This window comes from Bacillus sp. AR2-1, from assembly GCF_008368755.1.
GTDB lineage: Bacteria > Bacillota > Bacilli > Bacillales > Bacillaceae_G > Bacillus_A > Bacillus_A wiedmannii.
This window is the reverse complement of the sequence record NZ_QORY01000001.1, coordinates 57,672-115,342: the sequence shown is the minus strand read 5'-3', so window position 1 is coordinate 115,342 and position 57,671 is coordinate 57,672. Positions and strand designations below refer to the sequence as shown.

The window sequence follows — 57,671 nt, the reverse complement described above, 5'->3', positions numbered from 1 at the left end:
ATTTAGATTCTCAATATTCGGGCGTTCTAGGGCATATTGAGAATGCAGCTCAAAAAGCGGATCAAAATAAATTTAAATTCTTAAAACCTAATTTAAATGCAGCGAAAGACAGTTGGAAAACATTAAGAACAGATGCTGTTACATTAAAAGAAGGGATAAAGGAATTAAAAGTGGAAACTGTTACTCCACAAAAATAGGGAAATATTAATTCTGTTGCAAAGTGAACCATAACATAGAGAGTCTATGATTACACTGTTAAACAGTAAAGCGATAATTAATAAATCCTTATATATTAAAAAGGCGGAGTCTCATTAAAGACTTCGCCTTTCACTTATATATAAGTTTTATCCAAATAAAAAGATAGCCATGTAGTTTACTTGTTTTTAAAAATTTGTAACAGAATCGATTAATAGGGGACAGTTTATATAGATTCGCTTAATAATATCGAATCTATGCAACTACATCGTCTTTTAATAAGAATAGGACTTGAAATCATACTCTATACAGGAGGAATAAGAAAAGATGAAAAAAAAACCTTATAAAATACTGGCTGTATCAGCATTTTTAATTATGACAACTACCTATGCAGTCACACCAGTAGCAACCTTTGCAATTGAAACTGAACAAACGAACACTGGAGATATGTCTCTTTCAGCAAATGAAGAAAAGATGAAAAAAACTGTACAAGATGCTGGGTTATTTGCAAAAGCTATGAATGAATATTCTTATTTGCTAATTAATAATCCGGATGTGAGTTTTGAAGGAATTTCTATTAATGGGTATGCAGATTTACCTAGTAAAATTGTACAGGATCAAAAGAATGCAAGAGCACATGCTGTTACATGGAATACAAAATTAAAAAAACAGCTTTTAGATACATTGACCGGCATTATTGAATACGATACAAAGTTTGAAAATTATTATGAAACATTAGTAGAGGCGATCAATAATGGAAATGGGGATACTTTAAAAAAGGGGATTACTGATTTAAGGGGGGGAATTCAACAAAACCAAAAGTCTGCAAAAGCATTAATAGAAGAATTAACTAAATTCAAAAACGCTATTGGAGAAGATGTTAGAGTATTTGGAAGCCATAAAGAGACCTTGCAATCGATTTTAAAAAACCAAGGAGCTGATGTGGAGACTGATCAAAAGCGTTTAGATGAAGTTTTAGGACAAGTAAACTATTATAAGAAATTAGAATCTGATGGATTAATAATGGTGAAAGTACCTTTTATCCCCACGCTTATTTCTGGTGGCATAATGATAGGTGCTGCTAGAGATAATTTAGGTCGATTAGAGCCTGCTTTAGCAGAATTACGTAAAACTGTAGATTATAAAATTACATTAAATCGTGTAGTCGGAGTTGCATTTCATAATATTAGTGATATGCATAGTACGATTGATAGTGCTATTACTGCTCTTACTTATATGTCCACACAATGGGATGATTTAGATTCTCAATATTCGAGTGTACTGGGGCATATTGATAAAGCAGATGAAAAAGCTGATCTAAATAGATATAAATTTTTAAAGCCTAACTTGAATTCAGCTAAAGATAGTTGGAAAATATTAAGAACAGATGTTGTCACATTACTAGAAGGCATAAAAATTGCAGAGAAGAAAGAACAGGATTTTATGAATCTACTTCGTCCATCAAACGTTTTTTACTTTTATAAAAAAATCCATAACGCATACACTTTTGAAATAAAGACTGGAACAAATGCACCAAATGCGTCTTATAAAGTTATGAATTTAACTAAAAACACTGTTCATCATATGTGGAGTGGAGGTGCTAATACAAGCATGTGGGCTGACTGGCTTTCATTCAATCCAAATGATGAATTTGCGGTGGTAGCAGTAGTGGATGGGAAAGAATATGTTGTGTATAAAGACAAAGTAGAAAATATAATGAACTGAACCCAAAAAATGCATTAATTGGGGATGGTACACATCGCTATCAAGCTAAGAAAAACAAATACCCCCAGAACGAAATTTTGTGCTAATTTTTAACAGAAAAGCTCATTTTTTCGTTTGGGGGTGAATCTATTTTCTTAAGTTGATGGGCATGGGGGGTATCTCAAAATCTTAGCTTGATGGGCATGTGGCGGTACCCCATCGCTATCAAGCTAACAAGACAAAATACCCCCTAAAATGAAAAAGACGTTATTCTTTCTGAGAAATCATAGGAAAGAATAACGTCTTTTTATCAATGTGACGATATCCTATATGAAAAATTAACATCGCCCTAAATGTATATATTGTATATATTGTGCATAGTGTGTATAATGTGTTCATAAGCATTTAAGACGCAAGGAGTTGAATTATGAGAATCTTACTATCTAATAAGTCTAAGTCTCCTATTTATCAACAAATCATTGACCAAATTATATTACAAGTATCAAATGGGACATTGAAAGAAGATGATGCATTACCTTCCATGCGTTCATTAGCTAGGGACTTGAAGGTAAGTGTTATTACTTCAAAAAGAGCATACGAAGAACTTGAAAAAGCAGGTTACATCTACTCTATAGTGGGGAAAGGCTCATTTGTTGCAAAACAAACAAGAAAGCAACAAATAGATGAACCAAGTGATTCGATACGTGAAAAGTTCAGCATGATCGTTCGAGAGAGTAAGGATAATCATTTATTAAAGGATGAGTTAATACAGATTATTCATCGTATTTATGAGGAGGAATAGAAATGGAAAACATTGTAGAACTGAAAAATGTTTCAAAAACATATAATGGATTTTCTTTAAAAAATGTATCGTTCAACATCAAAAAGGGGTTTGTAACGGGATTTATTGGTGCAAATGGCGCAGGAAAAAGTACAACAATCAAACTAATTATGGATCTTATTAGCAAGGAAAGTGGAGAAATCAAAGTTTTTGGTAAGGATTATCAAAATGATCAAGTTTCTATTAAAGAACGTATTGGATTCGTATATGATGACAATATCTTTTATGAAGATATGACAGTTCATCAACTAAAAAAATTCATTGCGCCAGCCTATAAAAAATGGGATGAAAATAGTTTCCAATCCTACATACGAAATTTTGAGTTACCGACTAACATAAAAATGAAAAAGATGTCTAAAGGGATGAAAATGAAGACTTCCCTAGCGTTTGCACTTTCACACCATGCCGAATTTATTATTATGGATGAACCGACTTCTGGGCTGGACCCTGTATTTCGGAGAGAAATTTTAGACATTCTTTATGATTTAATGGTCGATCAAGATAAAACAATCTTTTTCTCTACGCACATTACAACTGATTTAGACCGTATAGCTGATTATATTGTATTTATTCATAATGGAGAAATTGTGTTTGAAAAAGATATGCATAGTATTTCTGAAGAATATGCAATTGTAAAAGGGGATACAGCCTTACTCACACCAAAAATCAGGGAACAATTGATTGGGATTCGTGAAACAAACATCGGATTTGAAGCACTTACAAGTAATGCACTCCATACACATACTCAACTAGGGAATGATGTTTTAATTGAAGAAGCGACATTAGAAGATATTATGTACTATACAAAAAAGGGGAATATTCAATATGTATAATTTAATATTAAAGGACTTTCGATTACAAAAATTAATTATATTATTGTATTTGATTATCATATGCTTTTTTATTATGACATTTGGAAGTTTTTACTTAATGGTCGTTTTACCAGTTGGCTCTTATGTGATAAATTTGCATTATTATGACGCAAAGAATAATAGTCACAAGTTTATTAACAGCCTTCCTTATAGTAGAAATTCAATTATTATGTCAAAATATATAGGTACAATGATTTTTATGCTTATAGTGGTATCATTTTCTTTAGCGATTCAAGCGATAATTCAGTTTGTATCTCCGACTTATGGTCAAATTGCAACTCTACAGGAAATTGTGATTAGTATTCTTACTGCAATGTTGTTTACATCTTTCTACTTACCATTTTTCTATCGCTTTACCAATAAATATTTGATAGCTGCTGTCAGCATTATTTTTCCTGTATTTGTTGTTTTATGGAGAACAATTGAGGCATATGTAAATATTACTGACCTTGCATATAGCGTTACTACACAATTTACTATTAATCAACTCATTATACTTGTTTCAATCGTTACCATACTTATATTTATCGGTTCTTACTTCTTAACGGTGAGAATTTATAAACGCACTGATTTTTAAGAGTCTTGTTTAGCAGAAATATAGAATACCTAATGAGTAACTGTTATACAGATGTGCTCTTAAACGCTGTGGTGCTACTCAATCGCTATCAAACTAATAAAACAAAGTTCTCCCCAAAAATGAAGAAATGCGCTATTCTTTCTGTAGAATCATAGGAAAGGATGGCGTTTTCTTATGTCTATTTCTGTATCCAATGAATTACAACTATTTGCTCAAGAGATTCAAAGTTTTTTATCTCCAAACGCTTTACGGGATATTGCTAGAGATGTTGGCTTTGTACAACGAACCAGTAAGTACCAAGCAAAAGATTTAATAGCTTTATGTATGTGGATGAGCCAAAATGTAGCTATGAATTCTTTAACTCAGTTATCTAGCTGTTTAGAAGCATCAACAGAAGTACTCATCAGTCCTGAGGGACTGAATCAACGATTTAATAAAGCGGCCGTCCTATTTTTACAACACCTACTAGCCGAACTACTAAGTAAAAAATTGGCCGCATCTATTCCGATTTCTTCTCCATACACTTCTGTTTTCAAGCGTATTCGTATTTTAGATTCAACTGCATTTCAACTCCCCGATGTATTTTCATCGGTTTATCCAGGTGCAGGAGGATGCAGCCATACAGCTGGGATAAAAATTCAACTTGAGTATGATTTGTTAAGTGGACAGTTCCTACATATTCATACAGGTCCAGGTAAACAACATGATCGCACTTACGGCTCTCTGTGTGCCCCAACTGTGACAGCGAATGATTTATGTATCCGAGATTTAGGTTATTTTCATTTAAAAGACCTTCAATATATACAAGATAAAGAGGCCTACTATATCTCTCGTATCAAGTCGAATACACGTATTTATCAAAAAAATCCTAACCCTGATTATTTTCAAGATGGAAGAATTAAGAAAGGTACAGAGTATATACAGATAGATATGGAGACGTTAATGAACTCTCTTCCACCAGGACAAACATGTGAAATAGCTGATGCTTATGTAGGAATGATTGATAAATTGCCAACTCGTGTAATTGTTCATCGATTAACAAAACAACAGCAACAAAAACGATTACAAGATCGAGCTGTAAGAGAAAAAAAGAAAGGAATGAAGTATTCTCCTCGTAGTAAACGACTTAGTGGTATCAATGTATATATGACAAACACCCCTACAGATATTGTCCCGATGGGACAGGTACATGACTGGTATTCTTTGCGTTGGCAAATCGAAATTTTATTTAAAACTTGGAAGTCATTCTTTCAAATTCATCATTGTAAAAAGATAAAACCAGAACGATTGGAGTGCCATTTATATGGTCAATTGATTGCCATTCTACTCTGTTCTTCTATCATGTTTCAAATGCGCCAATTGCTCCTCATGAAGAAAAAACGAGAGCTTAGTGAGTATAAAGCCATATATATGATTAAAGACTATTTTCTTCTTCTATTCCAAACTATACAAAAAAACACCCAGGAGCTATCAAAGGTGTTACTTCGCCTATTCAATCTCCTACAGCAAAACGGGCGGAAATCTCATCGATATGAGAAAAAAACGGTCTTTGATATATTAGGTGTCGTTTACAATTGTACCATGTCTGATAATCAAGCCGCTTAATTCAAAAAAGTGAAACCCGTTAGGGTTTATTTCGTATGCAAATCTTTCAATCACCTACACTTGCCCTTTAGAAAAAAGAAGCAATCTCGCCTAAAATTGACTTTGCATAAGCTTAGGTTGATAGCGATGTGGCGGTACCCCACATCCATCAAATTAAGGATTTACACTATTCTTGAAGTTAAAAGCAGGTTACTATTTTCTTATGTTAATGAGAATTGCAACCTGCCTTTATGAAATATGCACCAAAAACTGTATAGTAATAAGTCTGGCGTTATCTCTCTAATTATTAGGATATTTTTTCTTCATATATGCATACTAAACATACTATAGAAGGTGCATAGAAGGTGAGGAAGCCATGACTAAATTTCTGAAATGGTTAAAATATAGAGAAAATCCTAAATCATGTTCAATACGAGACGATACTCCTGTTCCCCAAAAAAATATAGAAGACTCTCTCTTAGAAGCTAGTTTATCGAAGAATATAGCTGAGCTTCAGAATGTATTTCATCAATCACCTGATCTAGTGATTCGACGGTTTCAAATGACAGGAGCTGGACTAGAAGCCGCTTTAGTATATTTGTCTGGATTAACAGATAAAGAATTGATTCAAAATCATGTTCTAAGTCCTTTGATGAATAGTGATTTTGATACCAATACAGAACTTCCCATTACATTAGGACAAATTAAAATTATTAATACGTGGAGTCAGAGTGAAAATGCTATTTTAGAAGGGGATAGTGTTTTATTAATTCACGGTCGAACTACAGCGTATCAATTGGACACAAAAGGATGGCCGCAAAGAAGTATTGAAGATGCTCATAACGAAATATCTCTAAAAGGTGGGCATCAAGGATTTGTAGAAACCGGAGCTCAAAATATCACAATGATTCGAAGGTATATTCCACATCGCCAATTAATGATAAAAGAGATAACAATTGGTTTACGAAGCAAAACAAAGATTTCTATTTTATATTTAAAAGATGTAACTTCTGAGGATGTGCTAAAGGAATTAGAAACACGGATTCAAAGTATAACAGTTGATGCTGTTACTAGTACAGGTGAACTTATTGAATTCATTGAAGATAACCCGTACTCACCATTTCCACAATTTATGTTAACAGAAAGACCTGATTTAGCCGTATCGCACATTCTACAGGGCAGATTTGTGACTGTAGTGGATCATTCGCCAAATGTATTAATTGCTCCAACAAATTTCATCTCTTTTTTTCAAGGGGTGGATGATTACGGTACAAGATGGCTAGTTGCTTCGTTTATTCGTATACTTCGTTTTATCGCCTTTTTGGTTGCTCTATTTTTGCCAGCGAGTTATGTTGCGTTTATTTCCTTTAATTTCGAAGTTATTCCTGTAGAGCTTTATTTATCTATTGCAGAGTCAAGAACAAGCGTACCTTTTGCTCCAGTAATGGAAGCATTACTTATGGAAATAACGCTGGAAATGATGAGAGAAGGGGCCTTACGCCTGCCTACCCCGATTGGTCAGACAGTTGGAATGGTAGGAGGTATTATCATTGGACAAGCAGCTGTTCAGGCCGGAATTGTAAGTAACATTATGATTATTGTTGTTGCTGTTACAGCCATCTCTTCTTTTATTATCCCTAACTATGATATGGGATCTGCAGTTAGACTTTTACGATTCCCCATGATGATCTTAGCTGCATTATTTGGAATTGTAGGACTGGTTATCGGGTGGATGACATTAATTGGACATCTTATCAGTCTTGAATCGCTAGGAACTCCTTATGGAACACCGCTAGCACCGTTTCGCTTTGCAGATATGAAAGATACTTTTATACGCTTTCCTTTATGGGCAATCAGAAGGCGTCCTAAGGGTACAGGAGCTATTCAATCTATTCGACAAGGTAAGAATCATAACAAAAGGTGAAATTATGAAAAAATATGCCTATAATGACATCACTCTTATGCAGTATATTGTTTTAATCAATGGAATGCAGGTCGGCACTGGCGTTCTATCTCTTCCACGTGTGCTTGCAGAAAAAGCTGGAACAGATGGATGGATAGCTATATTGATTGGCTGGATATTCTCCACAATATCAGGTGTTTTTATTGTGAAAACAGCTGCAAAATATCCCGAGGACACACTTTACGAAATTCTTATACGATTTTTCGGGAAAATAATAGGGAAAACACTTGTTGTTATTTACATGATGTACTTCGCTTTTTATTCTTGTACTGTTCTTGTGAACGCTATGCTTTATCTTAAGGGATGGCTTCTTCCAAAAACGCCTGATTATCTAGTTATCTTTTTGTTTTCGATTCCTACCTTTCTTGTCGCACGTAACGGCCCTCGTATTATAGGGCGGTACTCCGAACTTACTTTTTATATGTTGCTTTGGATTCCGTTATTTTTTTTGGTACCTCTTAAAGAGAACGGAAGTTGGATGCCATTCTTTCCGCTCTTAAAAGAGGGGTGGAAGCCTATATTAACGGCTGTGCCGACCACTATCTATGCTTATTTAGGATTTGACATTGCGTTCTTTTTATATCCCTTTTTACGAAAAAAACAGTATGCAGTCCATGGAATGGTTATTGCAAACACTTTAACGATGTTATTTTATTTATTCGCTACTATTGTTTGCTTTGCCTATTTTAGCCCTGATAGCATTACGCAATTTAACCAACCGGTACTAAATTTACTTAAAGTAATTGAATTTCGGTTTTTAGAACGTTTTGACATGATTTTATTGGCTACTTACTTGCCCGTTGTTTCTACATGCTGGATTCCTGCAATATTCTGTTCTGTATTTTGTTCAAGCCGATTACTTGGGAAACAAGATCACAGCTCTCATGTAGTTATTCTCTTATTACTCATTATCGGCTTCGTATTCTGGATTAGTCCTAGTTGGAATCAAGCCGAAACGGGACTACAGGTGTTATCGAATGCTGGGATTGGGTTAACCTATATATTACCTATCATTTTATGGATGTATGGCTGGCTATATGAGAAGTCTCATTGGGGGAAGATACATTGAAAAGAAAAGTACTATGTTGTATTTTGTTATCGGTGTTCATGATGACTGGATGCTTTGATCAAACAAATATTGAAGATGTTTCCCTTACTCTTGTACTTGGTATCGATTTAGATCGTAATAATAATCTATTGGTGTACATGTCAAGTCCTGTTTTTAATAAAGAAGCCAAGGTAAAAGAAGAAGTTACGGGTGTGAAATCTGCTACGATTCGAAATTCTAGAGACAAATTTGATGCTACTGTTATGGCACTTACCTCGGGAAGTAAAACACAGGTGATTTTAGTTGGAAAACGGCTATTGAAACAAAAAAATTGGATGAAATATCTCGATCCATTTCAACGAGACCCCAAAAATACAGTTACTACAAGGGTTGTTGCTGTTGATGGACCTGTTTCGGACGTCATCTTTTATAACCCAAAAGATAAGCCGCGTCTTCCTCTATATTTAACAAAACTAGTTGATACAGCCTCTTTAAGAAATATCACAGTAAAAACAAATCTTCAAGAACTACATGAACAAATGGCAGACAAAGGGGTAACAGCGAATATTACTGAAATGAAAAAAACGAATAAAATATTTGTGGCAGGTACAGCTTTGTTAGATGAAAAAGGAAGGCATAAATTAACGCTAAAACCTGATGAAAACAAACTATTACGCATTTTGCAACAAGGAACTACAGGTGATTTTTCATTTACAATCCCAATTAAACTAAAGTCGGATAGCCAGGATAAAGATTGGATAAGCTTTGCTGCCTATAACATTAAAGTAAAGACAAAGGCAAGATATGATAATAAATTTATATTTAATACAGATATAAAGATGAAGGTCGGCATTACAGAACAGCTTTTTTCGTTCAATACAAGAAAGGATGGTGTAAAATTACAAAAGGCGATTGAAACTAAGCTGGAAGCTGATTTCAAGCAATTAATAAAGAAAATACAAACTGCCAATATTGATCCTATTGGGCTTGGGAGATATGCAAGAACTTACACATATCCAGAATGGAAAAAAGTCCAAAATAAATGGAATAATGAATTAGCAAAGGGCGATGTAAACGTCAAGGTAAATGTGAAAATTGGTGGGATGGGGACAATTAAGTAACAGGAGTTCAACTGAGATTCGTACTAAATTTACAAGTATCTTCAATTCTAGAATGGGAATTTTCTTTAATAGGAGTACCCCCCCTGTACCCATCAACTTAAGGATTTAGACTATTCTTAAACTTAAAAGCACGTTACTATTCTCTTATGTTAATGAGAAAGGGTGACGTGCTTTTTATGAATATGCATCAAAAACAAGAGCGATTAGAATGCCACCTTTATGGACAACTCATTAGTATCCTATTATGTTCTTCTACTATGTTTAAAATGAGAGAACTCCTGTTACGTAAGAAACAAAAAGAACTAAGTGAATATAAAGCGATGTACATAATTAAAGATTATTTCTTACTTTTTCATCAAGCACTACATAAAAACACCCTAAGTAAAAAATACAATAGGCTGCCCATATGGACAGCTCATTTACATAATTCTCGTTATTAATAGACAACAATGGATAGAATTTTCGTTTTGGGGTGAATCTATTTTCTTAAGTTGATGGGCATGGGGATGGTACACTAAACTAGACACCAAGTTAAGTGAAAAATTGAACGGCATAAGGCTCCTTATTTCCTAGAACACCTAGCTAAAGCAAAAGAATTTGTACAGCAAAAAAGTGAATATTAAATCAAGGTGCTGGTTGCTTTATGTGTATGGCTTAACCAAAAGATTGCAAATACATTAAAAGAGCAACTTGTAATAAAGATATTGCAATATTTTTAAAGCGAAAAGCCGAAATTGGGGAATTTGAAGAATTGTAATAGTGAAGGAATTGATTAATTTATAAAAAACATTTAAATAAAAAGAGAGAATAAACACCTTATTTTTGGGGTGTTTGAAGGTTCAAATGGAAGATTCCCTGGTTTTCGATTTGAATCAAAATGATACTATTTACATGTACTGTCATGTAGGGAATTATATTTTTTACACCTGAACTGTTTGTACTATTTGTAGGATTTTCAGTTTTTTTGTCGAATATATCTTTAATGCAAGGAGGGACATTACATGATTATTAAAGACTATTTTATCAATCTTTCTATTTTTTCTTTATTAGTTAGCGCAGCGATATTTATTCAAGTGTTTTTGATTCATTCCAGGCGATATTTCGAAAAATTCTATGGAGGGATTATTGCAGTTACTTTGATGCTCTTTTCTTTTCCATACATGGGATTTTCCTACGATCTTCGAGTTGTTCCTCTTATTCTATCTTTTATTTACTTTGGTCGCATTGCTGGTTGGATTACATTAATTAGCATTATTATAATGCGTATCTTTTACATTGGAGGTTACTGGGAACCTCCTGTGATTGCTTATTTAGGTTTGGGTATCCTATTTGTTACTTTTAAAACATATTTTAAAAACCTTCATCCTTTTAAAAGTGCATCTTTATATTTTTTTGTTTTTGTCGGAATAAAGTGGTTAGTTGGTGTATTCTTTAATACTAAGTTACTTTACACTGGAGGCTTATTATATATAGCTTTAGGGCTTTTAATTGGGCTATTTCTTATGGAAGCCTACCAGAGATTATATTATTTAACACAGGACTTATCTAAAATGAATCGGGAATTAAAAAAATCCAAGCAAGAACTCACAGATACCGTACATGAGCTTCAAGGAGGGATTTTTAAATTTAAAAAAGTGGGTAAGCACTTTATACACACTTTATGTGATGGACAGTTTTATTATCAAAAAGGATTTTATTCTGAACAGGTGGTAGGGAAAAGCTTACGGACTATTGATGCTTCTATTGTTCCACCACATTTAGTTCCACAATTGATGAAGTATTATCTTCAGGCATGGGAAGGGAAAGAAATTATATTCGAATTACCCTGGCCAGATGATAAAACGATTATTCTTATTGCACTTAGGCCGATTAAACGAAATGGACAAGTTATGGAAGTTGTTGGTTCTATAGTCGATATAACCGAAAGGAAAAAGGTAGAATCAGAATTAAGAGCTACCAAAGAATTACTAGAATCATTTATAAAGCATAATGTAGATGCTATTACCATTTCTGATCGAGAAGGGCATATTTTACAAGCAAATAAAGCTTATGAAAAGATATTTGGATGGTCATTACAAGAAATCATAGGTAAGAGATTACCCTGTGTACCAGATTTCTTAATGGAAGAATCACTTAAAAATATTCAGAAAATTCTAACAGGAGAATCCGTAGTTACCAGATTAGAAACTGTTAGACGACGTAACGATGGAAGTCTTCTTGATGTCAGTCTGACAGTTTCTCCTATACTAGACGTAAGAGGAAATGTGATAGCTTTATCTGCAATATGTAGAGACATCTCTGAAAGAAAACAAGCAGAAAGAGAACGACAGCGATTACACCAACAATTAAAAGATAGTGAAATGAAGTACCGTGCACTAATCGAACAAGCAACTGATGCAGTATATGTAGTAGAGCTGAATGAAAATCATGTTCCAAGTCGATTCATTGAGGTAAACCCTGTTGGTTGTAAAAGATTTGGATATAGTAGAGAAGAGCTGCTCTCGTTACCATTTCCAAATGTAGTACCACAAGATTCTAAAATGATTGTAAGGTTGTTAGAAAAAATTAGAGAGGGACAAACTTCCTTCACTTTGCAAGATGAATATGTTTTTCCAACAGGAAAAATAATAACAACTGAGTTTAGTGTCCGTGTTTTTAACTTAAATGGTAAAAAAGTTTTCCTAAGTATTTCTCGTGATATCACTGAACGGCTAAAAACAGAAGAATTACTACGGAAATCTGAAAAACTTGCTGTCGTAGGACAATTAGCGACTGCAATGGCTCATGAAATTAATAATCCATTAACCGCAATGAAAGGGTTTATGCAATTACTAAAATCAACGGAAACTGAGAATAATCGGGGTTATATAAATATAGTATCATCAGAGATTGAGCGTATAGAAAGTATTACTAATGAATTTATGGCGGTAGCCAAACCACAGGTGGTAAAGATACAACCTAATGATATTAGTGTGCTAATGGATCAAGTTTTAATGCTACTGCAACCTCAAGCAATGATGCATAATATAAAAATTAGAATTGATTTTACACCTGGTATTCCACTGATTCCATGTGAAGGAAATCAATTAAAACAAGTATTTGTTAATATTATAAAAAATGCAATTGAATCCATGCCAACAGGAGGAGAAATTTTGATTCAATTTGATAAACTTGATAATAATCAAATAAGGATTCGCTTTATCGATCAAGGATGTGGGATTCCAAAAGAACGTATACCATATTTAGGAGAACCTTTTTACAGTATTAAGGAAGAGGGAATCGGCTTAGGATTAATGGTCTGTTATAAAATTATTGAAACACACCAGGGGAAGGTATTTATTGAGAGTGAAGTGAATAAGGGGACTATAGTTGAAGTCACTCTCCCAATTTGCACACTTCAAAATTAATACATTCTTTTACTGAAATTTTGTAAGTTAGTGAGCAGTTAGCTTTGGCTAGCTGCTTTTTTGTATATATTGTAATCGATTCTTCATATTACGGCTTTTTGATGTTTCATATATATATTTTATGGCTTTTAAAAACTCTGTAAGTGTTTTGTAATATTTACGAGAGACTTTTTTAACAGTTATGAGAGAGAAAAGAAAGATTTGTTATATATGATGAAATTAATCTTACTAGTAGGTGTTCTAATGGATCTAGAAACAAAGGAGGAAAAATAACAATGAAACAATTGAAGCCAGCAATTAGTGTATTAGGTAGTGTATCGATGGCACTGACTTTAGCATCTCCTGCTTTAGCAGATGTAAAACAACCGAATCCAGGAGGTACAGTTGAAATATTCAAAGAGAATGCAGATGTAAAAAAAGAAGATAAGAATTTCACGCTCGGATCTGATGGAGAAATAGGTTCACTCATTACACAAAACATTGAAATGGCAAACAACGATTGGGATAAAGATGGTATTTCCAACGACTTAGAGATTAATGGATATAAAATTGAATTCAATTCACAAACTGGAAAAAATGAAGCGAAAGCATGGGATCCCGAGAAGGATAAAGGGAAACCAAAATTTATATCGAATCCTATGAATGCAAATACGGATGGTGATCCTTTTACTGATATGTATGAGGTTGAGAATTATAACAACGATTCTGATACTAATTTCAATCCGATAGTTGCCAACATGCCGAATTTGCAAATTGGTGTCAAACGAATTGAAGTAATTCCTATTGCAACCATTACGGATAATAATGGTGGATCAGTTAGTAGAGGATGGGAAAAAAGTGTATCTACACAACATTCATTTAATGTAGGTTTAAGTGGTTCAGGTGGTGTAGAAGGCTCAGCAGCCGGTCCTGTTCCTTCTGGAAGTGTTTCAGCAAATGTGGGATACGGATATTCAAAAACAACTACGGAAACGGAGAGTTATACAAATAATTTTGATTGGTCTACTGCAACAACTGTGGATACAGCGAACGCAGCAAAATTACGTGTACATTTGGAATATAAGAATGTAGGAACAGCATCCGCTGAAAATGTTTCGCCTCATTTTAATATTCGTTTAGGAAACAAAATTATTAATACTGTAAAGGCAACACAAGATCGTTATAAAGCAAACTATTTAAGTACAGAAAAAGGTGGACGGAATAAAACAGAAGTAGTAATTGACAGTTTAGAAGGACAAGCAGATGCGAATATTGTCTTATCTTTGGATGAATTGAAAGCTGTTGAACAAGGGGAACTTCTTTCGATTGAAGTTTTACCTACAAGTACAATGGATTTATCTATTGAAAAAGGTGAAGAAATTATGCATTTGGGGGATTCAGGGAGATATGAGTCTAGAGTAAATGCAGCTACTGAACAATTAGAAACAGATATAGGAAATATACCAAAGTTTAGGGTATATACTCCTAAAGACAAATCTCTTGCTGATAGGCCAGTTTTATCCTATAACGAAGTTTTTCAACAGGTAAATATAGATACGAAAAAAGTAAATCATATTGTAAACAAGGCTAAAAGTACTAATAACGTATCAGTGGTTTCAGCTAATAATGGAACTGATGCATTGAACGATTTAAAAGCGGGACAGGGAGATCGCGGTTATTTACATAAAGACTCTGTACACGGAGCTTTTGCAAAACTACAGCACCCAACATTAGTAGAAGGTAGTTATGATTCTGTGACGCAAAAGATTAGGGCAACAATTTTACCTGGTTTATTTGGAGTGAGTAAAGATATTCCTACTACTTATAGTAAGAAATGGAATGCTCCGTCACAAACAGTAACACTGGTTAAACGTGAAAATGGATTTACATATGAGTCTAGAGAAAATATACACCCTATTAAATCTGAAATTGCTGCGCACAGAAAAGTTACATTTGAAATCAATGACGCACACAATCTAACGCCTACACAAAAGATCGATACTGAAATTAAAGCTAATAAAGAATTTGAAGATTATGTAGTAGATAATTCAGGTGAATTTGTTACAGAAGGAGTTCCTTATACCGTGGCTTCATATGGAAATACAGCTTATTTGGGAAGTCATCATGCAGGGAATAAATGGGAGTATCTTTGGGCTGAAAAATCTAGCGATGAAAAAGTGAATGTAATTATTGAAAGAGTAGGTCAACCTAAACCTGGAAAACCAATTAAAAAGGATGAAGAGGTATTAATTAAATTTCAAAATCCTATTTATTCAGATTATGCATATTTAAAACTTCAAGATAGTTATATCCATTTAGATCAAAAACAGAACGCAAGTACTTTTAAATTTAATCATGCATATCCAAAGAATTTCACTGGACACCATAAGCAATGGAACATACTATCTAATGGTAATAAGTTAAAGGTAGGATATTTAATCGATTATATGAAATATGGTAATGGAGAGAATGGGACTGATACTATAGCATGGAATCTATCAAGAGTTCAGTAATAGGTAACAGTTCTGTTGCTAAGTTTGAAAAGAGAACCGGAAATGAATTGTATCTGAAAAGTTAGATGCAAAAATTTAGGTTACTATTAAGGAATGAGTTCGATGTTGAATCGGACTCATTCCTTTTAATTTATATATGATTTAGAAACTACTATTTTAAATACTTATCTAGTCATATAAGTAATCAAATGTTAAGATTACTATCTGTATTACATGATTTATTTTCCGAATTTTCATTCGTTTCGAGGGTGAAATGTGGAATTCTGATTTATTTATGTGATTAGTTTTTATATCTTTACCTATAAAGATATTTTTATTGGATAATAGAAAAAATTTTTTGTTATTGGTGAAAAAGAAGTGAGGATAGTATATGAAGAAAAGAATTTTAATCGTAGAAGATGAAGAAAATATTCGAGAAGTATGCAAACGGTATTTAGAAAGAGAAGAATATGAAGTTTATACCGCTGTAAATGGTAAAGAAGGTTGGGATTTATTTCTTACACATCAACCAGATTTAATTATATTAGATTTGATGATGCCAAAAAAAGATGGATGGGAATTATGCGAGGAAATTCGTCAACAATCAAATGTCCCTATTATTATGTTAACTGCTAAGGGAGAGGAAAGGGATCGAATTTTAGGCTTAACAATGGGGGCAGATGATTATTTAACAAAACCATTTTCCCCTCGTGAATTAGTATTAAGGGTTCAAATTATACTAAGAAGAGGAAGCCATGTACAAATACAAGCGAAAGAATCCTTATTGGAAGTGATAGAGTTTCCAGATTTAAAAATATATCCAAAGACAAGATATGTACTTGTTTGTAATAAGGAAGTGGAGTTAACGGTGAAAGAGTTTGAGGTACTTTATCTCATGGCAAAGCATCCAAAACAAGTATTTTCTCGCTCGCAGCTTCTTGAATTAATTTGGGATTTTGGACATGAAGGGGCATCAAACACAGTTACTGTGTTAGTGAGTCGTTTACGTGAAAAGCTCGAGAAGCATACGATAAAGAATCGTTGGATTCATACGGTTTGGGGTATAGGATATCGCTTTGAGCCAAATGGAGGAAATGAAACATGAGATTACGTATTCAATTGTTACTCATGAATCTATTAAGTACTAGTATTATGGTAATTGCTATATGGTATAGTGATACGAAAATGTTACTTGAACCGGAACAAACGCGGTTATTAACAGTAATTGCATTTGTGGCATTCATTATTTCAACGTTTATTTATTGGTTAATGACACGTCCTATCATGAGATCTATACAAAATTTAATAAAATTGACGAAACAATTTAGTGATAGACACTTTGAAACGATGTATATAATTGGGCAAGAACCACGTGAGTTTAAAGAATTGGCAACAGCCTTTCAACAGATGGCAAAAAAATTAGAAGAAGGGTTTACTAAGTTAGAGGAACAGGAAAACTCTCGTAAGGAGCTAATTACCAATATCTCACACGACTTACGAACACCTATGACTAGCATGCAAATGATGATAGAAGCATTACAAGATAACCTGATTGAAGATCCTGAAATGAAAAAGCAATACTTAGCAACGGTTTTAAAAGAAATAGAAAGATTAAATGGATTAATTAACGACTTATTTGATCTTTCAAAGTTAGAGTTTGAGCAAGTAGATTTTCACCCAAGTTTCACACATTTAGATAAAGTTCTATTAGATGTATTAGAGTCACATTCTGTCTTATTAGGAAACAAACAAATCCATGTGCAATTGGATGTCCCTGATACATTACCTCGACTTTTGATTATGCCTTGTAAAATAGAAAGGGTCATAGGTAATTTATTACATAATGCAATTCGATATTCTCCTATCTCTGGAACAATTGAATTGACTGTAGTGGAAAATAAACCAACTCAACAGGTCCAATTCACTTTGCGGGATGAAGGAATGGGAATTTCTCCAAATGATCAATTACGCGTATTTGAACGTTTTTTTAGAACGGATCGATCAAGAAGTTCACAATCTGGAGGTTCCGGACTTGGATTAGCTATTGCAAAATCATTGATTGAAATGCACAAAGGGGAAATTGGTGTAAGGAATCGCGCAGATGGTAAGCAGGGAAGTGAATTTTGGTTCACTCTTCCCATCACATCAGTAAAAAAATAAGACGGCTGAAAGACTTTTGTAACATTTACGTTAGAAAAATGAAAGACCTTCTTGTTAACATACTACTACACAGTATGTTACAGGAGGTTTTTTACTTTATGAAAAGAAAATATGTATGGCTTATAGGTGGTTTGATAATTGTATTGGGGATTTTATGGTCATTGTTCCGACCAGAGAAATTATTTATTGATAAGCACGTAAATGAATCATTGCCACAAGCAGAGATACAATCAACTGAAGTAAGGCAACAAAGTGATCGAGTAATAAGGGAAGGTCAGTTTCAAAACGGTGTCCATGAAACAACTGGAACGGCAAAAATTTACCAATTAGCGGATGGAAAACGTGTTTTACGACTTTCTGATTTTGCAACATCTAATGGGCCAGATGTACGAGTTGTATTAGTTCCTACAAATCGCTTAAAAAATAATGAAGACGTGAAAAACTATCAGTATATTGAATTAGGAAAATTAAAGGGAAATAAAGGAGACCAAAACTATGAAATTCCTGAAGGGATAGATGTAAGTGAATATGGTTCGGTTTCTGTTTGGTGTAAAAGATTTAATGAAAACTTTGGTGCGGTTTATTTTAATAATTAAATATGAACTTAAAATTTCCTCTTACAGGCAAAATTCATCGGGGTAATGATAATAGTTGCAGCGGACTTAGTTGCTAAGAAGGGCACTCATAAGATTGTTTTTTTCATATTCTTCAATTTTTGTATATTTTAGAGCTATTGGACGTTTACGGAGAGATTTTATTTAGTGTGGAAGCGTACTGTCTGTGAATAGAAGGATGAATAATATGTTACAGGAAAACATTACTCTTTTATAACTTAATTTTGAAGGAACATATACTTTTTTCGTTTATCGGCTTGTAAAGAAGTATGGAAATTAAAGTTTATAATTTAAAAGTCAGCTTAAAGATGCAATAAGCAATTTGAATAGTAATCTTAAGTAAATAAAAAAGAGAGAGGAGCATCGATGAGCTCTTCTCTCTTTTTAAATCTAATTAGGGTTTCCATAACTGTAAAGGGGATGGTGTAAATTGTTGGATATTACCAAAATATCACTTTAAGTTAAGATTATAAAAAAAGAAGTTCCTTTTTTCTGACAATGAATATTAATTCAAAATTAATGATTAATATTCAAAAATGATTTTATAGTTCATTAATTTATTACTTGCTATCTATATTAATCATTTATTGCAACAGCTTTCATGTCCAAAATTAAATGTTTCAACAAAGGATAATATAAGTATCATTATAATGATTTTCCAATATAATCAATGTGTTAATGAAAGGAACTCTGTGTTATTTTTGCTTTTCTACTAACTAATACAGCTTCAAACAAAGGACACAATTGCTACATGCTAAGTGTAATCTATTACCCATTCAAGATTCTGTTTATTCGATCTTTCTAAAAATAAAAAAATATTGTACTCATAAATATACAAGCTATAATGAGGGCGTCGAGAAAGAATTTATTACCTCTAGAGAAAGTATCAAACCTAGTTTTTTGGCAAAAATCCTAATGACATTGTAAGTAACCTTTTAAATTTGGACATACTCACATGATTACTCTAAGAAAGGTATGTGATCAAAAGGAAAAGTGTATTTGACACGAGAATGAAAGCGCATTCAATTAGATCTTGTTTTGAATCAGTCATTTTAATAACTTAGATTCAACTGTAATTAAAAATAATAAATTATGGGGGTGCTTATATGAACATGAATGTAGCATCTATTAAAGAAAAAAAGGTTGTTAAATACAAAAGTTGTTTTGATGTGATTGGGCCCATAATGATAGGTCCTTCAAGTTCACATACTGCAGGTGCTTTGGCTATTGGAACAGTAGCCAATAAATTATTTCAAGGTCTTCCAAAAAAAGTCGTGGTAAGGTATTATGAATCATTTGCTGAAACCCATAAAGGTCACGGAACTGATTTTGCAATTATTGCTGGGATATTAGGATTTGCTGCCGATGACAGCAAAGTGCCAGATGCTATTAAAATAGCAGAATCTAAAGGAATTGAAATTACCTTTATTGAAGAAGCAGGTGATAGTCCTGCTGGCCATCCAAATACGGCAGATGTATATTTAGAGGATGAAAATCGAAGTATTAGAACGATGGGGATTTCGGTTGGCGGTGGATTAATTGAAATCAAACATGTTGAAATCGACGGATTTAGCTTAGACCTGCAGGGGCCATTGCCAGTCATTATTGCAATTTCCGAAAGAGCTGACTTTGAATTTGTCTTACGCAGGATCTTTAAACAATATGATGTGGAAATAAACAACTTTCATAGTTTAGAAGAAAACAGGAAATATTTATATGCATTCGCTTTGGATTCGCTATTGCCTGGTAATGTCCAGGAGGAATTAGGAAATTTAAGCAATATAGCTAAGCTCATTATTCTTTAGTTACATTAAGGAGTGAAAAAATATGTATATGGCCATAAAAGAAATTGTGGATGCAGCTAATAAAAGCCAAAAGACAATTTATGAATTAGCAATTGAACAGGAAATTGAACAAACTAAATCTACTTATGAAGAAGTTTGGAGTAAAATGGAACGAAATTTAGCGACTATGCAAAATGCTATAAATAAAAGTATCGAGGGCGACGGTGTATTTTCTCCAACTGGTTTAACCGGAGGTGATGCTGTTAAAATTAAAAACTATCGAGAAAATAGGAAAACCCTTTCTGGAGATTTGATGGTGTTAGGGATCCAAAGTGCTATCGGTGTTAATGAAGTAAATGCTGCATTAGGAGCTATTTGTGCAACTCCAACAGCAGGTGCGAGTGGGACGATTCCGGGAGTCCTTTTTAGTATTAAAGATACGTTGCAGTTAAGTCATGAAGATATGATTCATTTTCTATTTACTTCAGCGTTATTTGGAACCATAGTCGCAAACAACGCTTGTATTTCAGGAGCGTACGGAGGATGTCAAGCTGAAGTAGGCAGTGCCTCAGCGATGGCGGCTGCAGCTGCGGTTGAAGCTGCAGGTGGAACGCCACAGCAATCTTCTGTAGCTTTTTCGATTGCATTACAAAATTTACTCGGTTTAGTTTGTGATCCGGTCGCTGGTTTAGTAGAAATTCCTTGTGTAAAGAGAAACGCCATTGGAACGGCAAATGCTTTAGCAGCAGCGGACATCGCATTAGCCGGCGTAAACAATATCATCAATGCTGACGAAGTTATTGAAGCGATGTATAGAGTTGGAAGACAGATGCCTCGCGAATTAAGAGAGACAGGTTTAGGTGGAATTGCAGCTACACCTACAGGGATTGCCATTAAAAATAAAATCTTTGGAGAGAAATAATCAAATCAATGAACAATTACGGGATATATTGTGAAAAAGTTAACAATCTATTCTCTATTGCTCGCCTAAGGATGTCTGTATATTGGGGGAATTACTAATAAAATATACCACTATATAATTGGGATATTTTATAATTTGTAACAACCCCGTCAGGTTGATGCTTCGCCAATTTTTTGATTTTGATTAACTTAGAAGAAGGATATACGATGTGGCGCACTTTGTAAGCAATTCATTTTTCAAGAACGGTCTATATTCCGATGCCTTAAATAGAGAAGTAAGAATAGAAAACTAGGAGGAATTATTATATGAATGGGAATACTGCAAAAAACATAGAATTTCAAGTTGATAATACTGCAGTAAAAAATGAGAAATATCTAGACCCTAAAAAGTGGCATAAACAGGATACTACCTGGGCATTGAGTTTATTTGGAACAGCAATTGGAGCAGGAGTACTCTTCTTACCTATTAATGCAGGTTCAGGTGGTTTATTATCATTGCTGTTAATTACCATACTTGCATATCCTGTTATGTATTATTCACATAGGGCACTTGCTAAAATGATATATGCTTCTAATTCTGCCGATGAGGGGATTACAGGTACAATAAGAGAGTATTTCGGAAATAAGGCAAGTATCATTTTTAACATTGTATATTTCGTTTCAATTTATACGATCGTGCTAATGTATTCGGCTGCACTTACAAATACTGCAAGTAGTTTTATTGTGCATCAATTGCACATGCCGGAGCCTCCAAGGGCCATTTTATCGCTTGTATTAGTACTCGGTCTTATCACTATACTAAATTTTGGTCAAGATATTACTGTAAAGATAATGAGCATGCTAGTATATCCTTTCATTGTTTCTCTACTTTTTATCGCAATATCTTTAATTCCACAGTGGAATACGTCAATGCTAAGTTTTTCAAGTGTTTCTACTGCTTCAACTGGAACAGGATATTTTGGAACAATATGGATGATACTACCAATCATCGTATTCTCATTTAATCATTCTCCTATGATTTCGTCATTCGTTATGAAACAGAGAGCTACGTATGGAATAGATGCTACTGATGCCAAGTGTGCTCAAATACAAAAAGTTTGTTATATCATGACATTCGTTGTTGTTATGTTCTTTGTTTGGAGCAGTACTTTAAGTTTGACTCCAGATGATCTTAAGGTGGCAAAAGAACAGAACTTGTCAATCCTATCATATCTTGCTAATGAGCTTAATTCGCCAGTAATTACTATTGCGGCTCCTATCATTGCGTTTGTGGCTATTACAAAGTCTTTCCTTGGCCATTATATAGGAGCGTATGAGGTAATGCGTGACATGATTATTAAGTCCGGTAAAAAACGTGGGAAAGATTTAGGAGAGAAAACAGTTAAGACAATGATTCTTACTTTTGTCGTATTAACATGCTGGTATGTTGCTTATACAAATCCAAGTATTCTTGGAATCATTGATGCCCTTAGCGGTCCGTTAGTTGCTGCTATCTTATGTCTATTACCGATGTATGCAATCAATAAAGTACCAGTACTAGCTAAATACAAAGGGAAAATGAGTAATGTATTTGTAATTGTTATAGGAATACTTACTGTTCTAGCAAGTATTAAGTCATTATTCTAATTCTCTATTGTTCGTTCGGATGCAAAAATAGTAGGATATGAAAAGAGAATAAAAGACTTTTAGCGGAACTGAATTATATATTGTTAAACCATAGAGTTTATGGTTTTGGACAAACTATTCACCTTGGATAGTTTGTCCTTTTTTGATTATATGCATAACTTCTATTGCAGCATTTTTTTTAAGCTGTTTGTAATGATTTTAATCCAAGCATTTGAGGGCGCCTAACCATGTGCATCAAGCTAATATTTTAAAGTATCTCACATCTGTTTTCTTAGGTTAATGGGAATGGGCCGGTACCCCATGTATGGCGAACAACTAAACTGGCTTCCTTATATCCTATGTCCGAAGCCAGTTTATCTCTCACATACTCACTTCGCGTTCCTTGAGGAAGGAATCTTCTTGGCTAGATTTATAAACTTAACTTATTGAGCTTAGGGTGATACTCCCGTTACAATTTTGATAGTTCATTGACCACACTTTCTAAAAATTGCTCTACCTTTTCTTTTGTAGTATCTGGCGAATGATAACCAATTGTAAATGTAAGTCTTCCATTATAAGAGCTTGCCCCCATTGTAAAGAATGGTGCATACATAATTGGTGATGTTATATACCCGTCCTGAGCTTGAACTTCACCAAACTTAATAGGTTCATTAGCTATCGATCCGAAATTAGTAAGTAAAGGTAAAGCCATTCCCATTTGTAAAGCCCGTTCATATTGCTGTTTATACATTTCCTTAACTTCAGATAGCTTTTTACTTGCCAGTAACTCCATTCCTGCGGCTGAAGAAAGACCTGGATTTTGAGATTTTATTGTATCCATTGATTCTTTGACTCGAACTAGAGTTTGATTAAATGAGTCATCATTTTCCATTTTAATCACTGGCATTTCCATCCCGGATAAGTTGCAAATTGAACCAGTTGTATGATTAGGGAGATATCGGCGTAAATCAATTGTTAAACCAACCATTTTTTCTGCGGTACGAGGTTCTGCATACACAGCGAAATGTGATAAAGAGCGGAAGTATGCAGTCAGGATTGCATCATTTAAGGTAGCTTGTTGTGCCTTTGTCCATAGGGTTAAACGTAGAGTTTGCTCACGGCTTAACCGTCGCACGGACATTTTTGGATAAGCATTTTTGTTAGGTTGAGATGGAAAAGACCATAATGCTGCTTGTTGTTCTTGGCTGGGACGATACGCACTTTTTATGTCTGTTATTCCAGTATATTTGAATACAGGTGATTGATCGCGAAAACCCTCATTTTTTGCATTAAATCTCTTTATAATTTCATCCTTAGACTGTCCCAGAGAAAGGTGAGTATAAATTGCTCCCAGCAAATTAATATATTCCTTGACTCCAGCACCATCTGAACAAAGATGAGATAATTTAACAACTAATATATTTGTTGAAGTGCCTCGTAATAATTTTGTCTGAACCATAGGCCCTTGAATAGGATCTCCAGATTCCTTTATAAAATCTATTGCCATCACTTCAAGATTTTGATCATCTCCTTCTGCAAAAAAACAAATTGGTGAGTTAGTACTAGATGAATGTTCCTCCCAGTAAGGCATATCACTTTCTACAAGACGGCTGTTTAAAACGGGCTGTAATTGTAACGTTATTCTTACTGATTGTTCAAGTACTTTTTTTGATATACCTATAGGAAAATAAAGAACGGCATTAATTTGTTGATTTGCGGAATAAAGACCAAGTATATAATTCATTCGATCTTGAGGTGTTACTGAATATTTCCTTTGTTCCATAATTTTCTCCCTCTTTTCAAGCTATTTTTGGTTACAATCTTGTTTTTCATAGGGTTGTAACTTTTTTAAAGGATCCATATTGTTTTATTTTCACTTTTTTAGTATTTCACTTATGAAAGTATGATTTCTGTATTGGTTCATGTTGTTATTGGTATTAATAATATTCATCAATTTTGTTTGGTTTTTGTAAAAAAAGTAGATAAATTGTATTTTCGTTTGATTATATATAAACATTTTACATAAATGTTTATATATGATCAAGGTATTAATAATATTCATCAATTTTGTTTGGTTTTTGTAAAAAAAGTAGATAAATTGTATTTTCGTTTGATTATATATAAACATTTTACATTATATATAATCAAACGAAAAATAATCGAGTCATTTTTATCTTTTTTCGACAGTATCTCCCATCTATTTACTAACGCTATCCCAACATCACACAAATTGAGTAGAAGGTCTTCTGACATAAAATATACACGTTCTAACTTCTAATCTTACAATATTGTAAGATTAGAAGTTAGATAGTTAGATAGAAGTCATTAACTTATGAAAAAATCACATCTATAATCCAGATATAAATCATTAATTAAAGGAGTATTCTAGTGAAAAAAATTATAAGTTATGTGGTGGTTATTGCTATTTTTATAGGATTAGGATTAGGAGTAAAACGTTATGTGCAGGGTCCAGGACAACCAGTCGATGGGATTCTAGTTAGTGGTACTGCAGCTGATATAGAAAAAGTCAAATAAGAATTTAAAAATGATATTAAACAATCTAATGAAGTAAATATAAAAGTAATACAAACAAAAAGCGAATATAGATAAAAATTTTTTGATACATTTCTGAGTATAAAAATTTAATTATACGAAAAAGTAGATTCGGTTAGGGTATCAGAAAAAATTAAATAACTTCAATTGTAAAAAGATAAAAAAGGAGCGGAAATACGCTCTTTTTTTATTTACATTACTATTTTTAGGAGGTTAGTATGAATAAGATATGGATAAAGGGTGAATAGCATTTTTATTGATGAAATTTCATTAAATATTCTTGTGGAATATATGTGAAACATTGTATAGAATAAGCAAGAATGCCAAAAATTATAGGAGGAAAGTTGTGAAGAAAAATAAGAGTTTAGTAAGTTTTTTAGGGGTGTTTATTATGTTGTTTTCTTTTTGTTTTCAAGGAAATGTACAGGCAGATGTAAATACTGTTCAATCTGGAAAAATCAAATCAGGAAATGTAACGGTATGGGAAGTTGGAAATGTGGCGAAAGTGTTAGCTGATGTAGAGCGCTTAAATTTAAATACAGTAAATGTACCGATTCAGGTAGATATTCCGAATGTAACTTCTACGAACATGGTAATTAATCAAGCGCAAAAGCAACAGGCTATTCTTTTAATTCAAGAATTATTAAAGCGTAATATTCAAGTTATCGTGGAACCGTTCCCATATATTCAGCAAGGAAATGTTGGGGAAACGGAATGGAATCCGAGTAATATTAATGATTTCTTCTGGAATTGGAAAACGGTTATTCTACAAGACATCTTTAATTCAATTACAAGTAAATACAATGTGTACGGGCTCAAGATTGCTTCTAATTTTGTGAATATGGAATATGCAGAAGGATATTGGAGCGATACGATTGATTTCGTCCGTCAGCAGTATAAAGGAAATGTTTTGTATCAAATGAATTGGTGGTTAACAGCAAGCTTTGATCCATCTTATGAAGCGAAGTTTATAGAGAAAATCAATCGTCCGTATTTAAAAAAGGTGGATATTGTAAGTATTGATAGTTGGTTTGAAGTTTCAGGAAAAAGAAATCCATCATACGAAGAAGTGAAGCAAAGTTTATTTGCCACAACAGTATATAATCGTGGGCAAAATGTTGTGCAGCAGTTAGAACAATTACATAATGCAACAGGAAAACCGGTTTATTTTGGTGGATTTAATGTTCCAGCACGTGAACTTGGACTACAAAATCCGTGGAATCCAGATGTATCTAATGTGTTTTCAAAGGACGTACAATTAAACGGATGGCGTGCTTACCGAGATGTATTAGAACCAAAACCATATTTTAAAGGTTTTTCAATTTGGTTTATTGGCTCTCATAATAGTACGCATGCGTATCAAATACATAGTAAAGAAGCAGAGGCAGTTATTAACGGCTGGTACCGAAAATAATTTTTATTAAATAGGTAAGTTTTGAATTTTACCACATATATTTCTAGTGAAAGGCCTTTCACCATCTTATCACCTAGGGGGCAATCATAATGAAATTTTTGTCTTACCTTACAGTAATTTTGGTGATTCTTGGCGGTTTGAATTGGTTGTTTGTAGCGTTAGATTACAATGTAGTTGAGAAATGGTTTGGTTCTATGCCGGCGCTTGTGGACACTATTTATTGGCTCATTGGTCTTTCTGCTATTTATCAAATTTTTGATCGGTTCTTCACGGACAATTAGCAATTATACTTTATTACTAGAGTGTTAAGTACGATTATGTACTTAACACTTTTTTGTATGTTTATAAAAAGTAGTTTGCACATGCGAGCGATTCCATTGCGTCTTACGCCGTAATAATAGAAAACAAATTGACCACGTATTATATTTTGGGTTATAATTCAGAAAGTTTAAAAATTAATAAAAATAAGAAATAGGGAGGTTATCAGGGTGATGGAGAGAGTATATAATTTTTCAGCTGGACCATCAATACTCCCTTTGCCAGTTTTAGAGAAAGTGCAAAAGGAGCTTGTAAATTATAACGGGACAGGCATGTCTATTATGGAAATGAGTCATCGATCTTCTTATTTTCAAAGTATTATAGATGAAGCAAGTAGCCTAATTCGTGAATTAATGAAAATTCCTGATGAGTATGAAGTACTGTTTTTACAAGGCGGTGCGTCATTACAATTCTCTATGATACCGTTAAATGTAATGAATACGTACAAAAAAGCAGGGTACGTATTAACTGGCTCATGGTCTAAAAAGGCGATGCAAGAAGCTGAAAAAATAGGGGAAGTACAAGTGCTTGCTTCTTCTGAAAAAGAGAAGTTTACTACAATTCCTAAACTGGATGGTTTACCAAATGATGAAAAACTAGATTATGTACATATTACAACGAACAATACAATTGAGGGTACGAAATATGTGGACATTCCACGTTTAGATAGAGTACCGCTCGTTGCGGATATGTCCTCAAATATTTTATCAGAACAATATGATGTTACGAAGTTCGGCCTTATATATGCGGGAGCGCAAAAGAATTTAGGGCCAGCGGGCTTAACGATTGCAATTATAAAAAGAGATTTAATTGGGGGAGCAGATCGCTCTTGTCCTACGATGTTAAACTATGAAACTTACAGCAAAAATAACTCCTTATATAATACACCGCCATCCTTTAGTATTTACGTAACGAAACTTGTACTAGAGTGGTTGAAAGAGCAAGGCGGGGTATCTGCGATTGAAGAACAGAATAGAATGAAATCTTCACTTCTTTACAATTTCTTAGATGAATCAAAATTGTTTACTTCACCAGTTGATCCTACGTATCGATCACTTATGAACATTCCGTTTACAACACCGTCAGAAGAGCTGAACAATGAGTTTTTACAAAAAGCGAAAGAACGCGGCCTTGTTACGTTAAAAGGGCATCGCTCAGTCGGTGGTATGCGTGCAAGTATTTACAATGCGATGCCAGTACACGGTGTACAGCAATTAGTAAATTATATGAAGGAATTTGAGCTTGAGAATAGATAGGGAGATGGGGATATGTTTCGTGTTCAAACGTTAAATCAAATTGCGGAAAAGGGTTTGCAAGTACTTAGCGGAGAGCGTTATGAAGTAGGGGATAGAATGGACCACCCAGATGGTATTTTACTTCGTAGCTATTCTTTACACCAAGAAGAATTTTCAAAAGACTTAAAGGCGATTGCAAGAGCTGGTGCTGGTGTAAATAATATTCCTGTCGAGCGATGTACAGAAAAAGGGATTGTAGTATTTAATACACCAGGAGCTAATGCCAATGCAGTAAAGGAACTTATTATCGCCAGCCTTATTATGTCTTCACGTAACATTATTAACGGTGTAAGCTGGACGAAAAATTTAGAGGGTGAAGAAGTACCGCAGCTTGTTGAATCAGGAAAAAAACAATTCGTTGGATCAGAAATTGCAGGGAAACGTCTAGGTGTAATTGGCCTTGGCGCAATAGGTGCTTTAGTTGCGAACGATGCGTTAGCTTTAGGGATGGACGTTGTCGGATACGATCCTTACATTTCAGTTGAAACTGCATGGCGTCTTTCTACACATGTGCAAAGAGCATTTAGTTTAGATGAAATTTTTGCAACATGTGATTATATTACACTTCATATTCCTCTTACGAATCAAACGAAGGGAATTATTGGTGAACACGCTGTAGAGAAGATGAAAAAAGGTATGCGTTTATTCAATTTCTCTAGAGGAGAACTTGTAGATGAAAATCTTCTTCAAAAAGCGTTAGAAGAAGATGTTATTGCGCATTACGTAACAGACTTCCCGAATGAAAATGTGATAAAGATGAAAAATGTAACAGCGACGCCTCACCTTGGTGCATCTACATCTGAATCAGAAGAAAATTGTGCATTCATGGCAGCGCGCCAATTACGTGAATATTTAGAGACAGGAAATATTCGTAATTCAGTAAACTATCCAAATGTTGAACTCCCTTATATCGGAAAGAAACGTATTACAATCATGCATCAAAACGTTCCGAACATGGTAGGACAAATTACAGGATGTTTAGCAGAACATCATATTAATATTGCGGATATGATTAATCGTAGTAAACATTCTTGGGCGTATACAATGATTGATATTGATAACGGAATTGATGATATAATAAAAGAGAACATTGTGGAAAATATAAGCAAAATTACAGGTGTTGTAGCCGTTCGAATGATTGTGTAAAGGAGAGAGGAAAACTTGGCAAAAATCCGACCGTTTCGGGCCATTCGTCCAGTAGAAGAAAAAGCAGCGGAAGTTGCAGCTTTACCGTATGACGTATTAAATAGTAAAGAGGCAAGAGAGGTTGTAAAAGGGAATCCGTATTCTTTCTTACACGTTGATAAAGCAGAAATTGATTTAGACCCGGCACTTTCACCGTATGATGATCGTGTATATGAAAAAGCGGGTGAAAATTTAAATCGATTTATACGAGAAGAAGTATTCATACAAGATGAAGAGCAATCACTGTACATTTATGAACTGACGATGGAAGGAAGAACGCAGTCAGGTCTTGTCGTTTGTACATCTATTGATGAGTATGAAGATGATACAATTAAAAAACATGAAAGAACGCGTCACGAAAAAGAATTAGATCGTATTCGCCACGTAGATGTGTGTGATGCAAATACGGGGCCTATCTTTTTAACGTATCGTACAAAAGAAGATGTGAAACGTATCATTGCAAGCTGGAAAGAAGAGCATGCGCCAATCTATACATTTACAGCAGAAGATGGCGTGGAGCATGTTGCCTGGAAAATAGTTGATGAGGATGTAATTGCTACTTTAGTAAACTTATTTGAAGATATTTCTAATCTTTATATTGCAGATGGGCATCATCGCTCAGCATCAGCAGCAAAAGTAGGGCTCATGCGAAGAGAACAATATCCGAATTACACAGGAGAAGAAGAGTTTAATTTCTTCCTATCTGTATTATTCCCTCACGATGAATTATCCATTTGGGACTATAACCGAGTTGTGAAAGATTTAAACGGCTTATCAGAAGAACAGTTTTTAAAGCAAATTGCACAATACTTTTATGTAGAAGAAGCAGCTGTTTCTCCGTATAAACCAAATGAGCCAAAAACATTTGGTATGTATGTAAACGAGAAATGGTATAGACTCACAGTGAAAGAGGAAACGTTTGATGCGAATGATCTCGTTAAAGGTTTAGATGTATCTATTCTGCAAGATCATTTATTAAGCCAAGTACTTGAAATACACGACCCGCGATCTGATTCACGCATTGACTTTGTCGGAGGAATCCGCGGATTAGAAGAACTAGAACGCCTTGTAAATAGCGGTGAATATAAAGCAGCGTTTTCATTATATCCGACATCAATGGAAGCTTTATTATCAATCGCAGACGCTGGAGAAATTATGCCGCCGAAGTCAACGTGGTTTGAACCGAAACTGCGTAGTGGGTTGTTTATACATTCTTTAAAGTAAATATAGACTTCTTTAGATTGAAAAACCGAAATGATTATAGTTTCGGTTTTTCTTATTTTGGCTCAGTTAACGTTACATGTTGATTTTCATGTTAAGATTGAAATATGTAACGACAGGTCGCTACAAAAAACGGAGGAAATACGATGAAAATGCAACTGCAAGAAAGTTTTTATGTTGAGTTAAAAAATGCAATTCGTTGTCATTATAACGAAATTATAACTAGGTGCGGTGTTGACACAATATATGGGTACTCCATATTAACAGATGATTGTGTCAATAGCATTGGACCAGTGGCTAATAAAGAAAGACTAATCAAAGTTAATAAGTCGGACCCTTTATACAATTATTATAGATACGGAGCTGTTGAGTGGAGCGAATGGGACGATTTTGAAATGTTTGATGAAGTGCACAAAATTATCAAGAAATATCATGATATCGTCGAAGATGACTTTAACATACGAGTAAATACACTGTTGAAAGAAACGTTAAATGTGTTAATGGAACTTGAATCAGAAGGCTTGTTTGGAGACAGAGATGATAATCGATTTATTGTCATTTGTGTAACTGATTCATCGAACGAAATCATGATTGAATCAGCTCGATTGCTTAATACATTAAAGACATACGAAGAATATGCTTCAGAATTTGCATAAGAATGAATATAAGTAAAACTGCGCTCTATAAGAGGCGATTTTCATTTAATCAAAAGTCACAAATTAATAGTAACAATTCGTTGTGACGTAACCATTGAACAATTTGAGCCCGATAAAAAACATCGTACAAAAATTATTGTGATGTTTACATGTCGGAATCAACTTGAAAAAAAAGTTATGAAGGTAATTTTTTCGGGGATTATTCTTTAGTTAGTAGGAAAAGTAATGAATAGGTGGGGGCCACATGCCTCTCGAGCTTAGATTTTTAATTCCCCCCATAACGAAAATTTTATGTATCGTTGAATACTGATAATAAGACGTTATGTAATATACTCTGTTCTTTTCTTAACTAATAGAAGAATAGTTGAATAAGCCCGTCAACAAAAAGGACATTCCTAGTATTACAAGAAATGTCCTTTCCACTAAATTATAGGATATTTTGCTGGAATTCAAACTCTAAAATTAGTTTACTGGTTTGACCTGTAAACTGATAATTATAGGACCCTCTCAGATTTTCTAAGTTACCAGTAGCTTTAATAATTGTTCCTGGGGAATTTAGATTTCCTTTATCGAATATTCCTTGCTCTATAGCTGTAAATGTCCCTTGTTGCCCCTTATAAATTCCTTCAAAGTGTAAAAATCCAGAAATTTTAGCAGTAGCCAAGTGACCATCATTTATATTTGAGTCTAAATAATATAATAAGTATTCAACAAAAGCTTTTCCTTTTAATTCACCATCAATATCATATTCAACATGGGCAATATTAATAGGGAAATCTTTTCTAGTATCATCAATTAATTTTTCATCCCATTTACTTACTGTAAATGTTGCTTCCATACACGTAATCTCCCTCCAATTATATACTTTTAAAAAGTATCAATTCACAGTCATATTTCATAGGAGTGTTTTTATTCCACGCCACTCTCTAAAATAGAGAAAGACCCATTTTCACAATCAATTTCTGCCAACGCGCCGTAAGGTAAAATGAACTTCGGTTCGGTATGGCCAAAATTTAAATTATAAAGAATTGGCAAATCTTCTAAGTTATATTCTTTCATAACTTTTAGTATTTCATGTTTATATTCTTCATAATATATTTCGTCTTTTGGTTTACCAAAGATGATGCCTTTTGCTTTTTGGAGAATGCCTTGCGCTGCGTAATTTCGTAACCAATACTTTATATAACTTGGTTCTGGATGGTCTTCAGAAGTTTCAAAGAATAGGATGCTATTCTCCCAATGTTTTTTCTCAGGCCAAAGTTCCGTTCCTTTTGCAAATTCCAGTACTTCTATACAACCACCAATTAAGCTTCCTTGTACAGTGGTAGAGCCTTGAAGTAGCTCATATCCTTTGTTTTGTTGCATCGTACGCCTTGTATCCTTATTTATCTCTATCCATTCTAAACGCTCACTCGTCCATTCATGAGCCGGTTGAATTTCGCCAATCGTTTCATTTGAAAAGAGAGTTCGATTTACCATTTCAACCGTATATGGATTCATCTCTATATTTTCAGCAAAATCAGTTAAAATGGCTGGACCGTAAAAAGAGGAGATTCCTGCTTTATGGCAAAACAAATGTGAAACGGTAACGTCAGAGTACCCCATAAAAATTTTCGGGTTTTCACGGATCACATTAAAATCTATATAAGGAAGTAAGCGGATGCTATCTTCACCGCCAATATTCGCAATAATTGCTTTCACGCGAGTATCCTTAAAAGCTGTCATTAAATCTTCTGCACGAGCCTGTGGATTGTTATAAATGAATTCGCTACCTTTTAAACTATTTGGCATTGGGACAACGGTAAGGCCGAAAACTTCTTCTAATCTCTTTACTCCTTGTTCATATCGCCATCTTATCTCAGAATCGCCTGCGCCTCCCCATGAAGGGCTTACTGTTGCCACGATATCACCTGGCTGTAATCTGTTTGGTTTTATTAACATGTTAACTCCGCTCCTACATAATGTAATGGACTACGACTATACAAACTGTATCTTTGAAAAATATGATGCATGATTTTAGTTTCTTCATCATCAATCTGTTTACCTGCTGGTATTCAAGAATTCAGCATTCGTGTTGAATATATTTAAAAGTTACAGTATGCAACATTGCATAAGAAAGATGGTTGCTACTTTGAGCAATCTGTAACTGTAATGATTATAAGTTGGTCGTATTCAATCCGAAAAATAAAATCATCATGAATGGAGAGTTTACAGCTTTTCCTGAACAAGAAAGCTATCCTTGGGATGAAAGTGAGATTGGATCCGGAGTGTCACTAAAAATCGCAACGTTCGTGGTACTTTAAGTGTCTGAAGTATAGGGAGTTTCTTCGTTTTTTTTGTTGGGGTTTTTAGGGGAGTATTCTTTAATTCTTAGATAGAGAGGTAAAATAAAAATACACCTAATTACTAGGTGTATTTTTTAGAATTGAAAACCTCATAACATCGAATAGTTTTCTTGTAAACATATAGGAACGTAATCTAAATTGTTTTTAATTTTGTTAACTTACCAACCTGTACCATGCTCAGAATTAGCAGGAGCGCCACCAGTATGGCCATGAGATTCAACTTTTGGAGCAGGGAAATGTGTATGTCCTTCTTGTTTAGGAGCCCCACCAGTGTCACCGATGTTTAAAGCAGGAGCCCCGCCAGTATCGCCACGTGAATCTAATTTCGGAGCAGGAGTATCGCCATGCCCCTCAAGTTTCGGATTCGGCGTATCACCAACATTTAAAGCAGGAGCGCCAGTATTACCATGCGCTTCTAACGTAGGAGCAAAGAAGTCAGCGTGACTCTCTTTTTTAGGAGCGATTCCTTCTCCATGAGTATTCGTGTAGGCAGGGGAACCCCCACCGTCATCACCAATGTTTACTGATTTCGGAGCCCAAGTGTCCCCTTTATTATATGATGAGATAGGAGGTCTACCATGATCATAAGCAGGAGCGCCACCGTAGTCACCATGATTTTCTAATTTCGGAGCAGGAGTATCCCCATGTGCAGCCTTTACAACGCCGCCGTCCCCAATATTTACACCAAAAAGACCAAAGCTAAGTACCGATAAACCTACAACAGCTGTACTAATTTTTCTTTTCAATCTATATCTCTCCTTTTGCTATAGTTTTCCATTTTGTCTAAACGTGGTAGATAAAATGAAATAAATCGTAAAAAATTACCAATTATATTACGATATACCAATAATTCTGTGTAATATTTTGTAAAACCTCCTTGAAATTTGAATTTTATGAAAATAAAATTCGACATGGTTCATTTTTCAATTCGTTGAATAGATTTTGATTGAGTTTTTATAAAGGTATTCGCTAACTTTAGGACTGAAAGCAGCTCTTAATTTTTTATAGCCTGTTCATAGGTTTATTTTAACTTTGAATTAATTTAGCTTTTGTAATTTGAGAATCTAGTTCTCTCGCTGTATATTTAAAAGGTACAGTATGCAACATTGCATAAGAAAGATGGTTGCTATTTTCTATAACCTGTAACTATAATAGTTACAGGTTGGTCGTATCCAATCAAAAAATAAAATCATCATGAATGGAGATGTTTCATAATGGGTATGAAAAAATTAATTTTAGCAGGTGCTTTAGGGATCGCAGCATTATCAGGAACGAATTTACCAGGATTAGAACTATCAAAAGCGAGTGCCGCTTCTATTGAATCGAATTTCTCGACGTTAGAAGGACGAGTAGTAGAAGTAGATAAAGGTGTAATTGTCGTAAAATCTAAGCAATATGAGGAGCCTGTAAGTGTATATATAGATTCCCTTTCAAATGTGAAAGTAGGAGATGAAGTAAAAGCTACTGGATCTATGATGCGTAATTTTACTGAATATATGATTGCAAATACAGTTGAAAATACGTCAAATAAATTAGGTATGCACATGAAAGAAGATGGTTCTCCTGATTATGTGATTGGGGAAGTATCAAAAGTAGGAACGATGGAATATGGGGGAGACGGTTCTACTAAATATGTCGTAGTTGAGTATCCATCACTAAACGGGAAGAAAGTTATTATTGATGTTTTCTTAACGAAGGGACAAGTATTTCATACAGGTGAGAAAGTAAAAATTGATATGAAGTATGTAGGATGGGGCGGAAGTTCTATTAACTGGAACACAACGGATCATATTGAAAAAGTTCATGAGGTAAAGAGCGACGTTGAAAATAATGATGATGTTTGGATTTGGTCTTAATTAGACGCTTGTAAATAACAAATGTATCATGCAGTACCCATCGAATCATCATATGTATGATAATTCGATGGGTACTTTTTTGTTTTATGTTTTTTTGAGAATAACGGATTTCTGATTAGAATATGATGTTAATACTGGAGCGAAGGTGAAAAAAACAATATGGAAAGAGGTGTTTAAGGGTGGAGCAAGATGAGGTTTATTTACGAGCTAAAAAAAGGGTAGAGAATTTACAAGCGTTTTATATTCATTTAACGGTTTATATACTAGTGAACTTAATGCTTTTTATTATAAATATAAGCTCTGATTCAAGTAAATTATGGTTTTTATATCCACTTGCAGGTTGGGGGATCGGTATCGTTATACACGGTTTGACAACTTTTCCAGCTGGGATATTCGGAAAAGAGTGGGAAGAACGAAAGATTAAAGAATATATGGAGAAAGATAAGTAAATTTATTTCTGGAATGTATGAATATAAATCCCTGGAATCAAATGTTTGATGCGAAGTCTATTCTATAGCTTCGCCTATTTGCTTTGTATTCGAAGTTTGTGCGAGTGAGTGTTCATATTCATTTTTTTAGCATCAACTGCATGTGAAATCAAAACTTTACTTGTAGTACATAATAAATACAGTTGTTTTACTTTTTAAATTACATGTGGATATAGGATAAAGTTGTTTTATCATCCTATATTAAAATAAAAATAAACCACTGTTCGATTTGAATATTCCACGATATAATGGTGAGAGTTTATGACAGAATAAATATTTACATAAGAAGTGAGGTACTGTATGAAAAAAAGAACGACAGACATTATTTTTATTATTATTGGTGCATTTCTTTTTGCGTTAGGTGTCAATTTGTTTGTTATCCCGAACGAGTTTGGTGAGGGTGGAGTAACTGGTATCACGATTATTACGTATTATTTATTTGAATGGTCACCAGGCTTAGTTAACTTAATTTTAAATGCGATTTTGTTAATAGCTGGTTATAAATTTTTAAATAAGATTACAACAATTTATACGATTATCGCTGTAGTTACGAACTCGCTATTCCTTCATTTGACAGAAGGTTGGACGATTGCTTCGGATGAAATGCTCGTAAATGCCATTTTCGGAGGAATATTTATTGGGTGCGGGATTGGTCTTATTATTCGTGTTGGCGGAACAACAGCAGGTACTACCATCTTAGCAAGGATGACGCATAAATATTTAGGATGGAGCATTAGCTATGGTTTACTGTTCTTCGATTTAATCGTTGCGTTTTCGTCTTATTTCATCATTGGTGCAGAAAAACTGATGATAACAATTATTATGCTATATGTAGCAACGAAAGTGATGGAATTTGTAATTGAAGGTTTAAATCCGAAGAAAGCCATTACGATTATTTCTGATAACCCGAATGAAATTGCTGGAAAGGTAACTACATTAATGGGCAGAGGGGTTACTGTGTACTCAGGTCATGGCTATTACACGAAAACGCCGAAGGAAATTCTTTATGTTGTTATTAATAAGCAAGAAGTAGTCAAGCTAAAACGGATTGTTCAAACTACGGATCCGGCTGCGTTCATCGCTATACACGATGTTCGTGATGTGTTCGGAGAAGGATTTGTTGATATTTCTAAAGCTTAGTAAGAGTAGAAATTGTTTTTATTAAAATAATCTTAATACTAAAACGAAAGAATCTATTTTGAATAATTTTTTTCAAAATAGATTCTTTTTATTTATCTTAAAATGTTGGCTTGTAGTGTATTATGTATCAACTCTTATTCAAAAAAAACTAATAGCAGTTTGTTTTTCTTTTTCTTGCAAAAAGTACAATTGTTTCTTAATGTAAGAATGTAGAAGGATGAACAAGAGAGGGTTTAATGAAGATGATACATATTTTATTAGCTGATGATGATAAACATATTAGAGAGTTATTGCATTACCATTTACAAAAAAAGGGCTTTAAAGTTTTTGAAGCGGAAGATGGAAAGGTAGCGCAAGGCGTTTTAGAGAAAGAAAATATTCATCTTGCGATAGTAGACATTATGATGCCGTTTGTTGATGGCTATACGTTATGCGAAGAAATCCGGAAGTATCATGATATACCTGTTATTTTATTAACTGCAAAAGATCAGCTAGTCGATAAAGAAAAAGGATTCATTTCTGGTACGGACGATTATATTGTAAAACCATTTGAACCAGCTGAAGTAATTTTCCGTATGAAAGCTCTATTGCGCCGTTATCAAATGCTTAGTGCTGATATTATTACATTACACGGAACGATAATTGACCGAAAAGGGTTTGAAGTGAAGTGTAACGGTCAGACGATTTTGCTTCCATTAAAGGAATTTGAATTATTATCACAACTTGCTAGTTATCCTGGAAGAACCTTTTCAAGAGAAGAATTAATTGAATTAGTATGGGGAATGGATTTTGAAGGAGATGAACGAACAGTTGACGTTCATGTGAAGCGACTGAGAGATCGTTTTTCAAAACGAACAGATGATTTTCAAATTACGACAGTACGCGGACTCGGTTATAAGTTGGAGTTGAAATAAAATGAAATCACTATACTCTAGATTTGTTTTTATGACGGTTGGAATCATGCTACTTAGCAGTATTATCGGTTTTTTATTAACAAATGTGTACTATCAAGTGAAGTTAAAACCGTACAATAGTGAAAAGATTTTAATGTATGCGGAAGAAGTAAAATCGTTATATGAAAAGCAAAGTGAAGAAAATCAAGAGGCATACTTACAGTCTATTGCGAAGTTAGGATATGAAATTTATATTGTCGATGATCAAAAGAATGGAAAACGTATCGGTAATGCGTTTCGTAAGACGTCTATTAGTGATGATACCGTTCATAAAGTATTGAATGGCGAAACGTTTAATGGTGTTTCTACGTATCCAACACGTCTCTTTATTACAGGTTTTTTCGATAATGAATTAATAAATAGTGTCGGTGTACCAGTGCAACACGGTGATAAACAGTACGCTTTATTTATTCGTCCTGACATTCAGAACCAATTTGGCGAGATGCGAATTTTCTTAGCGGTATTACTTGGGTTTATCGTACTATTAAGTATTATCTTTATAGCGATTGCAGCAGGTTATATCGTTCGTCCCATTCGAACATTTACGAAAGCGACTCAAAAGATTGCAAGTGGTGAATATGATATCGAATTAGATGAAAATCGAAAAGATGAAATTGGTACATTAGCAACTAATTTTCAAAAGATGACGAAAAGTATAAAAGAATTAGATGAGATGAGACAAGAATTCGTTTCAAATGTTTCTCATGAATTTCAATCGCCGCTTTCTTCCATACAAGGGTTCTCAAAAACGTTACAGTCAGAAGAGATGAGTGCGGAAGAAAGAAACCATTACTTACAAATTATTGAGGGCGAAAGTAAGCGAATGTCTAGTTTATGTAAACAGTTACTTACGCTAGCTTCACTAGATAAAGAAGAAAAAGTATTACAAATAAAAGAATTCAATTTGCAGAAGCAAATTAAAGACGTTATTTTTATGCTCGAATGGAAATGGCGTGAAAAAGATATCGCCGTTGAATTTGATGTGCCGGATATTACAATACAAGGTGATGAAAACTTACTTCATCAAGTATGGAGTAATATTTTTACGAATAGCATTAAGTTTTCAAACGACGGCGGAACGATTGAATTTGTTGTAGAAGAATTAGAGTCGAGCGTGATGATCTCTATATCAGACAACGGAATCGGTATGGAAAAAGAAGAAATGGATCGTATATTTGATCGTTTTTACAAAGTAGATACTGCAAGGGCAAGAAACGTAGAAGGTAGTGGTTTAGGATTATCGATTGTGCAGAAAATTGTTGAACTGCATAACGGAAACGTTTCAGTATATAGTACGAAAGGGGAAGGGACTACTGTTCAGGTGGAGCTTCCGAAATAGATGGAAGAGGCTGCTTGGGAACAGCCTCTTCTTTTTGTCATTTTTTGTCGATAAATCGATATAATCGGAAAATCGCTGATATAATTTGAGTTGCGCCGATATATTATGAAAATCGCCGATATAAATTTCACGTACTGCCACTTCTGCTATAAAGCTGTACTTTTCCCGCGCTCTACTTTAAACCGAACTTCAAAAGTATCCGCTGTAATTTCATCAGCTTTCGGCAAAGCCCGTAACTTTGGATGAAGTAGCCATACGAAAGAAATAAATAAAATCCCGATGCTAGCGAACGCGAAAATGAGTTGGCTACTAAATACATTTGCAGCATATCCACCAATTAAAGAACCGAACGGCATAGCAATTGTGCCCATACTTCGCATGACTGAGTTTATGCGTCCAATATACTGATTTGGAATTACAATTTGACTAATTGTCGCAAATAATATGTTGGTTGCACCAATTGGAATCCAGGCTAGACCGAATAAGAGAATAGACAACCACTGAAACGGTACGATCGTGGAGAGAAACCAAAAGATAGCACCAGTCGCAAAGCCAATAATAGAGACACGGCCAACATTACGTTTACCAACCCATGAACTGAATAATGCTCCAATTAAACTGCCGGCTGATATAGCGGCTAAGAAGAAGCCATATGATTTCACGCCTCCTAAAGAATCAGCGAAAGAAGGGAGTATCGCCATCGTCATACCGATTGAAAAATTAGCGACTACTGAACCGATTAAGAATACGCCCATTAATGAACGGAAGACGATCGAAAAACCTTCTTTTAAATCAGTGAAATATTGTTTAGTTGAAAGTGATGTATTGGTTTCTGCTTGCTTTGGCATTTTCAATGAAAAGAACAAAAGGGCAGTAATCGCGAATGTAATAGAGTCAATTACATATAAAGTGATTGCGCCAAGTAGTGCTACTAATATGCCAGAAAGCGTCGTGCAAATTAAATCAATGCCTTGATACGCAAATGAAAAGAGTGAATTTCCTTTTAATAGTTGTGTTTTATGAAGTAGAAGTGGTAAAGCTTTTGATTGTGCGGGATAGGCGAATTGTTCGATAAAGGCTACGATGGGCATGATGATGAGTAGTAGTTGAACTGTTAATAGATCGAAGTAGTGTGTAATAGGAATGATTAAAATAAGCATGCATTGCAAAACTTGTGTAATGACGAGGGTGTTTTTTATTGCCCATCTATCAACGAATGGGCCGGTAAGGAATTGTAATGCAGAAGGTAATAATGTAAGGAAACCAGCCAATCCAGAATAAAAAGGATTACCACTCAGCTTGTATACGAGCCACATCGCGGCTACATAATACAAACTATCTCCTATGTTTGTAAAAATTCTCCCTAAAAAAAGTAAGAGGAAATTCCGGTTTTTTAATAAGTCCATTTAATCTACTCCTTTATAAAAAATTTATTCGGTAAAATAAATTTGACCGTTACTGTAAAAAAAATCGTATTACGATTTTTCTTCTTTTTTCACAAAGCGCTGCATTGCTTTTTCATCGATTTGTAGTGCAGTAGTAGAGATGTAATAAGATTTACTATTTGGATCTTTATCTGCATCTTTTGTGATCTCGTTTAATTCAGACATCACTTCATAAAACTTTTTCACCCACACTTGAAATTGTTCTGGCGTGGCATCAAACTCCCAGCAAGATGAAACGTAATTCCACTCAGCTGGATCTTCGCTGATTTTCCGTAATGTAAAAGCTTCTTCAGGTGCAGCGAGAATATGGCTTTTCGTCATTTCCGTCATTTGTAAAAAGATTTGGCGACCGGATTCGCTTAATATTTCTAAATGAGGTAATAGGTTCGCGGCAGGGGTGAAGCCTTTAGCGACAGATTGATAAAACTTTTGAATGATGCCATTCTTTTCTTCTGTATAAACAATTTCTATAAAACCATTCTTTTCTAATTCTTTTAAATGATAATGAATTTTAGCCCTTGGAATGCCGAATTTATCAGATAGTAGTTGTCCTGTATAAGGACGTTCGCATAGACGCATCATCATTTCGACACGAAGTGGATCGCTTATTGCTTTTAGTTGGCTATAAGTAGTTAGTGTTAACATGGGCTTCAACAAGATCAACTCCTCAAATAAAATTACTCGGTCAAGATTATTTGACTGAATTGTATCAAGGATTCTGATTATCTTCAATACTTTCTGAAAATTAAATCTTCTCCTCTGTAATCTTCTGTTCATATTCCGTTCATATTTCTTTTTTATGATAAGTGCATAGAAAGAAAGAGGAAGGAGCGAGCGAAATGTTTTTAGCTCTGCGTGAATTAAAACAATCAAAATTAAGATACGGATTAATCGGACTGATTATGGTGTTATTATCATTTTTAGTTCTTGTTATTTCAGGATTAGCAAATGGACTATCATATGATAATGCTTCATCGATTCAAAATATGGAGGCAAATAAGTTCGTTTTAGCAGATGATGCGGAAAATAAATTACTTCGTTCACAAATTAAGAAAGACGATGTAGATAACGTAGTAAATCAAGCAGGCGAGAAAGAGGCCGTTCCGTTTCGTGTGAAAGTTTCAACGTATGAAAAGAAAGATAGTTCGAAAAAAGTAGATGTTGCTATTTTCGCAAGTGAACGTGATTCATTTTTAGAACCGAAAATTGTAAAAGGTGAGAAATTAGGTACAGCAAATAACGAAATGGTTGCTGATGAATCAATTAAAGAAAAAGGAATCGATATTGGCGATACAATTATTGATCCTGTTTCAAAGAAAGAATTTAAAATTGTTGGATTTACGAAAGATCAAATGTTTAGCCATACACCAGTCGTTTATGTAAATGAAGATGTATGGGGATCTATTTCACAACCAAACCAAAAAGATTATAGTGCAATTGCACTGAATACAGATAAAGAAATTAAAAATGCACATGTTATCGACAAAAAAGAAGTACTGCAAAGTATTCCAGGATTTAAAGAAGAGCAAGGAACATTAACGATGATCATTGCATTCTTACTTGTTATCGCTGCGTTACTAATCGGTGTATTCTTCTACGTCATTACATTGCAAAAAACACAGCAATTAGGTGTATTAAAAGCAATTGGAACGAAGAATTCTTATTTAGCAAATAGTTTAGTCGTGCAGGCGTTATTCTTATCAGTCGTTGCGATGGTAATCAGTATTGTTCTTGTACAAGGATTAGAACAAATTTTACCAGCGGGTATGCCGTTCTTATTAACAACACCGATGATTGCACAATATGCAGCAATCTTCATCGTAATTAGTATTTTAGGAACACTTATTTCGTTATACCAAGTATTAAAAGTTGATGCATTAGAAGCAATTGGAGGCGGGATGTAATGACTTCATTATTAAAATTAGACAAAGTAAGTAAAGTGTACGGAGAAGGGAATACGGAAGTAACAGCCCTTCATCCGATGTCGCTTGATGTGAAAGCTGGAGAATTTATCGGAATCGTCGGTCCTTCTGGATCAGGGAAAAGTACGTTATTATCAATCGCGGGTGCGTTATTATCACCATCAAAAGGGGATATTTACATTCGTGAGCAAAATATTACGAAGTTATCAGAAAAGGAAATGACAGACATTCGTTTGAAAAAAATCGGCTTCATTTTCCAATTCGCAAATCTTGTTCCATATCTAAATGTAAAAGAGCAATTGCTTTACATTGCAAAGCTTAAAAAAGAAAACAAACAAGAATCAGAAAAGCGTGCGGAGCATTTATTAACGGCATTTGGATTAGGAGAAAGAAAAAATCATTATCCAAATCAACTATCTGGTGGGGAAAAACAAAGGGTAGCAATCGCTCGTGCGTTTATGAACAACCCAGACTTAATATTAGCGGATGAACCAACGGCAAGTCTAGACTCAAAACGTGCACGTGAAGTTGTAGAAATGATGAAACGTGAAGTGAAAGAGAGCCAAAAAGCAGCAATTATGATTACACATGATGAAAGAATGCTTGATGTATGTGATCGTATATTGACACTGAGAGACGGGAAGTTAATATAAAGAAAAAAGACAATCGCACAAGTGTGCGGTTGTCTTTTATATAATTGCTTTATTTTGAGAATAACGCTTTAATTTTATTTCGTGTAATTAATAAAACGCCGCCTAAGACAGATAACATACCTAAAGCCATATTGTTTGATTGCTCACTACCAGCGTTAGGAAGTTCTTTAGCGTTATTGTTTGTGTTTGTAGTACCAGTCTTTGTTTCTGTTTGTTTCGATTGAGATACTTCATTAATTTTGTTATCTACATTTTGCTTCGTTGTATGTACCTCAGCTAATTTGTCCTCAATTTTTTTCTCAGTATGTTTAAAGTCGTTGATTTTAATATCTAAGTCTTGTTTTTTCTTTGTTAAATCATCTGAAACGGTTTGTTTCGCTTGTTTTATTTCGTTAATTTTATTTAGTAATTCTTCTCTAGCTTTTTGTAATTCAGCAAGTTTGTTTTTTACATCTTGTTTAGCTAGTTCTAAGTTAGCGGAAAGACTATCTAAATTGCCTTTAATTTTCTTAAGTTCCTCTAACGTGTTCCCAGTATGCGGCTTATTTTCTTTTAGCTCAGCAAGTTTGTCCTCAGCAGTTTGTTTCGCTTTCTTTAACTCAGCTAATTTTTCATCTACCTGTTTTTTAACTTCCTTAAGTTCATTAACCTTTTGATCAATGTTCTCTTTATGTTGCTTCATTTCATTCACTTTTTCATCGACAGTTTGTTTATGTTCTTTAATCTCATTCACTTTGTTATCGATATTTTGCTTATGTTCTTTCACTTCAGCAACTTTATCTTCTACTTGCTTTTTATGCTCTTTAATTTCAGCGATTTTATCTTCGGCGATTTGCTTGTCCTGCTGAAGTTTTGCATCTAGCTCTTCTTTACGTTGTTTTATTTCGTTAATTTTTTCATCAGCAACTTGTTTACGCTCATGTAGTTCATTAACCTTCGTGTCAACATTTTCCTTAACTTGGTTAAGTTCATTCAACTTTTGATCCACGTTTTCTTTGTGCTGCTGTAATTTCGCATCTAATTCTTGTCTATGTTGCTTAATTTCAGCTAATCGATCTCCTGTACTTTGCTGAGGAGTAGCATCAGTTACTTCCGCATGAGCAGAATTTGCGCCAGCAATCATTGCTAAAGCTAGTGTAGACGCAGCGATTGTTTGTTTTGTTTTCATATTTTTGTACCTCTTTTCTTTCATATGCATGAGTTGTTTTGTGTAGAATTGAGCATATAGAAGTAGATTATCTTATCATTATATACCATGTAGGATGTCTAGAGGAAGTATTTGCATAATAATCTATCATTATGTAATTCTTATAGTCTATTATTTTTGGGTAGGGGAGAGATCTTTAGCTAGATGAACAATTTCTTCTATAGTAGAGTTTACATCCTTACGATTACGAATAACAAACAAATAATCAGCCTCGTTTTCTATCGGATCGACCACATCTTCATGTTGCAATTCAGCTTGTTGTCGATCGAGTACTTCTTTGAAATTAGAATATCCACCTCTAAAAATATTGGTACTTCGCGTGCTTCGAGCTACTCTTTCATAAAGTACATCATTTGGAATGTCAAAATGAACGAGTATACGTACATATACCTCTTTCTGAAACAATTCATTTAGCAAATACATCCGGCCGTTTCGGCTTCTATTTGAGTTGCAAATAATAAGATGTAAACTTGTATGTTCTTTTGCATAATCAACAATGAATTTCGAAAGACCGTGTTTAAATGTATTTGGGCCTTCGTCCGGCTGTAATTTTTCATAATGCGTGTTAATGAATTCAGCTTGGTTATCTTGATCCATAACGAAAGCGTGGGGTAACTCTTTTTCTAGTTCTTTAGCAAATGTAGTTTTTCCGCTGTGTGTTTTTCCTACTGTAATGATCACTAATCGTTTCATATTGGCCTCCATATGTATTGTTATCATTTGGGACATTCGATGTGAATTGACAATTTTCCTGCTAGAGAATATACAAAATGTCGGAGTAGTAGTAGGCTGAAAACTTGACAAAAAAACTTATTTATGCTATAATTTACCGATATAAAAATAAAGTGTATAATAGGGTTCTCCTGGCCAGGGGAACCCTATTTTTGTTGTGAAAATGAAGGAGTGTATGTGCGTGAAAAAAGGTGAAGCGAGTGTAACGTCGCTAGTATCAGCTTTCGGAAGGGCGTACCATAGTGAATTTGATAGTCCTAAAATCTTTGATGATTATGTAGCTAAAGATTTCATTTCAAAAAAAGAACGTAACGATATTGGAACAAATATGGTCCAAGGAATCCATTTTTTCAATACAGACATTGCACAAAAGTTTCAAGACAATCCACAAGAAATATTAAAATGGATTACACAAGTTCAATTATCACCAACACCTTTGGCACGTGCGGCATATTGTGAAAGAGTATTGCTACATGAAATTACATTAGGCGCAAAACAATACGTCATACTCGGTGCAGGCTTAGATACGTTCAGCTTTAGACACCGAGAATTAGAGAATGAAATAGAAATATTTGAAGTAGATCATCCTTCTACACAAAGGTTTAAGAGGGGGAGAATAAAAGAAGCAGTACTTGAAACTCCAAACAACCTTCATTTTGTTTCGATGGATTTCACGAAAGGGTTTTCCAGTGAACAGTTACGGAATGAAGGATTTGAAAATAAAAAGACTTTCTTTAGCCTATTAGGTGTTACGTACTATTTAACGAAAGAGGAGCTTTCTAGTTTAATAGAAAATTTATTCGAGATGGTTCCAGTGGGGAGCTCTATCGTATTCGATTATCCGGATGAAAACTTATTTACGGAAAAAGGATTGTCCAATCGAGTTGAAAATATGGTAAAAATGGCTGCAGTAGGCGGAGAACCGATGAAATCGTGTTTTTCTTATGCTGAAATGGAAGCACTGTTAGAGAAGGTAGGCTTACTCATTTATGAGCACTTATCACCAGAGGATATTCATACATTATATTTTGAAGGACGAAACGATTATTTAAAAGCTTTTGAGACGGTGCATTATGTGCATGCGGTGAAGAAGTAGGAATTAGTAGGCATGGGGAGAAATCTCTGTGTCTTTTTTTGGGGGAGAACAAGGAGGTATTAATAGGAAGAGAAATTCGATAATGTAAAGAATATGAAGTATGAATGTAATAAATTAAGTAGCAATGATAAAGGAGAACATAATGTACACAATTGGACAAGTTGCTAAATTTTTAGATGTATCTAGAGATACTTTGAAGTTTTAATCAAAATGTGTGGGGTTCTTCTTTTTATAGAATAAATATTTGCAGCAATACTTTGGTCAAATTCTAATTAAAACTAAAATCCACCTTTTCTATTATAAATTTTTGTAGTTTGGAATATATCTATTTGATTAACCAAACTAGTATTTTAGGGGCCTTAACTGAAACAATAGATATAACTTCATATCAATCTTGTTAATGAATTTCATTGCCCTCAGATAAAGGACAATAGTAGATCTTTGATTTTTATTACAATTTTGTAAGGTTAAGTAATAAAAATCGATAGAACAGGATATTAGAATGGGATACTCTGATTGATGGATAGAATATTCTGAAAAAAAGGTGGAGCAAATGAAGAATAGACAAAAAGCATCGATAATATGCAAAAGTATTTTATGTTTAATGATTTACATATTTATTACGAATGAAGCATGGTTTACAAATGTGGTGAGGGCAGAATCGGGCACGTTGACTGATAGGAGTATAGAGGATTTCAAAAAAAAGCTGGATGAACAGGTACCAAAATGGCAAGAGAATTATGAGGTACCAGGGGTTGCAATAGGGATTGTACATGAGGGGCGTATTGCTTATACACTTAACTACGGTTATGTAGACAAAAAGACAAAAAAAGCGGTGAGTGACGATACATTGTTTCAAGCTGGTTCCATATCTAAAAACCTTACAGCGTGGGGAATCCTACATCTTGTAGATGAAGGGCATTTATCACTAGATGATCCCGTTGGAAAATATCTGACCAAATGGAAATTACCTAATTCAGAGTTTAATAATAATGAAGTCACAATAAGAAGATTGTTAAGCCATACAGCAGGGCTGTCTGCACATAAAGGATACCTCGGGGTTACACCAGGGAAACATCTTGACTCTATTGAGGAGTCTCTGTCTGGAAAAGGATGGCTTAATGAACCAGTGGAGGTTACCAATAAACCAGGTTCAGAAACAATTTACTCTGGTGGCGGATATACAATTTTACAACTTGTAATTGAAGAGGTTACCGGAATACCGTTTGATCGTTATATGGAAGAACAAATTATGAAACCTTTAGGAATGAAATCTAGTTCATTCTTACAACGTCCTGAAAACCATAACCTTTCGAAAGCTTATGGATATTTTGGAGAGGAGCTCCCTAGTTACCAATTTACCGAACAGGCTGCTGCAGGTCTTAAGACAAATGTTACCGATATGATGACATTGATACTTGCAAGCATGGATGCACATAATAAAGGGAATGGTGTCATCAAAAGTGAACGTGTTACGGAAATGCAAAAGCCGGTATTAGGGGAGAATGGTTTAGGTATATTTGAAAAAAAACTATCTAATCAATGGAAATTAATTTATCATTCTGGTGATAATCGAGGGTGGCATTCTTTTTATGGTTTCATTCCTAATACAAAGGATGGATTGGTAATCCTCACGAATAGTGAAGGTGGTATAGACTTACGACAGGATATTTACCACGCATGGATTGAATATGAAACTGGAAAATTACCTGAAAGTTACTTCTCTCTAGCTGAGCAGAGAAAAAACAACTCTATTACATCAATTGTTATTGGAGCCACACTTGGTTTATATTTGCTGCTATTTGTGATTAGATTGTACAAAGGTAGAAGAACTTTCATTTTTAAGCAAGAGAAGAGATCCTACATCGGATTAGTAGTTAGGACATTTTTACTTATTAGTACTGCTATCCTCGTTTTTTGTGCTGCCTATTTTTGGAGAGTTTTCAGCTTGAATTCCGGTAATACAATAAATTTTATTCTAATAATGGTATGGATTATAACATTATTAATTAGTGGATTTTTCCCGAAAATTAGAAGTAATAAAAAACAACGTATGAAACGAAAAGATTTAACATCAAAATTTACATGTATGTAATGTTAAAAGCTAGAAAGCTAGATTGACGTAAATCGCTAATTGTGGTTTGCAAAAAACGACAAAATCTCTTAAAAAACACTTAACTTTTAACGTCATCTATCTTTACAATCCCTCCCTATAATGTGAATTGGACAAGCATCTAAGAGAAAGCAGAACATGGCAGTTTGTACATTCTATTATTAGGGGGAGAATTTGTATGAAAAAGACAGTTGCTTCGTTAGCAGTTATGGCGGCATTATTGCCGACGTTTTCAGTGTATGCAGAAGGGAAAGAGCAAGTTCGAAAATCAGCTACAACTTTTAATGTTATTAGTGACATTCAAGGGGATTTAGGAGACTTTGATCATGTGTTAAAAGATATGAACAAAGTGACGCCACTTTCTAGAGCGCTTATTATGAATGGGGATATAACGCCAACTGGACAACAGTCACAATACGATGATGTGAAGCGTGTGTTAAACAAAAATAAGCATCCAGAGAATGTATGGTCAACTGTTGGGAATCATGAGTTTTATGCTGGTAAATGGACAGCTGATGGAAAGCTCTCTCAAAGTACATGGCCAAATGGTGTAACGGAAGAAACGCTATTTAACCGCTACTTACAATTTAGCGGGCAAGAAAAGGTATATCATAAAAAAGAATTAGACGGTTATCCGCTTTTATTTTTAGGAACTGAAAAATATATGAAATACCACGATTCAAAAATGTGGGATGAAGTATTTATGAGTGATGAGCAATTAGGTTGGTTAAAACAAAATTTAGAAGAATATAGCCAAAAAGATAAAAATAAGCCCATTTTCATTTTCTCTCATCACGTTTTACCGGATACAGTATCTGGATCAAGACAATCACCGTATTTAAATGACTATTTAAACGTGGATAAATTGTACGATATATTAAAAGATTACCCGCAAGTTGTTTTCTTCACGAGTCACACGCATTGGGATTTAAACTTACCGGACTGGGCTGGAAAAAAGAAAATTGCAGGCGGAGATGAAAAAGGATTTACAGTTGTAAATACGGGCGGTATTGAAACTGGATGGATGTCGGCTGGACCAAATGGCGGAGAGAAGACTGCTCCTGATGGCTATTCATTTAAACAAGGATTACAAGTGAAAGCATATGGTAACGATGTAATGGTAACAGCTTACGATTATAAACGTGATAAGGATATAAAGAAGCTATTAATTAGTGATGCGAAAGTCGCACAAATGGCACCAAATGTAACAGCTGACGATAGTAAAAATGTAATTGTCGGTGCAACGGAGTATATGGAGTACTCTGTAGAAGGAACGAACGAATGGTTGACGTATAATCCAGGGAATGCTCCGAAATTTGATGGGAACAAGGTTGTACACGTACGTCATAAAGGCGAAATGAATTTAGAGCCAGGATTAACACAGCTTCTTCGATTTTCGGCAAATAAGTGATTAGTAAGGGCCTACTTTTTAATAAGTGGGCTCTTTTGTGTTGTCGTTTTTTATCGGTAAGTCGATATATTTCAAGTTATGGACGATATATTTGAAAAAATCGTTCATATAAACTTCATGTACCGAAATAAAGTGAAAGTTATTAATGTAATTTCACGTACCGTATTGGAGTTAAAATTATTAATACAATTCCATTCACAAAAACCGAATTCCAACACATTTTTCACCCAGAAAGATGACTTCATCATTTTTACATGTAATAATAGTATCGTTACATACATTGTGAAAGAAGTACAAAAGGAGCGTTATTAATGAATTTAGCTAAATTCCCGAGAAAAAAATATACAGAGTCATATACTCCAATTGAAAAATTAAACAATTTTTCTGAAGCACTTGGTGGGCCGACTATTTATTTTAAACGAGATGATTTACTTGGTTTAACAGCTGGTGGTAATAAGACGAGAAAGTTAGAGTTTCTAGTTGCAGATGCACAGGCAAAAGGTGCAGATACGTTAATTACAGCTGGTGGTATTCAGTCAAATCATTGCCGTCTAACACTGGCAGCTGCGGTAAAAGAAAAAATGAAATGTATCCTTGTATTAGAAGAAGGGCTTGAGCCAGAAGAGAAGCCAGACTTTAACGGAAACTATTTCTTATATCATTTACTAGGTGCTGAAAATGTAATTGTTGTACCAAACGGAGCAGATCTTATGGAAGAGATGCATAAAGTAGCGAAAGAAGTAAGTGAAAAAGGTAATACACCATATGTAATACCAGTTGGTGGATCAAATCCTACTGGTGCAATGGGATACGTTGCTTGTGCGCAAGAAATTATGGCACAATCATTTGACCAAGGAATTGATTTCAGTACAGTTGTTTGCGTAAGTGGTAGTGCTGGTATGCACGCTGGTTTAATTACTGGTTTTGCTGGAACACAAAGTCACATTCCTGTAATCGGAATCAACGTAAGTAGAGGAAAAGCAGAACAAGAAGAGAAAGTAGCAAAACTTGTAGAGGAAACGTCAGCTCACGTTGGTATTCCGAACTTTATCCCGCGCGAAACTGTTACATGCTTTGATGAATATGTAGGACCAGGTTACGCGTTACCAACACCAGAAATGGTGGAAGCTGTTCAATTACTTGCGAAAACTGAAGGTATTTTACTCGATCCAGTATATACAGGTAAAGCAGTAGCGGGACTAATCGACTTAATTAAAAAAGGTACATTTAATAAAGAAGACAACATTTTATTCGTACATTCAGGTGGTTCACCAGCGTTATATGCGAATACGTCTTTATTTGCGTAAGTGTGAAAAGCATTGGGTATCCAATGCTTTTTTGTTATATAATGGAATTATTATGAAGTGAGAAGGGGGAGTATATGAGTACAAATGCAAAATGGACCATATATACGGTACTTAGCATTTCTATGTTACTAATTTTATTTGTGGCTTATGGAGTTTATTTATATTTCAATTAAGTGAAATGGTAACCAAACCAAAGGAAAAATAAAATAATTACTGTGTTAAATAGAGTAAAACATAAACCGATAATGGCTAAAATTTTCTTCTCAGATCGGCTACAAAAAGAGATAACTGCTAATATTATTACTATAACAGCAGAAGCTAATATGAAATAGGCGAAAGGTACAACATATTCTACTCCAACTCTGTCTAAAATAGGTGAGAAGAGAAAGAGATTAATAGTAACGAATATACTTACAATGAGAAACGTATAACTTTTCCAAGTGTATGTTTGTAACTGCATGGAACGATACTCCTTTCTCTTTATTATGTATATTTTTAAGTTTAAATTAATTACCTTTATTTTACAAATTAAAATATTTTGTATTGAAAAGAGGGTATGAATATGAAAATTAGAAATTGGTCTCTAGTCTTTATTGCGATCTGTATACTCATAATAACCGGCTGTTCAAATATATCAGGCAATGAAGATCAAAGAATCCAAGTGCAAAAACATATTGGTGATAATGAATATGAAGATCTTAAGGTAGTGAAAGATAATAATGAAGTGTTGCAAGTAAAGAAAATATTAAATGATATTACTTTTGAAAATAAAAAAGTGGAAATGTCTCGTCCAGCTGATTATCACTTTATTTTTCAATTTAAAAATCCGAAAATAGAGGCGAAAGCTGTGTCGTATCAAATTTGGGTAAGCCCTAATAAGGATAAAATAGAAATCAAGACGGGGGAAAATCGGTACGCTCAATTAGAAGGGAAACATGCAGCCACTTTGTTTCAGATTGTTACAGGGGAGAAACTAGTTGAATAAACGTATATAGGGTTATAGGAACTCAGCTCGTATTGTTCATTTTGGAGATAATTAGTATTCAACAAAAATAGCTATCTTTTTATATTGGAATAAATATTGAGAATCGGATAAAATGGAAATTGGACATTGACTTGATGAGCATGAGGTTCTCCGCTTATAAGCAGATTAATGAACATTAAGGTGTCCATTAATCCGCCATTGAATAATAATGCTAGGAAATATATTGTTTTTACAAAGATTCGATGTTATGTTTAATTTTCTCAATATAATATTTTCCTTATATAGGAGTGGCTATTTGAAGAAGTTAATATTATTAGTTTTATTGGCTACATGCTGTCTCACCATTGCAGGATGTTCTAATAATAGGATTACACCAAAGAATGAGTCTAAAACTTCAACATCTGTAAAGATTAAACGTATCAACAAAGCGTGGTACAAACATATTTAATAGTTTTAAGAAACTTGAAATTGTTGATGATAAAGGTCATAAGGTGAAATTCGTTAGACTGATAGTAGAGGTTGTGAAACCTGGTGAAAAGCGGGAAGCATAGTTTGCATTTGAATTTATAAAAAATGCGACATTAAAATATTCACAAAAAAGAGTCTACATGTAGTCCTTTTTTTGTGGATATTTTTCATAAATAATAGACATTCTATGGTGCCTTCCTCTGATTTGAACCATCCGGAAATTATTTTACCAAGTTAAGTAGTGTCGCCCTTCAAAATTCGGCGAATGCGAGGGACCCGTAGTAGCTCGATTGATATGGTCCTTTTTTCACTTTATCTATCATCTTAATGTATCTGTCTATTAAAAAATCTAACTTTAATCGATTAAATGAGATGAAATCTGTTAAAAATAATGAAATTTCAGGAAAAATAAGGTACACTATTCAATGGTTTTGGTTTAAAATCGATTGACGTTAATGTATACGGGGGAAAGATTAATGAACAACAATACAGTAAATGAATCTGTTGAAGAAGTTGAGAAAAAACGGGTAATATCAAAAAAACGCTTTACAAATTGGAAGCTTATCGCAGCGGGTGGCGGTTTAATTGCACTTCTTATTGGAGGAATGAGTTATTATCAAGCAACTCACTTCAATTCGAATGTTACGATTAACGATACAAAAGTCGGTGGTTTGAGCGCTGATCAGGCAATACAGAAATTAAAAACGTCTGGGCTAGCAAATAAAGTCTATATTGATCAACAAGAAATTTTAGATGAACAAGATACAAAAACGGAACTGACGGAAAAAGATTTGCCACAAGTTAAGAAACTATTAAAAAGTCAGTGGACATTTTTCCCTTCTGCAAAGGAAAAAGATTATTCATTGCTACCGGAAAAAGCGGATCAGTATCGTAGTGAAACGATGAAAAAACTTGTAGAAGAAAAGCTCGTTTCTATGAATGAAAAATTAAAAGCTCCTCAAGATGCTATGGCGAAGCTTGAACAAGGGAAAGTTGTAATTTCGAAGAGCGTTGATGGAAAACAGTATGACGTTACAAATCTACTAAAAGATTACGACAAGCAGAAGCATAAAAGCGAAATTCATCTGAAGTCTGCATACATACAGCCTATTAAAGAAGACGATCCAATCATCAAAAAAGAAGAGAAAGCATTACAAAATCTTCTTACGCAGTCTGTTGATTATAAAGTGCAGGATGAAGTGTATTCATTAAAAGCGAAAGATCTAATTCAAAATGCTACTATGTCAAAGGATATGAAAGTAAAAATCGATGCGAGCGACATTAAGAATAAGGTTGCTGAAATTAATAAGGCTAAATCTACATTACATAAAGACTTTGCTTTTAAAACACATTCTGGCTCGGTTATTTCAGTAAAGGGACAAGGATACGGCTGGGCACTAGATGTGGAAAAAGAAACAAAACAAGTTCAACAAGCCTTTGAGAAAGGCGAGAAATCGCTTTCTGCTTCTAATATTCACGGGAATGGTTGGGAGAAGGAAGGGATCGGCTATAAAACAACATCGAATAATGGCATTGGAGACACATATGCAGAAGTTTCTATTGCAGATCAACAAATTTGGATTTATAAAGATGGGAAATTAGTTGTCACAACCAATGTAGTAACGGGTAAACATAGCACGAGTGAAGATACATCACCAGGTGTTTGGTACGTTCTATATAAACGAACACCATACACGCTTAAAGGAAGCGCAGTAGGTAAAGCTGATTATGCAGTGAAAGTAGATTACTGGGTTCCATTCACAAATAGCGGTCAAGGATTCCATGATGCAGGCTGGCGAAAAGACTGGGGAAATAATGCTTATTTAACAGGAGGATCAGGCGGGTGTGTAAACCTTCTTCCTAACGTTGCAAAAACTGTATATGATAGTTTGAACACGTATGATCCAGTTATTGTGTACTAGAAAATAGTTACATATTAAGAAATAAATAAAGCGGGAAATCTTACTTGATGGTATATGAAAAAACACCTCTTGAATTCGCATGCGAATTCAAGAGGTGTTTTTTGTTTGAAAACAAGAGTTCATTGCTTCTAAGAAACAAAGTAGAAAGAGATTAAGATGAAGAAACAGGTATTCAAATAGTCAATAAAATTGACATTGAATATCATTTTCACTTATTATAGAATCATTGCATTTAATTAGACATGACTTTTTTATTAATATAATAGATTTTTAATAAGGTGTCCCATTAAAGAATTTAAACGTAGGAAAGGGTAATATAAAAATGAACTGGAAAAAAGGCGGATTATGGATCATTATTTTTTTCATTGTAAAAGGTACGATTTCTACACTGTTAATCGTTACAGGTGCTAAATATTTTAATTTATCATTTATGCAACTTTTCGCACTAGTACTGATCTTATTACTGATTTCTCTCATAAGCCGAAAATTGCTGTATAAACATAAACAAAACAAAAAGCAAAAAGAGCTAAATATATAATGAAGCCCCAGAGACCTTTGGATTTCTGGGGTTTTATTTCTATAGTTTTTTCTACATGTATATCAACTTAACAGAAAAGGTTGTCCAAAATGATAAAATCGATGTTGTTTAAAATGTGTCAATTATTTTTACATAAGGATTGAAGAGAGCTTTTGAATCAATCTTTATTTGGAAGCTACAGATGCGCATAAATTATGCTTGTTTTTCCATTGGTAGTTTAAATGTAAACGTACTGCCTTCTCCTAATTTACTTTCAACTGTAATTTCTCCTCCGTGTAGTTCGACAATCCATTTTACCATCGACAATCCTAAACCTGTGTTTCCGGTGCTTGAAGATGTTCGTGCTGCGTCAACTCGATAGAAGCGATCCCATATTTTCGTAATATGTTGCTCGCTGATGCCTATGCCATTATCGGAGACTTTACCTATTATGTTGGTTTCATCACGGAACAGTTGCATATGCACAGTGCCGTTCGCTTTGCTATAAGCAATCGCATTCGTTAGTAAATTCATTAATAAACGCATCATCAATGTTTGATCTGCTTTCATAAACAGGTTTTCCTCTATATGAGTTGTTATATCAATCGAAGCTTCTTGAACCATTAATGAAAGCTCTTCTACAACGATTTCCGTTAATTCACTCATATTGATACATTCAAATTGGAAAGTATTATGGTTTTCTTGGTCAGCTCTTGCTAATAATAAGAGTTGTGAGATTAGCGCGGACATTTTACGTGATTGCTTTAAAATTACTTCTAACGATTCTTCCATTTCTTTCGGATTATTCCTCAGTGATAAAGCGTATTCGCATTGCGAAATAATAACAGATGTTGGTGTTCTTAATTCATGAGATGCGTCAGATGTAAATTGTTTTTCACTTTCGAATGATGTCTCCAATCGCTCAAACATTTTGTCAAAGGTTTGTGCTAAATGATACATTTCGTCTTTCGGTGAACCTTGTAAATGAATTCTCTTGGAAAGGTCTTTACCATCACCAATTTTACTAGCTGAATCACTCATTTGTTGCACAGGTCGAAACGCTCTTTGTGTAATAAAATACCCTCCCACTGCGGCAATGAGAATAAGTAATGGGAATGAGATGAGTGTTATCACGATAAGCGTATTCATCGTTGATGATAATTGGCTCATAGTCATTATTCCACGAATCCAGACTTGCTCATCGCCGCCTGCATTATGGAGAAAATCATATACAATCCATTCTTTATTACCGTCTTTAATGGTTTGTATTTCATCGGATTTAAGCGATATCTTTTTATTAAAGCTTGTTGGACTATTTCCTGCCAGCAGCTCACCTTGTTTATTATAAATAATGATATTTACTCCATCTTCTAAGGGTTCAAAATCATCGTCCATCTTTAATTGTCTATGCTTATATTCAATATCTTCCATGCTTTCTTTTACTGTGCTCTTCAATTGATCTTTCATATTAAAAAGCAAAACTTTATCTGAAGAAGTTAAAATAAAAGCTAACACGAGTGCCATAATAATTACAATTAGCCCTGTATACCACAGGGTTACTTTCATTTTAATTGATAGTCTTTTCATGATTCTACTCGCAATACATAACCAGTTCCTCGTATTGTATGAATTAACTTCGTTTCAAACTGGCTATCAATTTTTTTACGAAGATAGCGGACGTAAACATCAATAATATTCGAGCCACCTTCATAGTCGTAATTCCACACATGTTGTTCAATTTTATCTCGTGTCAGCACAACGTCTTTATTACGAATCATATATTCTAAAATAGCAAATTCTTTACTGGAAAGAGTGATAACTTGGCCTCCTCTTGTTACTTTATGCATATTGCAGTCTACCACTAGGTCAGCGATTTCAAACACATTAGATGTGCTTCCTGTATTTCTTCGCATTAACACTCGAATTCTTGCTAGCAGTTCGTCAAAAGCAAACGGCTTTACTAAATAATCGTCCGCACCTAAGTCGAGTCCTGTTACGCGATCATCAATTGTATCTTTAGCTGTAAGAAGCAAGACAGGGGTTGTATGATTGTCCGCGCGTAATCTTTGTAATACTTGTAAACCATCTATTCCGGGAATCATAATGTCAAGCACAATCAAATCGTAGGTAGCCATGTTTATATAATCCAAGGCATCTTCGCCATTCCCACATGCATCGACACTATAATGTTCTGCATTTAATCGTTTTACTAATATATTTTGTAAGTCTTGTTCATCTTCGACAATAAGAACTCGCATTACCA

At 34.3% G+C, this 57,671-nt stretch carries 48 protein-coding genes and 3 pseudogenes (1 of these 51 only partly in view); 40 read left to right on the top strand and 11 right to left on the bottom strand.

Annotated features, from left to right (window positions below; genetic code table 11):
• From hblA to DT250_RS00455, 18 genes and pseudogenes are all read left to right on the top strand, one after another.
• Positions 1-197, top strand: the end of a protein-coding gene (gene hblA / locus DT250_RS00540; protein WP_000591974.1) for a hemolysin BL binding component B. 931 nt of this gene lie to the left of the window's left edge; only the last 197 of its 1,128 coding nucleotides appear in the window; its start codon lies beyond the left edge, outside the window; it ends in the stop codon at positions 195-197.
• Between the two features lie 325 nt (positions 198-522).
• Positions 523-1,920 carry a hemolysin BL regulatory component HblB gene (hblB, locus tag DT250_RS00535; RefSeq protein WP_149212298.1) on the top strand — a complete coding sequence of 466 codons (1,398 nt, stop codon included), beginning with the start codon at positions 523-525 and terminating at the stop codon, positions 1,918-1,920.
• A gap of 406 nt (positions 1,921-2,326) precedes the next feature.
• Positions 2,327-2,701, top strand: coding sequence for a GntR family transcriptional regulator (locus tag DT250_RS00530; protein WP_098592816.1), 375 nt, complete (start codon positions 2,327-2,329; stop codon positions 2,699-2,701).
• Between the two features lie 2 nt (positions 2,702-2,703).
• Positions 2,704-3,573, top strand: coding sequence for an ABC transporter ATP-binding protein (locus DT250_RS00525; protein ID WP_149212297.1), 870 nt, complete (start codon positions 2,704-2,706; stop codon positions 3,571-3,573).
• Positions 3,566-4,189 carry an ABC-2 transporter permease gene (locus DT250_RS00520; protein ID WP_098592814.1) on the top strand — a complete coding sequence of 208 codons (624 nt, stop codon included), beginning with the start codon at positions 3,566-3,568 and terminating at the stop codon, positions 4,187-4,189. The genes DT250_RS00525 and DT250_RS00520 overlap by 8 nt, the downstream gene beginning before the upstream one ends.
• Positions 4,190-4,363: 174 nt before the next feature.
• A complete protein-coding gene (locus DT250_RS00515) occupies positions 4,364-5,794 on the top strand; it encodes an IS4 family transposase (RefSeq protein WP_149212296.1) in 1,431 nt (476 codons plus the stop codon).
• Between the two features lie 355 nt (positions 5,795-6,149).
• On the top strand, positions 6,150-7,697 hold the full coding sequence (locus tag DT250_RS00510; RefSeq protein WP_088122086.1) for a spore germination protein: 1,548 nt from the start codon (positions 6,150-6,152) through the stop codon (positions 7,695-7,697).
• Between the two features lie 4 nt (positions 7,698-7,701).
• Positions 7,702-8,805, top strand: coding sequence for a GerAB/ArcD/ProY family transporter (locus DT250_RS00505; protein ID WP_044444145.1), 1,104 nt, complete (start codon positions 7,702-7,704; stop codon positions 8,803-8,805).
• Positions 8,802-9,905, top strand: coding sequence for a Ger(x)C family spore germination protein (locus DT250_RS00500; RefSeq protein WP_044444146.1), 1,104 nt, complete (start codon positions 8,802-8,804; stop codon positions 9,903-9,905). Before DT250_RS00505 ends, DT250_RS00500 begins: the two co-directional genes overlap by 4 nt.
• Before the next feature lie 191 nt (positions 9,906-10,096).
• Positions 10,097-10,306 (top strand): annotated as a pseudogene (locus DT250_RS00495) (IS4 family transposase); the annotation flags it as partial.
• A gap of 600 nt (positions 10,307-10,906) precedes the next feature.
• Positions 10,907-13,312 carry a PAS domain S-box protein gene (locus DT250_RS00490; protein WP_149212295.1) on the top strand — a complete coding sequence of 802 codons (2,406 nt, stop codon included), beginning with the start codon at positions 10,907-10,909 and terminating at the stop codon, positions 13,310-13,312.
• Between the two features lie 275 nt (positions 13,313-13,587).
• Positions 13,588-15,804 (top strand): binary toxin-like calcium binding domain-containing protein, encoded by a 2,217-nt coding sequence (locus tag DT250_RS00485; RefSeq protein ID WP_149212294.1) that lies wholly within the window; start codon positions 13,588-13,590, stop codon positions 15,802-15,804.
• A 370-nt stretch (positions 15,805-16,174) separates the two neighbouring features.
• Positions 16,175-16,888: a response regulator transcription factor gene (locus DT250_RS00480; protein WP_002017159.1), complete on the top strand. Its 714-nt coding sequence runs from the start codon at positions 16,175-16,177 to the stop codon at positions 16,886-16,888.
• Entirely contained in the window at positions 16,885-17,943 is a 1,059-nt protein-coding gene (locus tag DT250_RS00475; protein ID WP_137015031.1) for a sensor histidine kinase, read from the top strand. Before DT250_RS00480 ends, DT250_RS00475 begins: the two co-directional genes overlap by 4 nt.
• A 98-nt stretch (positions 17,944-18,041) precedes the next feature.
• Positions 18,042-18,539, top strand: coding sequence for a DM13 domain-containing protein (locus tag DT250_RS00470; protein ID WP_002017161.1), 498 nt, complete (start codon positions 18,042-18,044; stop codon positions 18,537-18,539).
• A 1,124-nt stretch (positions 18,540-19,663) separates the two neighbouring features.
• Entirely contained in the window at positions 19,664-20,362 is a 699-nt protein-coding gene (gene sdaAB, locus DT250_RS00465; protein ID WP_098857683.1) for an L-serine ammonia-lyase, iron-sulfur-dependent subunit beta, read from the top strand.
• Positions 20,363-20,384: 22 nt separating this feature from the next.
• Positions 20,385-21,263, top strand: coding sequence for an L-serine ammonia-lyase, iron-sulfur-dependent, subunit alpha (gene sdaAA, locus DT250_RS00460; protein WP_088063992.1), 879 nt, complete (start codon positions 20,385-20,387; stop codon positions 21,261-21,263).
• Between the two features lie 305 nt (positions 21,264-21,568).
• The gene (locus DT250_RS00455) at positions 21,569-22,888 is read left to right on the top strand and encodes an aromatic amino acid transport family protein (RefSeq protein WP_149212293.1); all 1,320 of its coding nucleotides are present in this window, start codon (positions 21,569-21,571) and stop codon (positions 22,886-22,888) included.
• Between the two features lie 448 nt (positions 22,889-23,336).
• On the opposite strand, the gene DT250_RS00450 is transcribed toward DT250_RS00455, so the two are convergent.
• Complete coding sequence (locus DT250_RS00450; RefSeq protein WP_149212292.1) at positions 23,337-24,650, bottom strand: condensation protein; 1,314 nt, start codon at positions 24,648-24,650, stop codon at positions 23,337-23,339.
• A gap of 605 nt (positions 24,651-25,255) precedes the next feature.
• Here DT250_RS00450 and DT250_RS31515 point away from each other — a divergent pair.
• The 8 genes and pseudogenes from DT250_RS31515 to DT250_RS00415 all read left to right on the top strand — a co-directional run.
• Positions 25,256-25,399, top strand: a pseudogene (locus DT250_RS31515) (lipoprotein BA_5634 family protein); the annotation flags it as partial.
• Between the two features lie 367 nt (positions 25,400-25,766).
• Positions 25,767-26,834: a glycoside hydrolase family 113 gene (locus tag DT250_RS00445; protein WP_098148047.1), complete on the top strand. Its 1,068-nt coding sequence runs from the start codon at positions 25,767-25,769 to the stop codon at positions 26,832-26,834.
• 89 nt (positions 26,835-26,923) lie between these two features.
• Positions 26,924-27,115 carry a DUF378 domain-containing protein gene (locus DT250_RS00440; protein WP_000670803.1) on the top strand — a complete coding sequence of 64 codons (192 nt, stop codon included), beginning with the start codon at positions 26,924-26,926 and terminating at the stop codon, positions 27,113-27,115.
• Between the two features lie 210 nt (positions 27,116-27,325).
• Positions 27,326-28,408, top strand: coding sequence for a 3-phosphoserine/phosphohydroxythreonine transaminase (gene serC / locus DT250_RS00435; RefSeq protein ID WP_149212291.1), 1,083 nt, complete (start codon positions 27,326-27,328; stop codon positions 28,406-28,408).
• Between the two features lie 12 nt (positions 28,409-28,420).
• A complete protein-coding gene (locus DT250_RS00430) occupies positions 28,421-29,593 on the top strand; it encodes a 3-phosphoglycerate dehydrogenase family protein (RefSeq protein ID WP_149212290.1) in 1,173 nt (390 codons plus the stop codon).
• Between the two features lie 15 nt (positions 29,594-29,608).
• Positions 29,609-30,856 carry a DUF1015 domain-containing protein gene (locus DT250_RS00425; RefSeq protein ID WP_149212289.1) on the top strand — a complete coding sequence of 416 codons (1,248 nt, stop codon included), beginning with the start codon at positions 29,609-29,611 and terminating at the stop codon, positions 30,854-30,856.
• Positions 30,857-30,999: 143 nt separating this feature from the next.
• The gene (locus DT250_RS00420; RefSeq protein WP_088081056.1) at positions 31,000-31,509 is read left to right on the top strand and encodes a DUF4303 domain-containing protein; all 510 of its coding nucleotides are present in this window, start codon (positions 31,000-31,002) and stop codon (positions 31,507-31,509) included.
• A 72-nt stretch (positions 31,510-31,581) separates the two neighbouring features.
• Positions 31,582-31,719 (top strand): annotated as a pseudogene (locus DT250_RS00415) (enoyl-CoA hydratase); the annotation flags it as partial.
• A gap of 217 nt (positions 31,720-31,936) precedes the next feature.
• Here the strand turns inward: DT250_RS00415 and DT250_RS00410 are convergent.
• The 3 genes from DT250_RS00410 to DT250_RS00400 form a co-directional block, all read right to left on the bottom strand.
• Entirely contained in the window at positions 31,937-32,347 is a 411-nt protein-coding gene (locus DT250_RS00410) for a DUF3224 domain-containing protein (RefSeq protein WP_088063988.1), read from the bottom strand.
• 71 nt (positions 32,348-32,418) lie between these two features.
• On the bottom strand, positions 32,419-33,450 hold the full coding sequence (locus tag DT250_RS00405) for a S66 family peptidase (RefSeq protein WP_149212288.1): 1,032 nt from the start codon (positions 33,448-33,450) through the stop codon (positions 32,419-32,421).
• Between the two features lie 562 nt (positions 33,451-34,012).
• Entirely contained in the window at positions 34,013-34,600 is a 588-nt protein-coding gene (locus tag DT250_RS00400) for a hypothetical protein (RefSeq protein ID WP_149212287.1), read from the bottom strand.
• Between the two features lie 468 nt (positions 34,601-35,068).
• On the opposite strand from DT250_RS00400, the gene DT250_RS00395 reads away from it, so the two are divergent.
• The 5 genes from DT250_RS00395 (at position 35,069) to DT250_RS00375 (ending at position 39,630) form a co-directional block, all read left to right on the top strand.
• The gene (locus DT250_RS00395; protein WP_149212286.1) at positions 35,069-35,710 is read left to right on the top strand and encodes a hypothetical protein; all 642 of its coding nucleotides are present in this window, start codon (positions 35,069-35,071) and stop codon (positions 35,708-35,710) included.
• Between the two features lie 179 nt (positions 35,711-35,889).
• Entirely contained in the window at positions 35,890-36,159 is a 270-nt protein-coding gene (locus DT250_RS00390; protein WP_149212285.1) for a 2TM domain-containing protein, read from the top strand.
• A 339-nt stretch (positions 36,160-36,498) separates the two neighbouring features.
• The gene (locus DT250_RS00385) at positions 36,499-37,338 is read left to right on the top strand and encodes a YitT family protein (protein ID WP_000747488.1); all 840 of its coding nucleotides are present in this window, start codon (positions 36,499-36,501) and stop codon (positions 37,336-37,338) included.
• 236 nt (positions 37,339-37,574) lie between these two features.
• On the top strand, positions 37,575-38,252 hold the full coding sequence (locus tag DT250_RS00380; protein WP_179952819.1) for a response regulator transcription factor: 678 nt from the start codon (positions 37,575-37,577) through the stop codon (positions 38,250-38,252).
• A gap of 1 nt (position 38,253) precedes the next feature.
• A complete protein-coding gene (locus DT250_RS00375) occupies positions 38,254-39,630 on the top strand; it encodes a sensor histidine kinase (RefSeq protein ID WP_149212284.1) in 1,377 nt (458 codons plus the stop codon).
• 146 nt (positions 39,631-39,776) lie between these two features.
• Here DT250_RS00375 and DT250_RS00370 read toward each other — a convergent pair whose 3' ends face one another.
• Both DT250_RS00370 and DT250_RS00365 read right to left on the bottom strand, forming a co-directional pair.
• Positions 39,777-41,036 (bottom strand): MFS transporter, encoded by a 1,260-nt coding sequence (locus tag DT250_RS00370; RefSeq protein WP_149212283.1) that lies wholly within the window; start codon positions 41,034-41,036, stop codon positions 39,777-39,779.
• Positions 41,037-41,105: 69 nt separating this feature from the next.
• Entirely contained in the window at positions 41,106-41,729 is a 624-nt protein-coding gene (locus tag DT250_RS00365; RefSeq protein ID WP_149212282.1) for an ArsR/SmtB family transcription factor, read from the bottom strand.
• A gap of 185 nt (positions 41,730-41,914) precedes the next feature.
• Here DT250_RS00365 and DT250_RS00360 point away from each other — a divergent pair, with 185 nt between their 5' ends.
• Both DT250_RS00360 and DT250_RS00355 read left to right on the top strand, forming a co-directional pair.
• Positions 41,915-42,979, top strand: coding sequence for an ABC transporter permease (locus tag DT250_RS00360; RefSeq protein ID WP_147787890.1), 1,065 nt, complete (start codon positions 41,915-41,917; stop codon positions 42,977-42,979).
• Positions 42,979-43,650: an ABC transporter ATP-binding protein gene (locus tag DT250_RS00355; RefSeq protein ID WP_149212281.1), complete on the top strand. Its 672-nt coding sequence runs from the start codon at positions 42,979-42,981 to the stop codon at positions 43,648-43,650. Before DT250_RS00360 ends, DT250_RS00355 begins: the two co-directional genes overlap by 1 nt.
• Positions 43,651-43,699: 49 nt before the next feature.
• On the opposite strand, the gene DT250_RS00350 is transcribed toward DT250_RS00355, so the two are convergent.
• Positions 43,700-44,818 carry an LPXTG cell wall anchor domain-containing protein gene (locus tag DT250_RS00350; RefSeq protein ID WP_147787892.1) on the bottom strand — a complete coding sequence of 373 codons (1,119 nt, stop codon included), beginning with the start codon at positions 44,816-44,818 and terminating at the stop codon, positions 43,700-43,702.
• A gap of 150 nt (positions 44,819-44,968) precedes the next feature.
• The gene (locus DT250_RS00345) at positions 44,969-45,550 is read right to left on the bottom strand and encodes an ATP-binding protein (RefSeq protein WP_149212280.1); all 582 of its coding nucleotides are present in this window, start codon (positions 45,548-45,550) and stop codon (positions 44,969-44,971) included.
• A 220-nt stretch (positions 45,551-45,770) separates the two neighbouring features.
• Between DT250_RS00345 and DT250_RS00340 the strand changes: the two genes are divergently transcribed.
• The 4 genes from DT250_RS00340 (at position 45,771) to cuyA (ending at position 51,516) form a co-directional block, all read left to right on the top strand.
• On the top strand, positions 45,771-46,685 hold the full coding sequence (locus DT250_RS00340) for a class I SAM-dependent methyltransferase (RefSeq protein ID WP_149212279.1): 915 nt from the start codon (positions 45,771-45,773) through the stop codon (positions 46,683-46,685).
• A 553-nt stretch (positions 46,686-47,238) separates the two neighbouring features.
• Positions 47,239-48,780 (top strand): serine hydrolase domain-containing protein, encoded by a 1,542-nt coding sequence (locus DT250_RS00335; RefSeq protein ID WP_088063977.1) that lies wholly within the window; start codon positions 47,239-47,241, stop codon positions 48,778-48,780.
• Between the two features lie 196 nt (positions 48,781-48,976).
• Positions 48,977-50,209 (top strand): DUF4073 domain-containing protein, encoded by a 1,233-nt coding sequence (locus DT250_RS00330; RefSeq protein ID WP_088063976.1) that lies wholly within the window; start codon positions 48,977-48,979, stop codon positions 50,207-50,209.
• A 311-nt stretch (positions 50,210-50,520) separates the two neighbouring features.
• Positions 50,521-51,516: a D-cysteate sulfo-lyase gene (cuyA, locus tag DT250_RS00325; RefSeq protein WP_088063975.1), complete on the top strand. Its 996-nt coding sequence runs from the start codon at positions 50,521-50,523 to the stop codon at positions 51,514-51,516.
• A gap of 169 nt (positions 51,517-51,685) precedes the next feature.
• Here the strand turns inward: cuyA and DT250_RS00320 are convergent, their stop codons facing one another.
• The gene (locus tag DT250_RS00320; protein WP_088063973.1) at positions 51,686-51,976 is read right to left on the bottom strand and encodes a hypothetical protein; all 291 of its coding nucleotides are present in this window, start codon (positions 51,974-51,976) and stop codon (positions 51,686-51,688) included.
• A 102-nt stretch (positions 51,977-52,078) separates the two neighbouring features.
• Between DT250_RS00320 and DT250_RS00315 the strand changes: the two genes are divergently transcribed.
• The 3 genes from DT250_RS00315 (at position 52,079) to DT250_RS00300 (ending at position 55,429) form a co-directional block, all read left to right on the top strand.
• Positions 52,079-52,501 carry a YhfM domain-containing protein gene (locus DT250_RS00315; protein WP_097907138.1) on the top strand — a complete coding sequence of 141 codons (423 nt, stop codon included), beginning with the start codon at positions 52,079-52,081 and terminating at the stop codon, positions 52,499-52,501.
• Positions 52,502-53,445: 944 nt separating this feature from the next.
• Positions 53,446-54,891 (top strand): L,D-transpeptidase family protein, encoded by a 1,446-nt coding sequence (locus DT250_RS00305; RefSeq protein WP_149212278.1) that lies wholly within the window; start codon positions 53,446-53,448, stop codon positions 54,889-54,891.
• Between the two features lie 322 nt (positions 54,892-55,213).
• Complete coding sequence (locus DT250_RS00300) at positions 55,214-55,429, top strand: hypothetical protein (RefSeq protein ID WP_001104093.1); 216 nt, start codon at positions 55,214-55,216, stop codon at positions 55,427-55,429.
• Between the two features lie 192 nt (positions 55,430-55,621).
• Here DT250_RS00300 and DT250_RS00295 read toward each other — a convergent pair whose 3' ends face one another.
• Both DT250_RS00295 and DT250_RS00290 read right to left on the bottom strand, forming a co-directional pair.
• A complete protein-coding gene (locus DT250_RS00295; RefSeq protein ID WP_088063970.1) occupies positions 55,622-56,995 on the bottom strand; it encodes a sensor histidine kinase in 1,374 nt (457 codons plus the stop codon).
• Complete coding sequence (locus DT250_RS00290; protein ID WP_087984229.1) at positions 56,992-57,666, bottom strand: response regulator transcription factor; 675 nt, start codon at positions 57,664-57,666, stop codon at positions 56,992-56,994. The genes DT250_RS00295 and DT250_RS00290 overlap by 4 nt, the downstream gene beginning before the upstream one ends.
• Positions 57,667-57,671: the final 5 nt, after the last annotated feature.

Excerpts from the sequence above, each read along its gene's own strand:
- DT250_RS00295 (WP_088063970.1), bottom strand. The coding sequence starts at position 56,995 with ATGAAAAGACTATCAATTAAAATGAAAGTAACCCTGTGGTATACAGGG.
- cuyA (WP_088063975.1), top strand. The coding sequence starts at position 50,521 with ATGAATTTAGCTAAATTCCCGAGAAAAAAATATACAGAGTCATATACT.
- DT250_RS00440 (WP_000670803.1), top strand. The coding sequence starts at position 26,924 with ATGAAATTTTTGTCTTACCTTACAGTAATTTTGGTGATTCTTGGCGGT.
- DT250_RS00480 (WP_002017159.1), top strand. The coding sequence starts at position 16,175 with ATGAAGAAAAGAATTTTAATCGTAGAAGATGAAGAAAATATTCGAGAA.
- DT250_RS00350 (WP_147787892.1), bottom strand. The coding sequence starts at position 44,818 with ATGAAAACAAAACAAACAATCGCTGCGTCTACACTAGCTTTAGCAATG.
- DT250_RS00530 (WP_098592816.1), top strand. The coding sequence starts at position 2,327 with ATGAGAATCTTACTATCTAATAAGTCTAAGTCTCCTATTTATCAACAA.
- DT250_RS00330 (WP_088063976.1), top strand. The coding sequence starts at position 48,977 with ATGAAAAAGACAGTTGCTTCGTTAGCAGTTATGGCGGCATTATTGCCG.
- DT250_RS00375 (WP_149212284.1), top strand. The coding sequence starts at position 38,254 with ATGAAATCACTATACTCTAGATTTGTTTTTATGACGGTTGGAATCATG.
- sdaAB (WP_098857683.1), top strand. The coding sequence starts at position 19,664 with ATGAACATGAATGTAGCATCTATTAAAGAAAAAAAGGTTGTTAAATAC.
- DT250_RS00520 (WP_098592814.1), top strand. The coding sequence starts at position 3,566 with ATGTATAATTTAATATTAAAGGACTTTCGATTACAAAAATTAATTATA.
- DT250_RS00385 (WP_000747488.1), top strand. The coding sequence starts at position 36,499 with ATGAAAAAAAGAACGACAGACATTATTTTTATTATTATTGGTGCATTT.
- hblB (WP_149212298.1), top strand. The coding sequence starts at position 523 with ATGAAAAAAAAACCTTATAAAATACTGGCTGTATCAGCATTTTTAATT.
- DT250_RS00360 (WP_147787890.1), top strand. The coding sequence starts at position 41,915 with ATGTTTTTAGCTCTGCGTGAATTAAAACAATCAAAATTAAGATACGGA.
- DT250_RS00355 (WP_149212281.1), top strand. The coding sequence starts at position 42,979 with ATGACTTCATTATTAAAATTAGACAAAGTAAGTAAAGTGTACGGAGAA.
- DT250_RS00315 (WP_097907138.1), top strand. The coding sequence starts at position 52,079 with ATGAAAATTAGAAATTGGTCTCTAGTCTTTATTGCGATCTGTATACTC.
- DT250_RS00405 (WP_149212288.1), bottom strand. The coding sequence starts at position 33,450 with ATGTTAATAAAACCAAACAGATTACAGCCAGGTGATATCGTGGCAACA.
- DT250_RS00515 (WP_149212296.1), top strand. The coding sequence starts at position 4,364 with ATGTCTATTTCTGTATCCAATGAATTACAACTATTTGCTCAAGAGATT.
- sdaAA (WP_088063992.1), top strand. The coding sequence starts at position 20,385 with ATGTATATGGCCATAAAAGAAATTGTGGATGCAGCTAATAAAAGCCAA.
- DT250_RS00370 (WP_149212283.1), bottom strand. The coding sequence starts at position 41,036 with ATGGACTTATTAAAAAACCGGAATTTCCTCTTACTTTTTTTAGGGAGA.
- serC (WP_149212291.1), top strand. The coding sequence starts at position 27,326 with ATGGAGAGAGTATATAATTTTTCAGCTGGACCATCAATACTCCCTTTG.
- DT250_RS00380 (WP_179952819.1), top strand. The coding sequence starts at position 37,575 with ATGAAGATGATACATATTTTATTAGCTGATGATGATAAACATATTAGA.
- DT250_RS00450 (WP_149212292.1), bottom strand. The coding sequence starts at position 24,650 with ATGGAACAAAGGAAATATTCAGTAACACCTCAAGATCGAATGAATTAT.
- DT250_RS00455 (WP_149212293.1), top strand. The coding sequence starts at position 21,569 with ATGAATGGGAATACTGCAAAAAACATAGAATTTCAAGTTGATAATACT.
- DT250_RS00420 (WP_088081056.1), top strand. The coding sequence starts at position 31,000 with ATGAAAATGCAACTGCAAGAAAGTTTTTATGTTGAGTTAAAAAATGCA.
- DT250_RS00290 (WP_087984229.1), bottom strand. The coding sequence starts at position 57,666 with ATGCGAGTTCTTATTGTCGAAGATGAACAAGACTTACAAAATATATTA.
- DT250_RS00490 (WP_149212295.1), top strand. The coding sequence starts at position 10,907 with ATGATTATTAAAGACTATTTTATCAATCTTTCTATTTTTTCTTTATTA.
- DT250_RS00305 (WP_149212278.1), top strand. The coding sequence starts at position 53,446 with ATGAACAACAATACAGTAAATGAATCTGTTGAAGAAGTTGAGAAAAAA.
- DT250_RS00410 (WP_088063988.1), bottom strand. The coding sequence starts at position 32,347 with ATGGAAGCAACATTTACAGTAAGTAAATGGGATGAAAAATTAATTGAT.
- DT250_RS00430 (WP_149212290.1), top strand. The coding sequence starts at position 28,421 with ATGTTTCGTGTTCAAACGTTAAATCAAATTGCGGAAAAGGGTTTGCAA.
- DT250_RS00505 (WP_044444145.1), top strand. The coding sequence starts at position 7,702 with ATGAAAAAATATGCCTATAATGACATCACTCTTATGCAGTATATTGTT.
- DT250_RS00335 (WP_088063977.1), top strand. The coding sequence starts at position 47,239 with ATGAAGAATAGACAAAAAGCATCGATAATATGCAAAAGTATTTTATGT.
- DT250_RS00475 (WP_137015031.1), top strand. The coding sequence starts at position 16,885 with ATGAGATTACGTATTCAATTGTTACTCATGAATCTATTAAGTACTAGT.
- DT250_RS00320 (WP_088063973.1), bottom strand. The coding sequence starts at position 51,976 with ATGCAGTTACAAACATACACTTGGAAAAGTTATACGTTTCTCATTGTA.
- DT250_RS00525 (WP_149212297.1), top strand. The coding sequence starts at position 2,704 with ATGGAAAACATTGTAGAACTGAAAAATGTTTCAAAAACATATAATGGA.
- DT250_RS00470 (WP_002017161.1), top strand. The coding sequence starts at position 18,042 with ATGAAAAGAAAATATGTATGGCTTATAGGTGGTTTGATAATTGTATTG.
- DT250_RS00485 (WP_149212294.1), top strand. The coding sequence starts at position 13,588 with ATGAAACAATTGAAGCCAGCAATTAGTGTATTAGGTAGTGTATCGATG.
- DT250_RS00345 (WP_149212280.1), bottom strand. The coding sequence starts at position 45,550 with ATGAAACGATTAGTGATCATTACAGTAGGAAAAACACACAGCGGAAAA.
- DT250_RS00510 (WP_088122086.1), top strand. The coding sequence starts at position 6,150 with ATGACTAAATTTCTGAAATGGTTAAAATATAGAGAAAATCCTAAATCA.
- DT250_RS00395 (WP_149212286.1), top strand. The coding sequence starts at position 35,069 with ATGGGTATGAAAAAATTAATTTTAGCAGGTGCTTTAGGGATCGCAGCA.
- DT250_RS00300 (WP_001104093.1), top strand. The coding sequence starts at position 55,214 with ATGAACTGGAAAAAAGGCGGATTATGGATCATTATTTTTTTCATTGTA.